This window comes from Nocardiopsis listeri NBRC 13360, from assembly GCF_001570765.1.
Lineage (GTDB): Bacteria > Actinomycetota > Actinomycetes > Streptosporangiales > Streptosporangiaceae > Nocardiopsis > Nocardiopsis listeri.
Genome location: NZ_BCSH01000049.1, coordinates 1 through 57,671 on the forward strand (window position 1 = coordinate 1; position 57,671 = coordinate 57,671).

The 57,671-nt window shown below is 69.6% G+C and carries 34 protein-coding genes; 3 read left to right on the forward strand and 31 right to left on the reverse strand.

Translation table 11 applies throughout. The features are described 5' to 3' along the window. Positions 1 to 191: 191 nt before the first annotated feature. Genes NLI01S_RS16020 through NLI01S_RS16035 form a run of 4 tightly spaced genes read right to left on the reverse strand, consistent with a single transcriptional unit; the run spans position 192 to position 3,701 of the window. On the reverse strand, positions 192 to 1,208 hold the full coding sequence (locus NLI01S_RS16020; RefSeq protein WP_067605206.1) for a pyridoxal-phosphate dependent enzyme: 1,017 nt from the start codon (positions 1,206 to 1,208) through the stop codon (positions 192 to 194). Continuing rightward, positions 1,166 to 2,140: a GHMP family kinase ATP-binding protein gene (locus tag NLI01S_RS16025; protein ID WP_067605208.1), complete on the reverse strand. Its 975-nt coding sequence runs from the start codon at positions 2,138 to 2,140 to the stop codon at positions 1,166 to 1,168. Before NLI01S_RS16025 ends, NLI01S_RS16020 begins: the two co-directional genes overlap by 43 nt. Then, positions 2,137 to 2,928 carry a Rossmann-like domain-containing protein gene (locus NLI01S_RS16030; protein ID WP_067605210.1) on the reverse strand — a complete coding sequence of 264 codons (792 nt, stop codon included), beginning with the start codon at positions 2,926 to 2,928 and terminating at the stop codon, positions 2,137 to 2,139. The genes NLI01S_RS16025 and NLI01S_RS16030 overlap by 4 nt, the downstream gene beginning before the upstream one ends. Continuing rightward, positions 2,925 to 3,701 (reverse strand): methyltransferase, encoded by a 777-nt coding sequence (locus tag NLI01S_RS16035; protein ID WP_067605212.1) that lies wholly within the window; start codon positions 3,699 to 3,701, stop codon positions 2,925 to 2,927. The genes NLI01S_RS16030 and NLI01S_RS16035 overlap by 4 nt, the downstream gene beginning before the upstream one ends. Before the next feature lie 443 nt (positions 3,702 to 4,144). On the opposite strand from NLI01S_RS16035, the gene NLI01S_RS16040 reads away from it, so the two are divergent. After that, complete coding sequence (locus NLI01S_RS16040) at positions 4,145 to 5,386, forward strand: MFS transporter (RefSeq protein WP_084392649.1); 1,242 nt, start codon at positions 4,145 to 4,147, stop codon at positions 5,384 to 5,386. Between the two features lie 36 nt (positions 5,387 to 5,422). Here NLI01S_RS16040 and NLI01S_RS16045 read toward each other — a convergent pair whose 3' ends face one another. From NLI01S_RS16045 to NLI01S_RS16060, 3 genes are all read right to left on the reverse strand, one after another. Next, a complete protein-coding gene (locus NLI01S_RS16045; RefSeq protein WP_067605214.1) occupies positions 5,423 to 6,571 on the reverse strand; it encodes an L-talarate/galactarate dehydratase in 1,149 nt (382 codons plus the stop codon). Between the two features lie 92 nt (positions 6,572 to 6,663). Then, positions 6,664 to 7,974: an ABC transporter substrate-binding protein gene (locus NLI01S_RS16050; RefSeq protein ID WP_067605216.1), complete on the reverse strand. Its 1,311-nt coding sequence runs from the start codon at positions 7,972 to 7,974 to the stop codon at positions 6,664 to 6,666. A 753-nt stretch (positions 7,975 to 8,727) separates the two neighbouring features. Next, the gene (locus NLI01S_RS16060; RefSeq protein ID WP_223809267.1) at positions 8,728 to 9,567 is read right to left on the reverse strand and encodes an SMP-30/gluconolactonase/LRE family protein; all 840 of its coding nucleotides are present in this window, start codon (positions 9,565 to 9,567) and stop codon (positions 8,728 to 8,730) included. Between the two features lie 108 nt (positions 9,568 to 9,675). On the opposite strand from NLI01S_RS16060, the gene NLI01S_RS16065 reads away from it, so the two are divergent. Then, the gene (locus NLI01S_RS16065; protein ID WP_190318484.1) at positions 9,676 to 10,749 is read left to right on the forward strand and encodes an FUSC family protein; all 1,074 of its coding nucleotides are present in this window, start codon (positions 9,676 to 9,678) and stop codon (positions 10,747 to 10,749) included. Between the two features lie 262 nt (positions 10,750 to 11,011). Here the strand turns inward: NLI01S_RS16065 and NLI01S_RS16070 are convergent, their stop codons facing one another. Further along, positions 11,012 to 11,251, reverse strand: a complete 240-nt coding sequence (locus NLI01S_RS16070; protein WP_067605222.1) for a hypothetical protein — start codon at positions 11,249 to 11,251, stop codon at positions 11,012 to 11,014. A gap of 816 nt (positions 11,252 to 12,067) precedes the next feature. Here NLI01S_RS16070 and NLI01S_RS16075 point away from each other — a divergent pair. Continuing rightward, positions 12,068 to 13,879, forward strand: a complete 1,812-nt coding sequence (locus NLI01S_RS16075; RefSeq protein WP_067605228.1) for a BCCT family transporter — start codon at positions 12,068 to 12,070, stop codon at positions 13,877 to 13,879. A 169-nt stretch (positions 13,880 to 14,048) separates the two neighbouring features. Here NLI01S_RS16075 and NLI01S_RS16080 read toward each other — a convergent pair whose 3' ends face one another. The 23 genes from NLI01S_RS16080 to eccD form a co-directional block, all read right to left on the reverse strand. Beyond that, entirely contained in the window at positions 14,049 to 16,526 is a 2,478-nt protein-coding gene (locus NLI01S_RS16080; RefSeq protein ID WP_157091050.1) for an OmpA family protein, read from the reverse strand. 21 nt (positions 16,527 to 16,547) lie between these two features. Beyond that, complete coding sequence (locus tag NLI01S_RS16085; protein WP_067605230.1) at positions 16,548 to 16,958, reverse strand: TadE/TadG family type IV pilus assembly protein; 411 nt, start codon at positions 16,956 to 16,958, stop codon at positions 16,548 to 16,550. Next, positions 16,955 to 17,365, reverse strand: coding sequence for a TadE family protein (locus NLI01S_RS16090; RefSeq protein WP_067605231.1), 411 nt, complete (start codon positions 17,363 to 17,365; stop codon positions 16,955 to 16,957). The genes NLI01S_RS16085 and NLI01S_RS16090 overlap by 4 nt, the downstream gene beginning before the upstream one ends. Then, complete coding sequence (locus tag NLI01S_RS16095; RefSeq protein ID WP_190318485.1) at positions 17,362 to 17,721, reverse strand: TadE/TadG family type IV pilus assembly protein; 360 nt, start codon at positions 17,719 to 17,721, stop codon at positions 17,362 to 17,364. The genes NLI01S_RS16090 and NLI01S_RS16095 overlap by 4 nt, the downstream gene beginning before the upstream one ends. Before the next feature lie 9 nt (positions 17,722 to 17,730). Continuing rightward, complete coding sequence (locus tag NLI01S_RS26070; protein WP_190318486.1) at positions 17,731 to 17,907, reverse strand: hypothetical protein; 177 nt, start codon at positions 17,905 to 17,907, stop codon at positions 17,731 to 17,733. 22 nt (positions 17,908 to 17,929) lie between these two features. After that, positions 17,930 to 18,823, reverse strand: a complete 894-nt coding sequence (locus NLI01S_RS16100) for a type II secretion system F family protein (RefSeq protein WP_190318487.1) — start codon at positions 18,821 to 18,823, stop codon at positions 17,930 to 17,932. Beyond that, positions 18,820 to 19,677 (reverse strand): type II secretion system F family protein, encoded by an 858-nt coding sequence (locus NLI01S_RS16105; RefSeq protein ID WP_067605233.1) that lies wholly within the window; start codon positions 19,675 to 19,677, stop codon positions 18,820 to 18,822. The genes NLI01S_RS16100 and NLI01S_RS16105 overlap by 4 nt, the downstream gene beginning before the upstream one ends. Continuing rightward, positions 19,665 to 21,023 carry a CpaF family protein gene (locus NLI01S_RS16110; RefSeq protein WP_067605235.1) on the reverse strand — a complete coding sequence of 453 codons (1,359 nt, stop codon included), beginning with the start codon at positions 21,021 to 21,023 and terminating at the stop codon, positions 19,665 to 19,667. Before NLI01S_RS16110 ends, NLI01S_RS16105 begins: the two co-directional genes overlap by 13 nt. After that, positions 21,020 to 21,766: a hypothetical protein gene (locus NLI01S_RS16115; RefSeq protein ID WP_067605236.1), complete on the reverse strand. Its 747-nt coding sequence runs from the start codon at positions 21,764 to 21,766 to the stop codon at positions 21,020 to 21,022. The genes NLI01S_RS16110 and NLI01S_RS16115 overlap by 4 nt, the downstream gene beginning before the upstream one ends. Beyond that, entirely contained in the window at positions 21,766 to 22,440 is a 675-nt protein-coding gene (locus NLI01S_RS16120) for an SAF domain-containing protein (protein ID WP_067605238.1), read from the reverse strand. Before NLI01S_RS16120 ends, NLI01S_RS16115 begins: the two co-directional genes overlap by 1 nt. 40 nt (positions 22,441 to 22,480) lie before the next feature. After that, the gene (locus tag NLI01S_RS16125; protein ID WP_067605240.1) at positions 22,481 to 23,353 is read right to left on the reverse strand and encodes a hypothetical protein; all 873 of its coding nucleotides are present in this window, start codon (positions 23,351 to 23,353) and stop codon (positions 22,481 to 22,483) included. After that, the gene (locus NLI01S_RS16130; protein ID WP_223809266.1) at positions 23,347 to 23,808 is read right to left on the reverse strand and encodes a hypothetical protein; all 462 of its coding nucleotides are present in this window, start codon (positions 23,806 to 23,808) and stop codon (positions 23,347 to 23,349) included. The genes NLI01S_RS16125 and NLI01S_RS16130 overlap by 7 nt, the downstream gene beginning before the upstream one ends. A gap of 625 nt (positions 23,809 to 24,433) precedes the next feature. Next, entirely contained in the window at positions 24,434 to 27,760 is a 3,327-nt protein-coding gene (locus NLI01S_RS16135) for a right-handed parallel beta-helix repeat-containing protein (protein ID WP_067605243.1), read from the reverse strand. A gap of 99 nt (positions 27,761 to 27,859) precedes the next feature. Continuing rightward, a complete protein-coding gene (locus NLI01S_RS16140; RefSeq protein ID WP_067605245.1) occupies positions 27,860 to 29,695 on the reverse strand; it encodes a hypothetical protein in 1,836 nt (611 codons plus the stop codon). A 103-nt stretch (positions 29,696 to 29,798) separates the two neighbouring features. Beyond that, positions 29,799 to 49,442 carry an ADP-ribosyltransferase gene (locus NLI01S_RS16145; RefSeq protein WP_157091051.1) on the reverse strand — a complete coding sequence of 6,548 codons (19,644 nt, stop codon included), beginning with the start codon at positions 49,440 to 49,442 and terminating at the stop codon, positions 29,799 to 29,801. Between the two features lie 21 nt (positions 49,443 to 49,463). Further along, the gene (locus NLI01S_RS16150; protein WP_067605249.1) at positions 49,464 to 49,859 is read right to left on the reverse strand and encodes a hypothetical protein; all 396 of its coding nucleotides are present in this window, start codon (positions 49,857 to 49,859) and stop codon (positions 49,464 to 49,466) included. A gap of 62 nt (positions 49,860 to 49,921) precedes the next feature. After that, the gene (locus NLI01S_RS16155; protein WP_263363330.1) at positions 49,922 to 50,269 is read right to left on the reverse strand and encodes a YbaB/EbfC family nucleoid-associated protein; all 348 of its coding nucleotides are present in this window, start codon (positions 50,267 to 50,269) and stop codon (positions 49,922 to 49,924) included. Then, positions 50,184 to 52,826 (reverse strand): hypothetical protein, encoded by a 2,643-nt coding sequence (locus NLI01S_RS26610; RefSeq protein ID WP_067605251.1) that lies wholly within the window; start codon positions 52,824 to 52,826, stop codon positions 50,184 to 50,186. Before NLI01S_RS26610 ends, NLI01S_RS16155 begins: the two co-directional genes overlap by 86 nt. Positions 52,827 to 53,280: 454 nt before the next feature. Continuing rightward, positions 53,281 to 53,709, reverse strand: a complete 429-nt coding sequence (locus tag NLI01S_RS16165) for a hypothetical protein (protein WP_157091052.1) — start codon at positions 53,707 to 53,709, stop codon at positions 53,281 to 53,283. 102 nt (positions 53,710 to 53,811) lie between these two features. After that, positions 53,812 to 54,111, reverse strand: a complete 300-nt coding sequence (locus NLI01S_RS16170) for a WXG100 family type VII secretion target (RefSeq protein ID WP_067605255.1) — start codon at positions 54,109 to 54,111, stop codon at positions 53,812 to 53,814. Positions 54,112 to 54,206: 95 nt separating this feature from the next. Next, entirely contained in the window at positions 54,207 to 54,530 is a 324-nt protein-coding gene (locus tag NLI01S_RS16175; RefSeq protein ID WP_067605257.1) for a hypothetical protein, read from the reverse strand. Between the two features lie 61 nt (positions 54,531 to 54,591). After that, positions 54,592 to 56,055: a type VII secretion protein EccB gene (eccB, locus tag NLI01S_RS16180; protein WP_067605259.1), complete on the reverse strand. Its 1,464-nt coding sequence runs from the start codon at positions 56,053 to 56,055 to the stop codon at positions 54,592 to 54,594. A gap of 3 nt (positions 56,056 to 56,058) precedes the next feature. Beyond that, on the reverse strand, positions 56,059 to 57,459 hold the full coding sequence (gene eccD / locus NLI01S_RS16185; RefSeq protein WP_067605261.1) for a type VII secretion integral membrane protein EccD: 1,401 nt from the start codon (positions 57,457 to 57,459) through the stop codon (positions 56,059 to 56,061). Between the last annotated feature and the right edge of the window lie 212 nt (positions 57,460 to 57,671).

Here is a 57,671-nt window from a genome sequence, read left to right on the forward strand (position 1 = left end):
CACTCATCTAGAAGGTGACTCGAAACACCCCTCCGCCGGGCTCCTCCCATTCTCCTCTACCGAATGGCAAACCTTCCTTGGGACGGCCCAGCACGGTTAGCGCTGACTCATCCCTGACAGCGCCAGGCCCCGGCCGCTACGAATCAGCCGGGGCCTCGCTTGCCAAGCTCCCGTCGTGGGCCCCGACCGGCTCAGCCCTCCCTGTACACCGCCTGTTCGGGGGCCGGCCTGCGATCCCAGTCCATCCGGCACCAGGGTGGTTCCAGCCCGCTCGGATCGTCGATCTGGCGGGGGGAGAGATCGTCGACCGGGCGGGCCTCCTCATACCGGGCGAACACCGAGGCCACGTACCGGTGCCCGGTGTCGGCGGACACGAACACCACCCGTCTTCGTCCCGACCGCGCCTCCCACCGGGCCACCAGGTAGGCGGCCCCGGTCGAGAGCCCCGCGAAGATCGCGTGCCGGCGCAGCAGGTCCACGCTGCCCGCCAGGGCCGCGTCGAATCCGGTCCAGTGCAGGGTGTCGTAGAGGGTGTGGTCGACGTTGCCGAACGGGATGGAACTGCCGATGCCGGCGATGATGATCTGCGGGTCGGTGACGTGGTCGCCGGCGAAGGTGACGCTGCCGAACGGTTGCACCCCCACCAACGGGGTGGTGGGGTCACCCTCGCGCAGGTAGCGGGCGAGCGCCCCCGTGGAGGCCCCCGACCCCACCCCGCCGACCAGGGTCAGGGGCTCCTCCCCCACGTCCTTGCGGATCTGTTCGGCCACCGCCCGGTACCCCAACCCGTGGATGACGTCGTGGTACTGGCGCATCCAGTGGTACTCGGGGTGCTCGCGCAGTACCTCCCGCACCCGCTGGACCCGCCGGTTCTGGTCCAGTCCCAGGTCATCGGAGGGCGGCATCTGTTCCAGGGTCGCGCCGAGCACGGCCAGTTGCACGCGTAGGGGCCGGTCGATGGTGGTGGATCCGATGATGTGACAACGCAGCCCGTAGCGGTGGGCGGCCAGCGCCAACCCGTAGGCGTAGATGCCGCTGGAGCTGTCCATGAGGGTGTCGCCGGGGCGGACGACCCCGCTCTCCAACAGGTGGCGCACCGCCGCGAGGGCGGACGCCACCTTCATCGACTCGAAGCGCAGGCAGGCCAGGCCGCCGCCCAGGTCGATCAGATCAGGTCGGGCGATGGCTTCGGAAACGTGGTGGTCCAAGATCGCTCCCCGGTGCTGAGGGTTCTCGTGGAGGTGGAGAAGACACGGGTGGGGGTGAGCCCCTCCCAGCCGAGCCGGTCGACGGCCGCGTCGATGCGGGCACGCAGTTCGGGTCCGGGTTCGGCGGCGTCGAAGAGGAGTCCGGCGACGTTGCCGCTGTGCGCCACCTGGATGCCGAGCGCGCCGCAGGCGCGGGCGGTCTCCCGCAGGACACCGAGCTCGGTCTTGGGCAGCACCCGCTGGTTGAGGATGGCGCTCTCGGTGCACACCCGCCCCACTCCGGCGGGGTCGTGTTCGTTGATCGCGGTGCGCAGCGCGGCACGCAGCCTCTCGTAGACGGCGATGTCCCCCGACCGTGCGGTACCCCGCAGGGCGAGGGTGTCGACGGGTTGACCGGAACCGGTCAGGCAGCCCACCACGGCGAGTTCGGGCAGCGCCGCGCCCAACTCCTCCAGGACCCGGCCGCGACGCTGCGCGAACAGCAGCGGCCGGTCCCCGAACATGACCGGGTCGCTGGCGCCCTCGGCGGCCACCGCCACCCGCGCCACGATCGACGGTGCGAGTTCCACCCCGAGCCCGTCCGCGACCGCGCGCACGGCGGCGGTCACGTCACTGGTGGACGAACCCATGCCGAGTCCGGGCTCGGCACCGCCCCGCACGCTCAGGTAACCGCCGACCGGGGCGACGTCGCCCCGGCGGACGCACTCGGCGACGGCCAGTTCGGCGGCGCGCGCCGCCTTGGCGCGGTCTGGCGGATCCACCACCACGCGCCGAGGGGCGCGGGTGGAGAAGGGGGTGAACACCGCACGGGCGGCGGGTTCGGCCATGGGCAGGGTGACCAGGCCACGGGTGGGTTCGCCCCGCCCGTCCAGGAAGATCCCCTGGAGTATCTCGCCGTGGTGGCAGCTGGCCTGTCCGGTTCCGAGGGTCACTCCTCGGCCTCCTCGCGATATCGGTAGAGAGTGGTCGGTTCTGCGCTGAACTGGGAGAACGGGAAGGGTTCGGCGGACACCGCGGTGACGCCGGAGCCGAGGAAGGCACGGGCGACGGCGCTGCCGCTCTGGGCGTAGACCACGAAGGGGATCTCGCGTTCGCGACAGCGTCGCAGGATGTGGTCGAAGCTTCCGTTGCCCAGGGTCATGCCGGTGGCCACGACGGCGTCGGCCTTGGCCAGCACGTCCTCCATGTCGGTGTGGACCTCGTCGCCCCACTGGGTGCGGCGCAGGTTGAGGTCGCAGGGAAGACACTCGCCGCCGCGTTCGCGGATGGCGGCGACGAGGGGGTTGACGACGCCGATGAGGGCGACGCGTCTGTTCTCGGGGTCGGGCAGCAGACCGGCGATGGCGCGGTCGCGGGCCACGGCGCGTTCCTCGGGGGTTCCCTGCGGGAGGGTGACGGCTTCGGCGCGCGGGTCCTCGCGGTGGGGTCGGGCCTGGCCCAGATAGGCGTCCAGGGCGGCGAGGCGGATGGGGGCCGGCCCATGCAGGAGGTCGGGAAGGGGGCGGCCGGACAGGTCGGCGCAGATCGCCGGGTCGAGTTCGCCGGCCTCGAACGCACAGGCGCCGAAGGCCCGGCCGATACGGACCAGGACGTACTGGTTGAGGTAGGTCACGTCGCCGCCGGCCAAGCGGGTGCCGTGGTGGACCCAGAAGACGCTGGTGGCGACGGGCGGGTCGGGGGTGGCCAGGACGGACTGTCGGAGTTCTTCGAGGTCTCTCATCGGGTGTCCTCCCCGCTCGTGACGGCTTCGATGGCCGGGTCGGTTCCGGTGGTCGTGCCGGGCTCCCGGGTCAGGCGGAACAGGTAGGTGAGGACCCCGTCCTCCCAGTCGTGCAGGTGGTGGACGTTCGCGGTGAAGCCGACGGTGGTGGCGTGGCCGATGATGTGGCGCAGGTCTGCGGTGTTGGAGGCGACGAAGTACACCTCGCCGCCGGGTGCGAGGAGGTCGCGTTCGGCGAGTTGGGTGAAGAAGGCGTCGGTGACGGAGGTGCCCGCGCACACGTTGCGGACGATGTCGGGATCGTCGCTGACCGGTCGGCTGACGGCGGGCGGGTTGAAGGTGACCGTGTCCAGGCGTGTGCCGTCGGGTAGGGCCTCGAAGAGGTCGCCGACCCGGGGTAGGAACTCCGTGGGACCGTCGGTGCCGACGATGCGGTGGTAGCCGGCCTCGGTGACGGCGACGCTGGTGGGGTGGACGTCCAGCGCGTGCACACGGGCGGCGCCGCGCAGACCCGCCACTATCGCCTCCACGCCGAGTCCGACGCCCATGGCCGCGTAGACGCGTCCGCGCACGTCGATGTCGTCGTCCAGGACGCGTTGGTGGATCATCCTGCTGGTGGCGCCGGGGATGAAGACGCCCGGGGGGACGTCGAACTCCCAGCCGTTCCAGCTGTAGGCGCGGTGGGTGTGCAGGTCGGCCTTGGGTTTGTTGAGGGCGATGATCTGCTCGGCGGGCAGGGGTGGGGGCAGCTGGTCGAGGAGGGAGGGGTTCACCCGGATCCTTTCGGCGGGGGTGGATCGGACATGGGCGGGGGTCCCGGCTTCTGGGGAGCGACTATAACGACAATGAAAATCGTTGTCACGCTAATGGATGGAATCGTCGGGTGGATCGGTCGGACCGAGTCCGCTCACCGGGTCGGTTCGCCAACGCCGGGCGCCCGCGCGCCCCCACGAGTCGTTCCCCCCACCACGGAGCACCGAACCCCGACCACCATGGACCTTCCGTCACCCGAGGTCAGCCGCACGCCCCACCCGAAGGCCGCCGCGTTTGGAAACCGGAGCACCTCGAAGCGAACCGGCGGGCCGGAGCATCGCCCCGAACCACGCCCTGGCGACCCACGCGAGGTGATACACACGAAGATGCGCGCTACTGATTATCGTTTTCACTAGAGTAGTGCGCGACCACACCCCGAACCGACCAGAGATGAGAACCACCCGTGTCCTCGACGACGTCGCCGCCGAACACGACCGGGCCCCGGCGCCCCTCCCCCCTGCTGCGCCCGGACTTCGTCCGCCTGTGGTGCGCCACCACCGCGTCCGGCATGGCCACCTGGGCCATGCCGTTCATCCTCGGACTCGCCGTCCTGCACGGCTCGCTGAGCGCCGTCGGCCTGGGTCTGGTACTGGCCGCCCGCACCGCCGGGTTCCTCGTCGCGGTGCCCCTGGGCGGATTGCTCGCCGACCGTCACTCACGCCGCGCCGTGGTGCTGTGGTCCGGGCTCTCCGCCGCCGTGGCCACCCCGGCCCTCGCCGCCGGGCTGGGCACCTCCACCACGCTCATGGCCGTGGCCGCCGTGGTCGTGGGCGTGGGCCAGGGCGCCTGCCGGCCGGCCTTCCAGGCCCTGACCGCCGAGGTCGTCGCCGTGGAGGACCGTCAACAGGCCAACGCCGCCCTGACCTTCTCGGTGCGCGTGGTCACCCTGCTCGCCCCCGGCCTGACCGCGCTGGCCGCCACCGTCACCGGGCCCGCGACTCTGCTCCTGGTCACCGCCGGGCTGTGGCTGGCCGCCGCCCTGCTTCCGCGCGGCGCCGATGCCGTCCCCGGGGCCCCGCGCGAGCGCGCCCCCTTCCACGTGGAGTTCGTCGAGGGGCTCACCGAGGCCCGCCGCCACCCCTGGTTCCTGGCCGGGCTGGCCGCTCTGACCACCGTCATCGCCCTCGGTTACTCCGCCACCAACGTGCTGCTTCCGCTGGCCAGCCGCGACCACTACGGCACCGAGGCCGTGCTCGCCGGCGCCCTGACCGCCTACACCGCGGGCGCCCTGGTCGGCGCGGTCCTGGTCTCCCGCTGGAAGCCCCGCGCGCAGGGCTGGTGGGCGCTGTTCGGGCTGGGGATCTACGCCCTGGCCCCACTGAGTCTGGCGTTCCCGGTCGGCGCGGTGGTGGTCTTCGCCGCCTACGCGGTGGTGGGGCTGGGCGTGGAACTGTTCAACGTCCCGTGGTTCACCGCCGCCCAGCGCGAGGTCGCCCCCGACAAGCTCGCGCGGGTTTCGTCCCTGGACTTCCTGTTCGCCTACGGGTTCGCGCCCGTGGGACTGGCGTTGATCGCCCCTGCGGCACAGGCGTTCGGCGCCGAGGCGGTACTGCTGGGCTGTGCCGCGTTGTGCGTGGTGGTCCCGGCGCTGGCGGCGCTGGCGCCCGGGGCGAGGGACTTTCGGACCCGGCACGGGCACGCCTGAACCCGTACCCGTGCCGCGCGGTCCACTACTCGTGGCTCAGAGCGCTTCCTCATGGGTGTCCACGGTCCACTCGCGCATTCGCTCGCTCGGGGTGATCCCCAACCCCGGGCGACCGGACAGGTGCATACGACCGTCCGCGATCTCCAGGTGTTCCTCGAAGAGCGGGTCCAGCCACTCGAAGTGCTCCACCCACGGCTCGTGCCGGTAGGCGGCGGCCAGGTGGACGTGGATCTCCATCGCGAAGTGCGGCGCCAGGTGGAGGTGGTTCCGGTCGGCCATCGCCAGCACCTTGAGGAACCGGGTGATGCCGCCGACGCGGGGCGCGTCCGGTTGGACGATGTCGGCTCCCCCGTGCCGGATCAGCTCGGCGTGCTCGGCCACGCTGGTCAACATCTCGCCGGTGGCGATGGGGGTGTCGAAGACCTCGGCGAGGCGCCCGTGCCCGGCGAAGTCGTGGGCGTCGAGGGGTTCCTCGATCCAGACCAGGTCGAAGGGTTCCAGGTCCCGGCACATCCGTCGTGCCTGGGCCCGTGACCACTGCTGATTGGCGTCGACCATGAGCGGGAAGTCATCCCCCAGGTGTTCGCGTACCGCCTCCACCCGGGCCAGGTCACGAGCACGGTCGGGGTGTCCGACCTTGATCTTGATCCCGCCGATACCGCTCTCCAGTGCCGCGGTGGCGTTGGCCAGGACCTCCTCGGTGGAGGCGTGCAGGAACCCGCCCGAGGTGTTGTAACAGCGCACCGAGTCGCGGTGGGCGCCCAGGAGTTTGGCCAGCGGGAGCCCGGCCCGCTTGGCCTTGAGGTCCCACAGGGCGATGTCGAAGGGCGCGATGGCCTGGGTGGACAGTCCCCCGCGGCCCACCGAGGCGCCCGCCCAGACGAGCTTGTCCCAGATCCGTTCGATGTCGTTGGGGTCCTCCCCCAACAGAGCGGGCGCCACCTCTCGGGCGTGCGCGAACTGACCCGGGCCTCCGGCCCGCTTGGAGTACCCGAACCCGATGCCCTCGTGTCCGGCCTCGGTTCCGATCTCGGCGAAGAGCATCGCCACCTCGGTCATGGGGCGCTGACGCCCGGTGAGTACCTTGGCGTCGCTGATGGGGGTTGCCAGGGGCAGGGTCACCGAGGAGATCCGGACGCGGGTGACGCGGTCCTGGGTGGCTTTTCCGGGCGTGGTGGTCGACATCCACTGTCCGTTCTGTGGTCCGGGGGCGCGGGAGGGCGAAGGGGACCGCCCTCCCGCGCGGGGGTTTCGAAGGTGGGTTCTCGGTGATCCGATCAGCCGCCGCCGGTGGCCGCCTCGACCTCGGTGATGAACTGCTCGGCGGCCTCCTCCGCCGTGAGATCCCCGAAGAGGACGTTGTCGGTGGCCCGGCTGATGATCTCCACGACCTCGCCGGCGCCGATCGGCGGGGGCGGGTTGCCGTCCACGATGGTGCCCTCGACCTGTGCCATGAACTGGGCGGTCTGGCTGTCGGCATCGGACAGCTCGCCCAGGATCGCCTCGCGCACCTCCAGGTTGGAGGGCAGTCCGAGGTCGGCGAGGAGCAGTTCGGAGGCGGCCGGGTCGTTGATCATGTGGTCGAGGAAGAGCGCGACCTCCTCGGGGTGGTCGGTCCCGGCGGAGGCCGTGTAGTACATGGCGGGCTTGAGGAACAGGCCGGTGCGATCGAACTCGGTCTCTCCCGGGTACCGCAGCAGTTGGATGTCCCTCCCCGAGGTCTCACTCACGCCGACCAGCTGATTGGTCCAAAAGTGCGCCATGGCGCCGCGGTTGGTGGAGACCACCGACTGGTCGATGCCGCCCGCCTGGATCTCCACACTCTCCGAGGCGCCCGTCTGGCCACCGTTGTCGGCCAGGTCCTGGGTGATCTGGAACCAGGCGGCGAGGGTGTCCTTCGAAAAGCCGAGCGAGCCGTCCTCGGCGTAGAGGTTCTCCCCGTGCTGGCGGGCGAAGACCTGGAAGCCCGCCTCGTTGTAGGCCATGCTCTGGGTGCCGACGTACTCGCCGTCGGTGGCCTCGGTGATCTCGGCGGAGATCTCGACGTAGTCCTCCCACGTCCAGGTCTGGTCGTCGGGCATCTCCACGCCCGCCGCCTCGAAGGCCTCGGGGTCGGCGAGGATGGCGTAGGCGTTGACCCCACTGGCGACCCCGAAGGTGCTGCCGTCCAGGTCTCCGCTCTCGGCGATGAGCGGATCCAGACCGGACAGGTCCAGAGCCTCCAGTTCGTCGAGGTCCAGGAGGGCGCCTCGCTCGGCGTACTCGCGCAGGTAACGCTCCTCCTGCATGGCGATGTCGGGGGCGTCGTTGGCCGCGGTGTTGGTGGCCAGCCGGTCCCAGTAGGAACCCCAGTCGGTGCTCTCACCGGTGATGGTGATGTCGGGGTTGTCCGCCTCGAAGTTCGCGATGACCTCGTTCATGGTGGACTGGCGTTCGTCCGATCCCCACCAGGAGAAACGCAGCTGGACGGTGCCGTCGTCACCCGATCCCCCGCAGGCGGAGACCGCCAGGACCAGTGCGGTGATCGCGGCGGCCGTGCCGGCCGTCGGTCCGGGGCGGGTTCGGAATCGGCCGGGGGGTTGGCGCATGCCGGGACTTCCCTTCGGGGGCGAGGGCGGACTCGGCCCACCTCGCGTGTGAAGTTGCGTGAAGAAAGCGCTTCCCATCTTCCCGGTAAGCGCTATCCAAGCGATGGATTTCGACATTTTTAACATCGGGTTCCACGGGTGTCAATGGTGCCCCCTAGCGGGACCATCACCGAAGGAACCGATGGAAACCACCCCTCGAATGGGGCGAAATACCAGGTGAAAGCGGCTTTCAACAAGACGTGTGACGGGTGCTCACCCCCGAGTGTCGACATGTGCCCCACGCGGCCGGACCCCGACCCCGAACCACGGTCCGGCCGAAATTCGGAAAGCGCTTACTCCCCCTCATTCGCCCCCGACCAGGCGAAAGTGTGGGCACCGGAGGTGTGGGGGAACAGCAGATCATCGCCCTTGAGGCGCGGCTCCCCAAGACCCGCGCCGACACCGGTCACGGAACGTTCGCCGTCCCAGCGGAGCACCCCGTCCACCGAGACCCGGCGCGACCGGCCCAGCAGCGGAACCACCACCTCGCCCAGGACCGGCGCGGCGGTGGTCCACGGGTTACCGGCGAAGGCGCCGCGCGGGCCCCGGCAAACGCTCTGAGCACCAACAGACGCCGGCCGTCCGGCAGGACGGTACGGGGCCAGGGACGGAAAACGGCTCTGGCCCGGCTCGTCCACCCGACCTCAGGGTGGTGAGCGCCGTGGAGACGGCGACCGGGGGTCGAGGCGCCGAATCGAACTCCTGGACCGGTCGCTACCCGGCGAACGCCCGGACCGGACGGCCGTGTACCCCGGGGCGGACCCGAAAGAGCGAGCCGGACAACGGTTCCTCGCCCGGTTCCAGGCCTTCCCGGGACGTGGTGATGTAGAGGGTGCCCAGGTCCTGGTCACCGAAGGTGCACGCCGTGACCTTCTGGACCGGCAACGAGATCACCTCGTCCAGGTCACCGTCGGGGGTGTAGCGGTGCACCTGGCCGGCGTTGGTGATCGCGGTCCATATACCGCCCTGCGCGTCGACGACCAGGCCGTCGGGCAGACCACCGTCCCGGATTCGGGCCAGGACACGGCGGTCGGTCAGGCCATGGTCCGGGTGCCAGTCGAAAACGGCGACGTGGCCGGTGTCGGTGTCGTTGTAGTAGGCGAATCGACCATCGGGCGACCAGTCGATGCCGTTGGAGATGGTGACGTGGGGAAGCACGGTGGTCACCTCCGACTCCGGCGTGAGGCGGTAGAGGGCGGCCGCTCCCGGTGTCTTGTCGTAGGCCATCGATCCGCAGTAGAAGGTTCCGTCGGGGGCGCAGCCGCCTTCGTTCATTCGGATGCCAGGGTCGGACCAGATCTCGATCCGGCGCTGTTCCTCGCCCTGAGCGTCGAACAGCGCCACTCCGCGTTCCACGCCCACGATCGCTCCACCGCCGACGCGGGGGCGTATGACCGCGGCGACGTCGTCCACGTGTCTTCGGGAGACATCCCCGGTGGGCGTCAGGCCCAATACGTCACCACGGGTCATGTCGACCCAGCGCAACCCGCCCCAGGACGGTGACCAGCAAGGCCCCTCACCATGTTCGGTGATCGGGTCGGTGACCCGTTCCACCTTCAAGATCGCGTCCTCCTCACCCGCTCCCACCCCGCCCAGGCGGCGCGGCCGACATCCCACGACCGAGCACACACTGTGACGAGGCCAACTACAATAAGTGAGGCTATGAGTTCCGCACCCGATCGGTCAGGTCCGACACCCAGGTCCTTTTGGCGCCCCGCCTGGGACCGGGTGCGCACCAACGTCTGGTCGGCGCTACAGCAGGCTGCCGCCGCGGGGCTGGCCTGGGTCCTGGCCGAGTGGCTGGTGGCGGGGGACCATCATCCGTTCTTCGCCCCGATCGCCGCCGTGGTCGCGCTCAACACCGGCTTCGGGGTCCGCGGGGTGCAGGCGGTGAACCTGCTGACCGGCACCCTGATCGGCATCATCGTCGGTGCGTCGACGGTGTGGCCGGTCGGTGTTCCCAGCCTCGCGCTGGTCGTGGCGACCCTGGTCGCGGTTCTGATCGCCGTCGCGATGGGCGCCGCCCGGGTGACCATCGCCCAGGCCGCGGCCGCCGCCATCCTCACCGTGACCATCCCCTATGGAGGGGACGGCGGAGCGCAAAGACTCTTCGACGCCGCGTTGGGCGTGGGTGTGGCGCTGGTCTTCAGCCAGTTGCTGTTCCCCACCCATCCGCTGCGCCTGCTCTCCCGGGCCGAGCACACGCTGGTCTTCCATCTACACCGGCTGCTGGTCAGGACCGCTCACGTCGCGACTCGGCGAGACGAGGCGCGGGTCGAGGTCCAAGACGCGCTCGTCTCGACGCACACCGCCATCGCGGACCTGGAATCGGCCCGGTCGGCCGCCCTCGACATCGTTCGCCACACCCTCCGAGGGGTGTACCTGCGTCGACGGACCCGGACGCGGGTGGCGGCCGCCGGCCCCTTGGAGGGCGTGGCCGTGATGTGCACGCTCGTGGCGACGACGGTGCTGTCCGCGCCCGAGGAATCACAGGAGGCTCTGGCCTCGGTCGTGAGTGACATCGCGGAGATGTTCGCGCGTGTGGCCCAGGCCCGATCCATCGACGGCACGTGGGGGGCGGCGGCCTTCTGGGACGCGGCGGCGCTCCGAGCCGAGGAGCTGCACGAGGCTCTTCCCGGGCTCCGGAGGCGACTGGCGGATTCGGGTCCGGAGACCGACGCGGCGATCAGCGCCATCGACATCCTCTGCGACACGCTCGGCCGAACGACGAGGTAGGGCGCGTCATCGGTTCGCGGCGCCTACCGCCCCTTTTGTCTCCGATGGGGCACGTGGAAGTGCGACCCCATGGTCGGCCACCCGCGGCGTTGGGCGGTTCGGGGGTGCTCGTGCGGGTCGTCGTTCCCCGGGTGGTCGACACTCACGCCCCGACGCGAAAGACCCCACCGGAGGCTCTCCGGTGGGGCGAAACTCCATGTCAACGACGGATGGCCGGAATCACCCGGCACCACCGTGTGGGGGAGTCAGGGGTGGGCCGGGGTCAGCGAACCCAGACGTCCCAGGTCGAACCGTTGTACACGCACTTGTACTCGGTGAAGTCGTGGTTGTTGTCCTCCTCGACGACGTAGCTGTAAGCATCGATGAGGCAGACGGCCTGCATATCGAAGCCACCACCGACGACCTCCCAGTCGGCCGCGTGCGCGGGGCTCGCGGCGAGCGGGAGGGCCAAGGCCGCCGCTCCGATCGCGAGTCCACCGGCGATGCGCTGCGACATAGACATGTACTTCCTCCGAAACATGGGGTTTTGCGGACTCTCCCCGCGTATCACGAGGAGAGGTCGTGGCGACCACTCGAACGATGATCGGTTCCTCCCGGACTCACTGACCGGAGTCCGGCAGGTCCTCTCACCGGGCACGGGCCGGACGGGCCGTCGGGCCGATCAGGCCCGAAGAGCCTGATCGTGGCCCTCGCCGGACCCCCGGCCCATGTGTGATCGAGTGGCTACTCGCCGACACCGACCAACATAGAAAACGAAAGCCGTCGAATCGTCCGACTTGAGGACGAAGTGACCACCGACGAACGTTCACATCCGCGCACTACGGGAACAACGAAAGTGCCGGGGCGAACGGCGTTCGGCGACCATCCGACCGGGCCGCCCCCTTCGGAGCACCCCACACGCGGGAAGGCCGCACGCGGCACGTGTTCAAGTCGTTTCCGCACCGGTTCCGGCCCGGGCCCCTCCACTCGACGCGGCGCGCAGGGCGGACGCCACCGCGCCGAGGACACGACCATCGCGAGAGCGGGAACCGTTCGGATACGGGACTTTACGTGGCTCCTCCCGGGAGTGGGGATTCGCGTCACCCTCACCCTTTCGAGCCGAGCACCGCAGGACGCCCCACGGGAGTCCTCACCCTCCACCGCAACCCGAGCGCATGAACGGCGCCACCATTGGGACGCAATTCGCATAACGCAAAAAACGGACACAGGACGCCATGGTTTGGCCGATAGGAGCAATACGTCGGCGGGAACAGTACTCTGGCCGGGTCACCTGACCCCGGCCCCGGTCATTCCACTTCCACCGTGAGGAGTCGATTACTTGCTGACCCGTCTACACGGCTTCCTGAGACTGCGCACCTCTCCACCGGTTTTCTTCGGCTCGGCCGCGGTGATCATCGCGTTCGTACTCGTCACCATCATCTTCACCGAACCACTGGACGCGGCCGTCACCGTCGCGTCCGAATGGCTGTACGCCAACCTGGGATGGTTCTACATCCTCGGCCTCACCATGTTCCTGGGCTTTTTGATCTTCGTCGCCCTCGGACGATTCGGGCGGGTGAAACTGGGCCCCGACGACGAGGCTCCCGAACATTCGGGACCGGCCTGGTTCGCCATGCTCTTCGCCGCCGGCATCGGCAGCATCCTGATGTTCTGGGGTGTGGCCGAACCCATCAGCCACTTCGGCGAACCCCCGCGCGGCCCCTCTTTGGGTATCGACGCGGAGACCGCGGGTGCCGCCGCGGACGCGATGAATTTCACCTTCTACCATTTCACACTGCACACCTGGGCGATCTTCACACTGCCCGCGCTGTGCTTCGCCTACTTCATCCATAAACGGAACCTTCCACCGCGTGTCAGTTCGATCTTCCAGCCGCTCATCGGCGAGGGGATCCACGGGCCGATCGGCAGGTTCATCGACATCGTCGCCATCGTCGGCACGGTCTTCGGTGTCGCGGTTTCCCTCGGTTTGGGCGCCCTACAGATCAACAGCGGTATCAACCGCGTTCTGGGGATCCCGGAAAGCGCCATGTGGCAGTTGATCATCATCGGTGTCGTCGGTGGAGCCGCGATGGTCTCCGTCGCGTTGGGTCTGGACCGTGGCATCAAGGTCCTGTCCAACATCAACATCTGGATGGCCATCGGCATGCTGGTGTTCATCCTGTTGACGGGTTCCACCCTCTTCGTCCTCAAGGGAACCATCGAGGCACTGGGCAGTTACCTGATGAACCTGCCGGAGTTGGCCCTGTGGAACGACACCTTCGCGGCCACCGGATGGCAGGCCGACTGGACGGTGTTCTACTGGGCTTGGACCATCAGTTGGTCCCCGTTCGTGGGCATCTTCATCTCCCGGATCTCCAAGGGACGGACCATCCGACAGTTCGTCTCGGGAGTGCTACTCGTTCCGGCCGGCTTCTCGGTGCTGTGGTTCGGCGTCTTCGGCTTCTCCGCCTTCGACATCGAACTCCACGGTGATGGCGGACTGGTCGAGAGTGTCGTGGAGCAGGAGGACGTCCCCGGAGCGCTGTTCGCGTTCCTGGAACACTTCCCCGCCGCAGGTGTCACCTCGGTGATCGCCATCATCCTGGTGGTCGTCTTCTTCATCACATCGGTGGACTCGGCGGCACTGGTGACCGACACCATGGCCAATGGCCACGAGGACTTCAACCCGTTGGGGCAACGGATCTTCTGGGCCATCGCGATCGGAGTGGTGACCGCCACCCTGTTGGTGTTCTCCGGATCCGGCGGTTTGGAAGCGCTGGAGAAGATCATCGTTCTCGTCGGCCTGCCGTTCTTCATCATGGGCTATTTCCAGATGTACGCGATGTACCGAGCTCTGCGGGAGGACGCCGGGGAGTTGCCGACGATGCGGATGCGCAGGTGGAAGAAGGTTCTGCCACCAGAGGAGTTCGAGCGTCGCCAGGACGAGGACGAACACGACACCTCGGAGATCGTGGTCGAGCCCGAAGCCCTGGACGAACCACCCGTACTGCGCGACCCCTATGTGAAGCAGCATCGGCAGACCGGCACACACGGCACTCTGTCGGCACGAACCGGTTCGGCCAAGCGCACGGACCACCAGCAGAAGCGACCGCCGCGGTCCGAAGACCAGGGGCGAAAAGACTCCGAGTAGGCGAACAGCCCCGGGTCCACCTGACGCGGGACGTACCGGAGGTCTTCGACATAGGTGGCGGCTTGGGCATGCCCACGAGCCCCGGCGGTGGCCGGAGCCGAACCGAACGGACACATGCCCCGGACGGGCGGCTCGCACGAAAGCGCGAAGCCGCCCGTCCGGGTCTTGTTCAGCCCTCTGTTCGAGGCATCCGGGGCATCCGCGGGCCTGCCTTACGCGGCCTGCGCGGCTTGACCGGCTGCGGACTGTCGGAGGTCGATGATTTATGGCCGGCCATGCCCGGGCCGACAAGGGCCTGCGCGGTGACGGCCACGCGGGACTGCTGTGGCTCCTGTGGGATCGGCCCGGATTCCTTGAGTGGCCGCTGTGTCGTGCGGAGCCGCTCGGGAATCGAGGCCGAGTGCTCCCCCGGTGTGTCCGAGCTCGAGGGTCCGTCCATCCGGACCACACGGACCCTTCCGGCCTTGCGGCCGGGCACGCGCTGGTGGCGGACCTTCTCGTCCTTCCGGGTCTCCTTGATCTCCCGGGTCTCCGGGGCGGGGGCCATCTCCTGGGGGGCAACCTTACGTGGGGCGACGTCCGTGACCTCGTCCATGTCGGTACCCGGGGCAGGGATGGCCGATGGGGTCTCCTCCCACCCGGAGTCGTCGTAGTCGTCGGCAGCGGCCGGGCCGGCACCTCCAACCGTGTCATGGAAGACAGCGAAGGCGGCGGCAATAACGGCTCCGTCGTCCGGAACGCTCCAATCCCTGTTCCCGGCTTCGCGGCCCGTGCCCTCGGTTGTGATCACGCCCTCCGCCGCGCCGGTGGTCACGGCCTCGTCGAAGCCTTCGTCGTCCAAAAACTCGGCTTCCTCGTTCCAGGCCCGGGTGAGCCGATCCCAAACAGCGCTATCACCCACCGGCGTGAACGCGTCGTCATCGGCCCAGTCCTCGGCCACGAGTACCGGACGGCCGCGTTCCGCTTCCCACACCTCGGTGTCACGGCGTGAGGACGGTCGTTCCGTCCGCTCCGACAGCGCGTGGTCCGCCTCGTGGTAGGTGAGGACGGCCTCGCGGACCTCCTCCGCGGTCGATCCCGCCCAGGAACAGTGGAACAGGGTGGAGAGCGGCTGGCTGGTCTGCGAGATCAGCCCGTCGGCGTCGACCACGCAGTTGCCGCCCAGTGGCCAGCTGCCCAGGATGACCGCGGTGACGCCACGGTGCTGTCCGTGCAGCAACAATCCGGACAGAGCGTGCTCGTGGCGGGGGTCGGGGGAGGCGATCAGGGCGAGAGGCGCCCGCTCCCGCGCGTCCATGGCGTGCAGCTCCGAGGCCAGGAACGCCAGTGCGTCCTCCATCGTGGGAACCATGGTCACCGGTTCGCACGGCCGATCGCGTAGCAGGTCTCGACCGGTCGCGCCGAACAGCCGGACGACCTCGCGTTCGATGATCAGGACACGCACCGCGAGAGGCTCGGCCGGGTCGAGGGCATTGGCGATGAGACGTCGGACCGCGGCGTCGGCGCCCTTGCCGATGAGGCCCAGGCCGGGGACGTGGTCCAACTCCAGGGTCACTCGCTCGTGGATCTCGTCGGTGGGTTCGGGACGCTCTGGCGGTGCCGGGAGCGCCAGGCGGCGCGGGTGTCCGGCACGCAGGCGCGGCCGGGGCAGGCTGAGCGCCATCCTCGGCACGAAGGAGCCTCTTTTGCCCAGCAGGTAGCCCCCGGCCAGGCCGGCGAAGGCCACGGTCGCGGCGATACCGCCGTCGGGGACCTCCAGGACGACGACGCGGGGGCCGTCCTCCTCGGTGGCGGCGGAGGCGTTGTCCAAGGTGACGACGGGCTGTTCGGCCTCGGCTTCGGTCTCTGCCTGATTCTCCCCCTGTGGGGAGGGCACCGGAGCGGGTGCCAGGGTGTAGGCGATCTCGACTCGGCGTTGGGTCTGCGCCGGTCCCTCGATCTCCTGGTCGGAGCCCTTACCGGTGATCTCGGTGTCGGGGGCGTCCTCGCCCAGTGACTCCGTCAGGTGCTCGGCGAGCGCTCGAGCCCGTTCTTCGGACAGTTCCTGGTTGCGTTCGGCGTCGCCGCTGGGGTCGGTGTGACCGATGATCCGAACGGGGACGTCCGGGTCCCAGTGGTCTCCGAGCATCTCGACGGTGGGCGCCAGGTCCTGGCGCATTTGTTCGGTCAGCTCCGCGGACCCCAGTTCGAATCCGCTGACGGTGCGGGTCCGTTCGACGGGTGCCTGTTCCACGTCGTCCTGGGCGGCCTCGGGCGCCTCGTCCTCGTCCTCGTTCTCGCTCTGCTCCGCCGGGGCGACGGTGTCGGCGAACGCGACGGCGGGGGTGAGGGCGGTGGCCGCCACGGCCGTGGCGGCGATCGCCTGGAGCGGCCCGAGCGGACGCAGACGCAGGGCGACACCGCGCAGGCGCGCCACGGACTCGGCCACGATCGCCAGCGCGAACAGTCCCCACAGCGCCCACAGGGCCGTGATCAGCGCGGCGGTGAGCACACCCGGCGGGGTCCGCCATCCGCGTAGGTGGGCCAGGGCCACGTCCCACGACGTGGGCAGGTCGGGCCAGTCCACGTGCCAGAGCAGGACGTAGGGCAGACCGATAAGGAAGGCGAGCGCGAATGCGACCGCGCAGAGCCGGCTCAAAGGGTGCATCTCCGCCTCACTGTGCTGGGATCAAGGGGTGGGTTGTGTGTGGGGGCGTGCGGTGGCCGTCGTCTCGACGGTGGTCGAGCCGGCGGGGATGAGGGTGAACGAGTAGGTCAGGGCGCAGGTCACGGTCACGCTGTCCCCGCTGACGTTGACGGTTCCGGTGGCCCCGGCGGAGCCGAGGAAGGCCTGGGCCGCCGAGGCCGCCGCGCCGGCGTCCAGCGGTACCTCGTCACCACCATCTCGATAGGTCGCCCAGTCGAGTTGTTGGGCGCCCACGCGGGCGGCCTCCTGGGCCAGCGTCGCGGTCTGGCGTCGGGCCTGGAGCAGCTCACCGCCTTCGTAGACGAGTCCGAGGCACAGGAGGAAGGCGAGCGCCATGATCACGACGAAGGCGCTCACCTGGCCGCGGTCGTCCCGCGTCGCGTCGATGTTCATGGGGTCCCCCGGAAGGTGTCGATAGCGACGGTGGCGTCGCCCTCGATGCTGCGGCTGCCGGGGAAGGCGACCCCGAGCAGGTCGGAGAAGCTCACCGTGCAGGTCACGGTCACCGAGACAGCCCCACCGGCGGCGAGACCACCGTGGTCGACGTTGGTCGCGTGGTCGGTGCAGGCCAGTCCCTGTTCCCGAAGCGTCGCGGAGGCGATGGTGGTCGCCGCCGCCGAGGCCTCCCCGGGGGTGCGTTCCAGGGAGGCCGCTCGGGCGGCGGCGTGGGCGACCTCGTCGACGGTGGTGCCCGCGTCGACGGTGCGCCCGGCGAAGATCATCAGCATCGCGAAGAGCAGCAGGGCGGGTGTGACGATGGCGAGTTCCACCGACGCGGAGCCCCGGTCACGGTTCCTCACGGTGTGGCACCTCCGGGGACGAAGCGTTCGACAGGGGCGACCGACACGTGTTCCACAGACCAGGTCGCCCCCGGTACGAGGCTGGGGACGGTACCGGTCACGGTGACTCTGACCTCCTCTGTGCCGCGATCGACGGAGACGTCGACGTCCCGTAGGACCGTTCCGGCGGCCGGGGCCGCCGTCGCGGCCCCTTCCACGGTGCGCGCCTGTTCGGCGGTGCGCCGCGCGAGGTCGGCCGCGACGTGTTCGCCGTGCGTCCACAGGGCGGCCTGGACGACCAGCATCACCAGGAGCAGGAGCGCGGGGGCGGCGATCGCCAGCTCGGCGCTGCCTCGGTCGTCTTCGTACTGACGCAACGGTGGCTCCTACTCGCCGCCGCCGATGAGGGCGATCTGCTCGGTGGCGACCTTGCCGATGGCGGCGACCGCGGCGAGGGCGATACCGACGAGCACCGCGGTGATGATGACGGTCTCGGTCGAGTAGCCACCGTCGTCCTTGGGCGGGGTCAGCGCGGCGAGGATGCGGACGTACAGGCCTTGCATGGTGTTTCTCCAGGTGAGCGGGTCAGGTTTGGAAGAGGATGAGGCTCATGGCCGGGTAGCCCAGCAGGACTAGGAACCCGGTGAACAGCAGGACGACGGGCAGACTCATCCGTTCGGTCGCGGACTGGGCGGTGGCCTCCATCTCGGCGAGGAACTGCACGCGCAGGGTCCTGGCCTTGGCCGCCAGGGAGCCGCGTACCCGTGCGCCGTCGGCGCCGGCCAGGTGCAGGCTCGCGGACAGTTCGGCGAACTCGGGGATGTCGTAGCGTTCTCCGAGGTCGCGCAGGATCCGCCAGGCCGGGGTCCGGGTGAGGGACGCTTCCCGTAGTGCGTCGCGGATGGCGGTCATCGCCCATCCCCCGCCGTGCGCGGAGGCGTCGGTGAGGGCTCCGCTGACCCCGGCGCCCCCGGCGAGGGAGACCACCACGAGGTCGGCGAAGCCCGACAGGGTGCGACGCATCTCCTCTCGACGCTTGGTCGCCTCGTCGTTGAGGGACAGGTCCGGGGCGAACCACATGAGTACGAGGAAGCCGGCCCACGACAGCAGGGATACGAGGGGCGGGAGCAGCACTCCGAAGGAGGCCAGGAGCATACCGGCCAGCGGGGGGAAGACCAGGCCCACCACGACCCCGGACACCTTCTCCGCGAGGTAGCCGCCCGTCTCCCGGTCGCACACGCGCAGGTTCCGAACGGCGCGGGGACCGGGAAGTCCCGCCGCTCGCAGCAGGGGAACGCCCACCCGACCGACCCGGGAGAGGAACCCGTCCTCTTGTCGACGTGGTCTTTCCACGGGGGTCGGTTCGGGGTCGCTCAGACGTTCGGCCAGGCTCGGCCGAGCCCAGCGGGCCGCCGCCAGCGCCCACAGCGCCAGGCCCAGTGCGGCGCCCGCCAGGGCCGCCGCGGTCACGGGGTTCACAGGGCGGCCTCCTTGGCCGGGTCGGGGGCGAGGACGCGCGGGCCGAGGGAGAAGCGGGACATGCGCGTCATCCACACCACGGCGGTGGCCCACAGGGCGCCGATGCCCGCAAGCATGGTCTGGCCGAGGAAGCCGTCGAACGGCTCGAGGTAGTCGGGGTTGAACAAGAGCAGGAAGGCCCCCATCCCGAGCGTGGCGCCCATGATGATGCGCGAGGAGGTGCGCAGCCGCGCCCGGCTCGCGGACACCTTGACCAGCATCGCCGCCTGGTCGCGGGCGGACTCGGCCAGCGCTCCGAGCAGGACGCCCAGGTCGGTGGCGTGGCGGGTGGCCGACATGGACAGGGCCGAGGCGACCAGGTCACCGGTGGGGTTGTCGACGGTCTCGGCGAAGACGTGCAGCGCCTCGTGGGGTTCACGACCGCCGCGCATGTCGTCGGCGAGCCGGTGGACGGCCTCGCGCAGCGGTTCGGGGGCGATGGGCGCGGTGGCCGCGATCGCCTGGTGCAGGCCCGAGGAGCCGGCCATGAGGTCACGGAGCATCTCGGTCCAGGCGGCGACCGCCTCGACCCCCTCGACCTGTTCCTTGTGTTCGGCGTCGCCGCCGAAGAGTTGCGGGGCCCACCAGAGTCCGGCGGCGGCCAGCGCCCCGGCCACGGGCCATCCGGTGAGGAACCAGGCACCCACACCGGCGGCGACCGCGAAGACGACCTTGCCCGGGCGCGGGAGCCGCAGGGGTCTACGGTCACGGGCACGCTCGGCCAGTAGTGGAGCCACCCAGAAGCACAGTAGGAACACGCCGAGGCCGACGACGCCCCCGGCGGTGGCGAGCAGGAGCGTGTTCACCGGCCCCACCCCGCCGTCCGTGCGTACAAGGCCTGCGGGTCGAAGCCGTGGTCCACGAGCACGTCGAGGGTGTCGGGGCTGGGCGGGGCGGCGTCCAGGCGGCCCTGGCGCGAGGAGTAGCGGTAGATCTCGTTGGAGACCACGTTCTGTCCCTCCGCGCCCACGACCTCGCGGACGCTGGTGACCCTGCGCTCGCCGGTGGGCAGGGCCGACACGTGCACGACCAGGTGCACCGCCGACGCCACCAGGGAGGCGGTGGCCTCCAGCGGCAGACGTTCGGCGGACTGGGCGGCGTAGGCACCCAGCTTGGTGAAGGCGCCCGCGGAGCCGGCCGCGTGCAGGGTGGTGAGGCTGCCGTCGTTGCCCTGGCTCATGGCGTTGAGCAGGGGTACGGTCTCGCTGCCCCGTGTCTCACCGACGATGACGCGGTCGGGTGACATGCGCAGCGCGGTGCGGACCAGGTCGGCGATGGTGATCTCGCCGACGCCCTCGATGTTGGCGGGGCGCGACTGCAGCGCCACGCAGTCCGGGTGGGCCTCACGATCCTTGTCCAGGCCCAGTTCGAAGACGTCCTCGATGGTGACCAGGCGTTCGGTCGGCTCGATCTCCGAGGCGAGGGCGCGCAGCAGTGTCGTCTTGCCCGCGCCGGTGCCTCCGGTGACGACCATGTTGCGGCGCGCGGCGACGGCGGCCCGGAACAGGGACACCAGTGCGGGGTCGAGGGTGCCGAGTTTCTCCAGTCGGCGCAGCGAGGAATGCGTGTGCCGGTGCCGGCGGATCGACACCGACGGCTGGCGGGAGACCGCCATGACCGCGTTGAGGCGCTCACCGCCCGGAAGTTGCAGGTCGAGGATGGGCGCGCCCGGGTCGAAGCGGCGTTCTCCGCTCGCGGACTCGGATGCCAGGCGGCGGACCAGGACCACGACGTCGTCGACGTCGTCGAACAAGTCCTCGTGCAGGCGGCGGGTGCCGTCGGCGAGGCGCACCCAGGCGTCCACACCGTTGATGTTGATGTTCTCGATCTCCGGGTCGTCGAGCAGGGGTTGGAGGGGCCCCACCCCGGTGACCTGGGCGAGCGAGGCGGCGGCGATGGCGGCCTCGGTCTCGGGGGCCAGCAGGGCGCGGCCCCTGGCCAGGGCGGCGCGCGCCTCCTCGTCGAGGATGTTGGCGATGATCCGGTCGGCGCGGGCGCGATGCTCGGCCGGGGTGTCGGGGTCCTCCCCGCGTGTCTCGTCGGTGATGCGTTTGGCGGTCTCGGCGGACACGTAGTCGACCCATCGGGCCTCGTTCCGGCCGGCCTCCGGGTCGAGGAAACGGTCGAGGTCGGACACTCCGATGTCGTCGGGGTGGCTCATACCGTCACCTCCGGCGCACGTGGCACGGAAGGCGACGGCCGCTCCGGTTCGGTGGCGTCGAGTTCCGTCGCCAGGGCGCCCACCGCCTTGAACAGGGGGCGGCGCCGGGGGCGGGCGAGGTCGCCCTCACCCCGTAGGAACCGGGCCGAGCGGTCATCGGCGGGAACGCGTCCCCACACGGCCGGGCCGAGGGCGTCCGCGATCTCGCCCACGCCGCCCCTGCCACCCGAGACGACCACGCGCAGGTCGTTGCCGGGGAAGGTCGGGGCGAGCAGGTGTTCGCGGGCCCGACGCAGTTCGGTGAGCCCTTCGGAGACCACGAGCACCGTGTGGTCGGCCCGTGCGGCGAGGGCGTGGGCCGGGGAGGAGGTGGTCAGGCGCCCCAGGTCCAACACGACGACCGGCGCGTCCATGGTGGAGAACGACAGCGGTTGACGGCCCAGCAGGCGTACCGCGCCCTCGGCCGGTTCGCCGGTCACCGGCGCCGGGCAGACCCTCAGCCCGCCGGGCAGGGTCTGGGTGTGCTCCTCCAGGTCGGCGCTGCCCCGGCGTAGGGCGGCGGCGAGACTGGTGAGTCCGGGTTCGGTGGGGACGCGCCGCCATACGGAGAGCGCTCCACCGGCGGGGTCGGCTTCCATCAGGACCCCGGGCTCCTCCCCCGGCCAGACCCCGGCCAGGGCCATGCCCACGCTGGTCACGCCCGGGGATCCGCCCAGGGAGAAGAGGGCGACCGTGCGGGTCATCATTGCCCTCCGCGCGGGTGGACCTGAACGAGGCTGATCCGCCCGGCCGCCGCCGCGTCGGCGATGCGCGCGGCGTCGGCGGAGGAGACCAGCAGCTCGGCGTTGACGGCGCCCTCGACCCCGGGGTCGGGGGTGAGGGTGCGTACCAGGGCGAGGTAGGCCTGGGGGGCACCTTCCTCGGTCTCCTCGCCGCCACCGACGATCACCGAGACGTTGGCGCCCGCGCCCAGGGATGCGGGGAAACGCCCGGGCTGGAGGGTGGCGCCGACCAGGGCCCGGTCGGTCTCGGGGAACTCCGCGTCACTTCCGAGCCCGGCCTCGGGGACGACACCTCCTTCGACCACGGGCAGGGTGAGGGTCTGCCCGACGATCTCCTCCATGCGTCCGGCGTCCACGAAGGAGATGTCGGAGGAGATGGCCATCTCGGATACGCGCAGGTCGGAGAGGGTGAGGACATGGCCGGCGGACAGGTCCTCGTCGGCGACCACGACCCCGGTCCGGTCGTCGATGCGTTCCAGGGCGAGGACCCCGCCGAGCGCGCCCGCCGTCGTCAGGGTCAGTGCCAGGACCAGCCAGCGCCAGCGCTTGGGGCCTCCGCCGGAGAGCCGTACGGCGGGGGCTTGTTGTGCGGGACGCCCCGCCCGGAGGGGCGGGGCCGTCGTTGTCTCGACCACGTCTGTCTCAGTTCTTCTCGGTGTTACCGGGTGTCCGTGGTCACTGGGTGTCCGTGACCAGCCCGTGGGATTCACGGACGGTGAGGTCGACCTCGGAGGTGCTGACGAGTCCGTCCAGGGCGCCGCCGGCACCGTCGGAGAGGCTCCACTCGGTGTCCCAGAGCACGTGGACGGTGACCGTTCGGGTGGCCTCACCCGTCGCGTCGGAGGTGTCGGATGCGGAGGTGTAGACGTGCCCGCAGTCCGGGGACTCGGAGTCGGCGTCGTGCGTCGTCGCGTTGAACGGTGTGCCGGGGCCCTCGCACTCCACGGTGGTGCCGTCGCCCATGGTCCAGACGGTGCGCACGGGGGCCGCCGTCACGGTCAGGGACTCGGAGCCGAGTTCGGCGGAGACGGATTCGGCGTCCCATCCCTCGGGCTCGACCCACAGCCACAGCGGAGCGTTGACCAGGATCAGGGAGTCGGTGCCCGGGGAGGTGGCGATCGTCGGTTCGGGGAGTTCGAAGGAGGCCATGGCCTCCTCCAGTGTCGCGAAGGGGTCGGTGCCCTCCTCGCCCTCTTCCGCCTCGGCGAAGATGGCCTCCCAGTCCATGGCGTCCCAGTCGATGTCGTTCTCCCAGTCGACACCGATGTCGTCCCAGTCGATGGCGTCCCAATCGACGTGGTCATATTCGCTCGACCCGGTGCCGGCGTCGGCGCCGCCGGACCCGTCGGTGCCGGGTGTGCCCGGGGTCCCTCCGTGCTCCAGCAGCCACCGGAACCGGATCTGGCAGCCGTTGCCGCCGGAGCTCCCGCACTCGACACTACCGAGGAAGGAACCGTCGTCGGCGTGGGCGGGTGATGCGGCGCTCACGGTGGCGAGCACCAACAAGGCGGCGGCCATGGCCGCCGTGGGGGGTAGTGGTCTCAACATGATCCTGCTTCCCAGATGCGCAGTTCGGACACGCGCCAGGCGAGTCCGTCGTGGATGAGCGTGGCGTCCACTCGTCGTGCTCCCGCCGTTCCCCCGGTCCCACCGGTTCCCCAGGCGGAGTCGTCGACGCAGTCGTCGACCACCGCGCGTTCGGGGCCCTCGACGTCGATGCCGGGGTCCAAGACGGGTTCCCCCTCGGTCTCGCCGCCGGCGGCCGCTTCGGCCAGTGCCGTGCGCATGAGTTCGCGCGCGCTTCCGACGGCGTGGTCGTCGAGGGCGCGTGAAGCCTCCTCGTCCCCGTGGGAGGCCGCCACCACGGCGTCCCACATCCCGGTGTAGGCGGCCAGTGCGGCCTCCTCCTCACCGGAGGGGGAAGCGGTGGAGGGTGCGGCGTCGGGGGCTTCATCGGCCTCCGGGGCGGCTATGGAGCAACCGGTGACACAGAGTAAGAGCAAAACGGCTACGTAAGCCGTCATATGGGCCGAGCCGGAACTCATCGCGGCCTGATCCCTTCGATGTACTCCGCAGGCGATGCGGAACCGAGGCGGGGTGGGGGCGGGATCGGAGAGCTCCATCCCGTGGGACAGGAGCAGGGGAGCGGGAACGAGTCAGATGTGGTTTTCCGTGTGTTTTGTTATGTCTTTGCCAGCCGAAAGCCTACCCAGCACACACGAAGCCCAACAACCCTCCAACAGATGAAAAGCACGCAACAAAACGGATCCCGTTGAGAACCGAAACCCGCCACCGCGCAAGAGGACGATCTTCACCGCCAGGGTCGACCGGCACCGAAACCGACCTCCCGGTGAGGAAAGCCCACATCACCAAGGTGCGGCACGAACAAGCACAGCCGCACCGATGCCCGCATCACCCTCGATGGCGACCTTTCGAGGGGGTGATCACCCCCTCGAAAGGTGATGCCTGTCACGCTTACTTCTCCATGAGAGGAACACGGGCACGACCATAAGGACCATCGGCGCGCTTACCGAACACACTCACCCCGCCACCGCCATGTTCATGCGATGGCACACGAACGGCGAGCCTTCCCGGCCCCGGTCCGCATCCCCTTCCCCCAGGCGTTGCTCAGGGCGCGGGCACGTCCTCGGGTACCAGAGTGGTGAGGTCTTCGCGGGTGGGGTCGGGCAGGTGCACCAGCCGACCTGCCTGGCGGGTCATCATCCGCTCCAGGGCCTGCCGAGCGTAGCGCGCGTTGCCGAACGACGCCGTCCGCGGCACTGCGGCGAAGTGCTCGTGCAGCCGTTCCACGGTCTCCGGCGCGCAAGCGTAGCCGTTGGAATCGGCCATACGCAGGATGATGGTGACCAGTTCGTCGTCGGAGTAGTCGGCGAACTCCACTTGGTGGCTGAACCGGGAGGCCAGGCCGGGGTTGGACGCCAGGAACCGGTTCATCTCGGCGGTGTAGCCGGCGACGATCACCACCACCTCGTCTCGGTGGTCCTCCATCAGCTTCACCAGGGTGTCCACCGCTTCCTGGCCGAAGTCCCCGCCGGTGCCCCCTTGGGGGGTCAAGGCGTAGGCCTCGTCGATGAACAGCACCCCACCGCGCGCGCGTTCGAACACCTCCGTGGTGAGCTGGGCGGTGTGACCGATGTAGCGTCCGACGAGGTCGGCGCGGGCCGCCTCCACGATCTGGGGGGTGGGCAGCACGCCCAAGGCGTTGAGCAGTTCCCCGTAGAGCCGGGCCACGGTGGTCTTGCCCGTTCCGGGCGATCCGGCGAAGACCAGGTGGTGGCTCATGACCGGTACGGGCAGTCCCATCCGGCGGCGCTGGTGACCGGTCGCGATCAGGTTGACCAGATCGGTCACCGTGGACTTGACTTGCGCCAGCCCCACCATTTCGGTCAGCTCGGCGCGCAGGCGCGTGAGCCTGTCCTCCCCGTCGGCGTCGCCGTCCGGTCCGGCCGGCCGCACTCCGAGGTCCTCGGGCAGTAGACGGGACAGCTCCCCCGGGTCACCGGGGACCGTCGCGCCGAGCCGGAACGCCTGTCGGTCGACCATCTCCTCGAAGGTTTGGCGGGCCGTACGCCCGTTGCCGAACGTGGCGCCCTTGGGCATGCGGTCGAAGTACCCGCGCAGAGCCACCTCGGTGTCGGGCGAAAGCTCGTAGTGGGATACCGCGCACATCCTTTGGACGATGCTGACCAGGTTGTCCGTCGTGTAGTTGGGAAACTCGATGGTGCGGCTGAACCGCGACGCCATACCCGGGTTCGCGGCCAGGAATCGCGCCATCTCATCGGTGTAGCCCGCAGCGATGACGACCACGTCGTCACGGTGGTCCTCCATCAGCTTCACCAGGGTGTCGATCGCCTCGCGGCCGAAGTCCGCGCCGCTGCCGCCACCGTCCTGTTGGGTGGCGAGCGTGTACGCCTCGTCGATGAACAGCACGCCGCCACGCGCCTTGTCGAACACCTCGGTGGTCTTGATCGCGGTGCCGCCCACGTACTGCGACACCAGGTCGGCTCGGGCCACCTCCACGACGTGACCATAGCGCAGCACGTCGAGGTCGGCGAGGATGCGACCGTAGAGGCGCGCGACGGTGGTCTTGCCGGTGCCCGGCGGGCCACCGAAGACCAAGTGGCGGCCCATGTTCAGCGAGGGAAGGCCCATCTCCGCCCGTCGCTGCGCCAGCTGGTTGCGGTTGACGAGGGTGGTGACCTCGTGCTTGACGTTCTCCAGGCCCACCAGCTCTTCCAGTTCGGCGAGCGGGCCATCCACCTCCAACAGGCCGTCGTCGCCGGAGCCGGGCGGTTCGGCGGCCTCTGCCGGAAGCGGGGGCGGGGCGAGGGCGCCGGCCGACTCACCATAAGCGTCGGGGCTGCCATTGGCGACGCTGACCAGCCCCTCGGCGCGCACGCGCTCGCTGCGCACCGTCTGGCGCAGGCCCGCACGCTGGTTGTCGTGTACAGAGCAGGCGTCCAGTGTGACGTCCTCGGCACTGTGAACCAGGACACCGTCGCCGACGTTGCCGAAGACCTCGCAATGGCGCAGGTCGGCGCGGGCACCGGCGGCCACCATCGCTCCGTTGCGGCCGCCGCCTTGCATACGCGATCGCAGCGCGGTGACCTCCCCACCGGGCTGAACGGAGATCCCGTCACCGCCGCATTCGGCCACGTCACAGTCCCGCAGGTCGGCCACCGCGTCCGTGGCGACCGTGACGCCATTGTCGCGGGCGGCGCGCACCCGCACGTTGCTCAGCAGCGGGCGCGACCCGGTCCCGGCCTGGATGCCACTGCGGCCGACCCGCTCGATCCCGACGTCCTCGACGCGGCCCTGGCTCTCGGTGGCGAAGTGCACGCCGTGTCCGCGGGCCTCGCTGATGGACACGCCGCGCAGGAACGGCGCGGCGGCCTCGATGGTGAAAGCCGACCCGGTGGTCTCCGCGACCCGGCCGCGATCGAACTCGGCGGTGCTGCCCCCGCTGACCAAGACGCCCCCGCCGCCCTGCACCGTCATCTCCACGAACGCGGTGGAGGACCGGTCCTCGACGCGCACCGCGTCCTCCCCCGCGTCGTGCACCGCGCAGCCGGTCAGCATGCCGCGCGCCTTGCCCCAGGCGTGCACGCCCACGGTGGTCGGACGGGTGATGGTGACCCCGCTGATCTGGGGGTCGGCGCCGCTGTGCACGGCGATGCCGCGTCCGCCGACGTCCTCGAACGCGCAGTCCTCGACACGGGGGCGTCCGCTACTGGACACCAGCAGCGCGTCCTGGGCGACGTCGTGGACTCGCACGCGACTGATCGTGGTGGTGGCATCGTCGTCCAGGACGATGGCGGGCTTGGTGACACCGGTGATCTCGCAGTCGGCGATAGAGCCGGCCGCGCGGTCGTTGGCGAAGACACCATTGCCGCGCGCGTCACGGATGGTACAGGTGCGCACGGTGGGACGGCCCTTGCCACCGATGACCACACCGGTGCTCTCAACGTTCTCGATGGTGCTGTCCTCAAGGACTGTGGGCTGCCCGGTGGTGATGACCACCCCGGCGCCCCCGGTGTTGGTGACCCGGCAGTCCCGCATGGCCAGCGCTCCGTCGTCGCGCACCACCACCGCGGCCCAGGCCGAGCCGTCCACCTCGCAGTCGGCCAGTTCCAGCTGCCCTGCTGGGATGTCGACAGTGGGCCTATCTCCGTCACGCCCGCGCACGACCAGACCGGTGATTTTGACGGCCTCCGCGATGGAGGCGACCACGCAGCCGGAGTCGGCGATGACCTCGACGCTGCCCCGCCCGTTCTGGGCGGCGAGAGTGACCACCTTGGTGATCATCAGGCTCTCCTCATATCGTCCAGGCGCGATGGAGATGAGCGCGCCGCTCCGGGCCGCGGCCAGGGCTGCACGGATGGTCGGGTGCGCGTCCCTGCCATCCTGTGCGACCTTGAGGAGCTGTCGGGACATCGCCGGGTCCTTTCATCGGGCCGCTACCCACGCGAGGAGCGGCACCGTTGTCGTTCGGGGGTGGGTCCGGCCGACAGGCCGGACCCACCCGGTAGGGGATCAGTTGCAGCGGGTACGGACCGCCGACGCCACCACATGGGCGTTGGTGTCCTGGCCGTCGATCTGGTCGGCTCCACTGTTCTGGAGCTTCACGCTGATGGTGTCACCCGGCGGGGTGTAGGCGCCAACGTGCACCCAGCCGCCCTTGTCGGCGACCTGGTCGACCGTGAAGGACGCGAACGGCTCACTGGTCGACGGGTCCGCGGACGGGTGCAACTGGTACTGGGCGGGGGCGCCCCCGACCCAGCGTGGGCTCTCCGCGTCGGGGATGTGAACGTAGATCTCACATTGGGCGTCCGTGAAACCGATGTTGAACGTCCAGAACGCGTACCTGCCGTTCGGCGCGTCCGGGTCCCCGGAGACCGGAATGGCGTGCCACCGGCCGTCGCAGTTCTCCGTGTCGAAACCACCCTCGAACCCGAAGGCCCAACTGTGGGTGCCGTCCCCTTCCCAGAACTCCCCTGCGGTGCCGTAGGCGATGCGCTCGTTCGGGGCACAGCCCACCCCGGCCACCTCGGCGTAGCGGAACTCCGGCGGGGGCTCCTCGTTGGCCGAAGGCTGCTGGTCCACCTTTTCCCTAGACCGCCCTTCCTCCGGGACCTCCTGGGAAAGGACCTCGGCCAGCGGGGTCCCGTCGTCCGTGTTCAGGGGCTCGCCCACGGACACGGGCCGCCGCTCGGCGAGGATCTGCGCCTCCGGAGGCGCCTCCTCCTCGGTCCCGGGCCCTTCGTCCTCAGGGGCGGGTTCGCCGTCTCTCTCGTCGTCGGCGGGTGCGTCGGCGCCATCGGTGTCGTCGGCCTCCTCGGCCTCCTCGGCGGGCGCGTCGGCGTCATCGGCCTGGCCGGAGCCGTCGGGGGCGATCAAGGCCAGGGGCCCGTTGGTGTTGTGATCCGGCAAGTCGCCGAGCGGGGAGTCTCCATCGATCTCGGAATCGCCGGAGTCATCGGACTTCCCATCGGAGCCGGATTCCCGGGTGTCTTCATTCTCCTCCTCACCGCCCGGGCCCGAGGACGGGTCGTCCCCCGACGCGTCGGAGTCTTCACCGTCGGGCGGTTCGCCCGATCCACTATCGGGCGAACCGCCCACTTCCGATCCGGAGTCATCGGAACCCGGACCCTCCGTGTCTTCAACACCGCCTTGTTCGGGGTCTTCTTGTGACAGCACCTCGGGCACGTAGCCGCTGTCAAGGGCGGGCTCCTCCACTCCGGCCATCGACCCCGGCACAGAGGGGCGCTGTGCGGCCATCGCGTTGCTCTCAGCGCTCGCGCTGTTGTCCGTCCGTACGAAGTAGCCGAGCACGCCCTCCTGGTCGACCAGATCGAACTCGGTGCCGGGCAGGCGTTGGGAGGTCTCGTTGACCGCGAAGGGGGTGACCATGAGCACCACCCCCGCGATCGCGGCGAACGCGAGGACCGGGCGTCCCGGACGCCCAAGCCTGCTCCCAGGGTCGGTCTCGGCCGCGGTCGCGCCCACAGCGGCGGCGTTCGCGTCCGGGATGGCCTCGGCCGCGGTCCCCTGCGGATCCAGGGGGTCGGACTGCGCGGCAATCTCGGGGCCCGGTACCGCCGAGCCCGTCTCGGCGTCCGACCGGCCCAGCGTCCCATTCGTGAGAACTGAGGAAACGCCGTCTCCTTCTCCCCCGGGGAGCAGGCCGTCGGCGGCACCGGGGTGCGCGTCGTCGGTGGGAGACGCGGCACCGGATGTGGCCGCGGGGCCGGACTCGCCGGCCGTCCGCGCGGCGTCAGCGCCGGCCGCCGTGTCCTGCGTAGTGGAGGGATCGGAGTCCTCGCACGCGCGTGCCGACGACACATCCCCTCCCGCGGCTTTCTCGGTCATGTGCCACTGGTCCTTTCGGTCTTCTTCGGAAATGGTGAAAAGTCGGGTCGGGCAGGTGGGCGATGGAACGCGGCGGCGCCTGGGGCCGGTCGGGGGGCGTGGATCACTTGTCGCGGTCCTCCCCTTCAGGGGCTCGGCCGCCCTCGGGACGCTGGGACGTACCGGTACCGGGGGCGGCCACCACGGGCGGCGGGCCGTTCAGCGCCTCGTCGAAGGCGTCCCGCAGGGTAGGCGCCGGGGGCGAAGCCAGGTCCAGCGTCACGTCACTCGCCTTCGGAGGCCCGCTCCCCTCGGTCGCCGGCGAAGACCGTCGCTCCGGTACGTGCGGAGGCGGTGATGGGGGTGCCGAAGGTACCGGCGTCGGGGGGGCCTGCCGATCGGGTCGTGCCGTGGACTCGGCCGTCGACGCGGGCTTGGCAGGCCCGGCGTCCTCGTCGGTGTAGACCCGCTCGGTCTCGGCGCGCGGACGGTTCATCGTCGCGCGCTGGGCATCGACGGCCGCCCGCTCGGCCCGGGTTCGTCCCTCCTCCTGGTCCGGGTTGGCCTCGCGTAGCGTCCGCTCCGGCCCAGTCGGTCTCAGGGATTCCCGAGCCGCCGCGCGAGCGGCGTTCCAGACCTCGAAATTTCGCAGGAGATCCCCGTGCAGGCCGTTCACCGTTGTCCGTTGGGCGGTGTACGCCGCCCGCGCGTCGTTCAGACGCCCGGCGTCGCCGCTCCGATGCGCTTCTTGGACTCCCCGCACCAGTTCCGGCAGCTTCTGACGGGCGTCGAAGTAGCTCTTCTCGGCCTCGCCGAACGCCTTCTGGGCCGTGTACAAGCCGTCCCAGAGAGCCTTGTTCGCCTCGACCCCTTCGAGGACCCCCAGTTCGCGCGCCTGGTCGTGGTCGACCCAGGCAAGGGCCTCCGACTCGACCTCGGCCATGCCGACCTGATCGCGGGAGAACCCCATGTGGCGAGTCGTGGCCACCGGAGACTCCGCCGCCACCAGCCACGTCGTCGGAACCGCCACCAGATAGGCCCGTTTGCTCCCCACGGGCGGTCGGCCGGGGTGGTCGGTCCGGGTGTTCCTCGAGGCACCCGCGGCGGACGAGACGGACGTGGATTGGGTGTCGTTCACGAAGCCCATGGACCGGTGCTCGTCGGGGGCGGATCCGATCGCGCCTCCGGTCGCCCCACCGGTGGTGGTGGAGGGACGGTCCACCGTCGTCTCATCCTTGTGGTCGCCCTTACGGGAACCTCCGTGCGCGGAGTCGACCGAGACATCGATCAACCGTGCCCCCTCCGCACGTGGCACCGCGTGCAAGCGCCAACTCAGGTCGGCGAAGGTGGCCAGCCTGTCCCGGAACAGGTTGGGCAGACCCTTACCGCCGTCGGCGGCGGGAGCGAAGTTCGCCACCAGCGCCAGTCCGGTGAGAGCCACATGGATGTTCTCCGCCCGGGGCCCCATCTTGTCGACAAGGTAGTCCCGCGCGGTACGGACGAGGGCGGGTGCGGACACGTCCTGCGGCGGCTGCCAACCCGACGCCCGCGCCGTGGCGATGTACCCGGCGGCGGTGATCGCCGCCCCGTCGCCGGCCACCGACAGTGCCTCCAGCCACGGCATCGGCGCCCGAGCGCCCGAGCGCCGGTCAGCGGCCCATTCCCCGGCCGCCGGTTCGAGCCTCTGGTTGGGCGAGGGCAGCAGCTGCGGGGCACCCGCCCGGAGCGCCTCAGCCGCCGACTCGCCGGTTCCGGTGAGGTAGGGGGCGGGATAGAGCTCACTCATCCGCCCCGCGGACGCCTCGGCGACGATGACATGGCCCTCGGTCTCCAGGTACAGGCGCAGCGAGGCATCGGTACCGATGACGGCGTAGGGACCGAAGACGAGGGTGTCCACCGTCTCGGTCGTCGAGTCCCCCGTGTTCCGTGTGGTCGAGGTCCCGCTCTGACGCGAGGCGTTGCCCATCCCGGGGAGGAGGGTCACTGATCGCTTGTCGGGGGTCTGTGACGACCGAGGCTGCTCGTCGCTGGACGACACCGTGCCGACCAGCCCGAATCCGCCTCCGACGGTGCCGTCCTTCTGCCTGCCCCGTGATTCGTTGATCTCAGTGGTGCGACTGCGCGAATCGACGAAGTCGGCCTTGGCCCCCACCCGGTCGACCTCGCCGCGCCCCCGAATGATGTCAAAGGTGATCTTGCCTTGAGACGAGGCGTGGGCCAGGCTCGTGGAGCGAACCTTCACGTCGATCGGTACGGCCCGTGCGGTGGCGTCGTCCAGTCCTCGGGCGATGTGCGCGCCGACTCGCTGGAACAGCTCCTCGCGGCTGGTCCCCGTCAGTTCCAGTCCCTCAGCGGACAGCCGCCGGAACAGATCGTCGACGACGGGTCCCGCATCGGGGCCCTGGCGGTGGTGGCCCAGCCCGACGAACCCGGGTCGCGGTTCCCAGTTCGGTCGGGGTGCGTGGTGGCCCAGTAGCGCGGTCGCGATGGGTGTGCCGTCGGTGTCGGTCCCCACGGCGTCGTCGACCAGGTCGGCCGCATAGGCCTCGGCTTCGGCGATGTAGCCGAACTCGGCCCCGGGGACCTCGGTGTGCACGCCGTGGTGTGAGGCCGTGGAGGCGCGTCGCGGTACGGTCACTCCGAGTTTCCAGTCCTTCTTGACCTCGGCCGCCTGGTCGAAGGACAGATCGGCGGTGTAGGGGAAGGCACCGCCTTGCGGGGTCACCTTGGTCGCCCGGGAGACGGTGACCGACATGGCCGTGTTCTCCGTGGCCGAGCGCGAATAGGGGGTCCACCTCCCTCCCGGCATGAGGGTGGGGTGACCGCTCCTCGCGGTGTCCGTACCGGAAGCCGGCCCGCCCCCCGGGGGAGCCTCGTCGTTGGGGTTGTGCCGGAACCGGGCGGAGAACCCCAGTGAGCGGGAGTGGCCGCCGCGGGTACCGGCCGCACCGATGTTCACCTCCCCGCTGGAGGAGATCTCCACCGTGGTCGTGGGCATCACCTCGTACAACCGAAAGTCGCCGCGTGCGGCACGGAGGACCAGGGTCGGCAGCCCCCGCCACCGCCACGCGGTGTCCACCTGCAACCGACCGCTGCGCAGCCCGAACCGCGACAGCATCTGGGGGACGTTACCGCCGAGCATGGGCGGCAACAGCAGCTGGCGCAGGTAGTCATGGGCGCCCCGCGAACGCCGCAGGAATTCCTGGAATCCCGGAATGGTGTCGGTCAGTAGCCGGTTGCCCAGCCGGTACAGATCGGGTGCGGTCACGGTACTGGTCGCGGTGGGCACACCGTCCATCGGATGCGGCGCCGGAGGCCGCGCGGTGCCCAACACGATCGCACGGGCCTCGGTGTCCGACAGACGGCGCCGGCCCGCCGTCCGGTCGGTGGTCCCGTCTTCCGTGGTGGACTGATGAATGGCCGTGGTGCGGTCGGCGACGTGCTCCACGTCCCGTCCCGCCGGGGATTCCACCTCCAACCGCGCACGTGGGCCTTGGATGGTGATGGCGTGCCCGTCGTACACGACTCCGTCCCGGGCTCGGGCTGCGGCGCCGCCGTCGTCATCGTCGATCACGGCCAGGTCGTCGGCCTTGCGGAACTTACCGATCTTGGCCATGAGGTCGACGCCGTAGCGCCACACATCGGTGTCGCCGGTGGTCTTGACCGTGCTCTCGGTCGCCCCCTTGACCCCGTGTTCCTGGGTACGTCCGCGCGGCTGCGAGGCCTCGGCCGTCGCGTCGAACATCCCGACGTTCTTTCGCGCGCCGGTCGCGTCGACCGCCGGATCCCGGCCCCGGAGCCCGATGCTGAGCTGCTCGGTCCAGGTGTGGGTGCGCTCGCGCCCGTCGGTCTGCCCGGCCGATCCCGCCACCGTGGACTCGGTCCCCATCGTCGAGGTGCCCCCGAACACGCGCCCGGTGGCGTCGGCGTACAGTCGCACCGGCACGAACGGGGGCCGGAACAGGCCGCCTCGGTTGGCCAGGGTGGGGTCGATGCTCGTGGTCTCGATCAGGAGCAGGTCGATCCCGGCCCCCGTCCACTCCTCCAGCCGCCCTTCCAGGTTGTGCGGGGTCATCGCGTCCAACACCATGATCGTGTTGGCGATGGCCTGATGGTAGTTCCGGCGCAGAACGGGGAGCTCACGCGGCGTGCGGTGGCCGTCCGGCCCCGCGCCCGGACGGCGCGCGTAGGACGTCTTGGACCCGGTGATCAGATCGGGCACCACCATCCCCGGGTGCTCATCGGCGATCCCGTTCAGCACCGCACTCGCATAGTCCTCATAGACGGTGGTGGGCCGGGGCGCGTAGTTGGTGGCACCGTTCGCCGGCGTCGCGGTCCGGTAACGGCTACCGTCCTCGTGGACCACCTCCCTGAGGGTCGTGCCGCCCCAGTGGGCAGGACGGTCCACGGCCAGGTGGTCGAAGCGGGGGACGCGCAGCGCCCCCGCTTCGTCCGTCGGCTCGTCCAGGCCGGCCATGCGTCGGGCATCGGCGACCGCGATCTGCTCGATCGACCGGCCCCACGAACTCATCAGTGTGGCGTCGCCGGAGAGCATGGCGTAGAAGACCCGCTCGACCTCGTAGGTCTCGACCTCTTTGGAATGCGCCTTGGCCGTCTGGGCACCCTCCGTCGAGAGGGCCCTGGTCGACACGGCGTCGATTTTGTAGGAGGCATCGAAGTGGGGCAGGTTGAGACGGAGGGTGCCTTGGAGCAGGGTCACGACCGCACCGAACCCGGCGCCGATCGTCAGGTTGGTCGACCGCTTCGCCGTCAGGCCCGCTTTCTTGTCGCCCTTTCGACTGCGGCTGAAGGACGCCTTCCCCGGCGCGTCCTCGACCCTCGTCAGCTCCCGAGGGACCGACCACATGAAGAGGACTCGCGGCACACCGTGGACGTCGGCGACCAAGGCCATCGGCGTCGGTCCGCGGTCCAGCGACGCAAGGTTCTCCTCAAGGGCATCGGGGGTCGTGGCACGGTCCAGGTCGGCGCTACTGGGGTTGTTTCGGTCGACGCCGAGTTGCTGGCGGATCTGCCCTTTCAGGCCATCGATGGGCTCGACGGCGAGCGGGTGCCCGCTGCCCACCCGGGTCCCCTGCCCGTTCTGTGTACCCGGGATGCGGGGCCCGTTGTCGAAGGGGTCGGGCAAGACGATGCGCTCCGGGGCATCGGTGGCGGCGTCGACGGCCGCGTCACGGTCCTTGAGCCCGCCGGGAATGGACATGCTCAGCCCATCGGGTTCGACCACGCTCAAGACCACCGGACGCTCGGACAGTTCCACGTCGGCGCTGCCCGGGTGGTCCCGGAACCGGTCCGCCATCCCCTGGAGGCCACCGCGTGGGTCGGCGGGCGGGTCGACGGGCGGGTCGACGGTCAGTTCCACCCGGAGATCGCTCAGGAACTCCTCGAGGTCGCCCTTCAGTGACACCTCGCTCCTGCCGGCGGCTCCGTCACTGACCGAGTAATTGGTGGAGCGCTGGTTGTGAGCCCCCTTGATCGAGAAGCTGAACGCGGGACCGACCGCCGAATCAGATGGGGCCAGCCCGTAGGCGGTGATTTTGAACGACCCGCCGACTGCGGCCGTGGAGGTCGCCGCGCCCTTCCTCGACACCTTGGTCTTGTGCTCCGCCGTGCTCTTGGTCTTCACCCTGGGAGCGCTGTCCGGCCCCTCCTCCGTCGCGAGGCCGGATTCGGGTGCGAGACGCCAGGAATCGCCCTCCGGTGACAGTTTCAGGATGACCCTCCGTTCGCCACCACGGCCCGGGATGGTGAAGGTGTGGCCTCCCGGGGCGAAGTAGGGCCGGGAGTCGCGCGCGAAGTCGGCGCGCACCCGCCGCTCGATGGCGTTGATCTCGCCGTGGGAGAGCCGCCCGCTGAGGTCGGCGCGCGCCCTGCTGAGGTCGGCCCGAATCCGGGCGACGATCCGGTCCGCGGCGGGACCGATGAGCGGGGAGTCGATCTGTCCGCTCCTCAGCAGGTAGTTCAGCCTTCGGCCGGGGGTCGGAAGCGGGGTCGAGGACGGGGCTGCGGCCGGGTCCGGACTCGGCGGCGTGGTGGCCTCCCGGTCTTCGGGGTTCCGTGCCCGCCCGGAAACGTCGTCCCGCCGCTTCGGCGGCCGGACCGGGTCGGGACCGTCCTGGCCGGTGCGCCGTGGGCGTGGACGCGGCGGGACCACCGGGGGTTCCGTGCCGCGCGTCGAATCGGCTCCGGTCGGTTGGGCCGACTGGGCCGGTTGGGAAGGCGCGGGCGGTGCGTCGGTGACGTCGGAACGGTCCTTGGGCGCGGCGTCAACGGTCACCGGAGGGTGCTGTGGTGCGCCCGGCTCCTGCCCATGGGACGCCTCGGTCACCTCCGGGACACCCGGGACCGGTTCCGGAGCCGTCTGAGGAACCGGTTCACTGCCGGGGGCCCGTTCCTCAGCGCCGCTCGTGTCTCGGGCATTCCCAGGTGTGCGGGCGGTGTGAGTGTCCGGCTCCGCCCCTCCCGCACGGGCGACCTCGGGCCCGATATCGGTGGGACGCTCGCGGGTCGGTTCGTCCAGCTCGCGGTCCGCGGCCCGCTTCGCGGCCTCGGCGCGCAGCCGCGCCCGGCGGGCCAGCTCGCCCATGTGTTCGGCCAGACGGTCGGTCCGTATCGCCTGGTCCTCGCGGACCGCGGCATCGGTGGTCATGTCCTCGACACGCGACGAGGTGGTGGGCGCGGCGTCCCGTGCGGCCGCCGCTGTCCGGATCGCGCTCTCGTCGGCGAGGTCGCGCTCCGTATCGGCCCGCAGCCGTGCCTGCTCCGCTTCTGCCTCCAGCGTCTCGGCCTCGAGTCGCTCGGCGGCGGCGGGGTCGGGCCGCTTGCCCCGACGAGCACGCGCGAGTTCGCGTTCGTGCTCGGCGTCGGTCCTCTCCCGGACCGGGTCGGGATCGCCGACGACCGTCGGAACGTCCTCGTCGCGGGAGCTTTCGGCCGGCTCCGTGACGTTCCGCGTCCCGAGGGTGTCCGTACCGTTCTCGGAAGGGGCCACCTGGTGATGGGCGTCCCCATGCACCGAGCCGTCACGACCCGTGCGGGACTTCGGGTTGAGCACGCCGCCCCACGAGTCCGCCAAGGACGGCTGTGGCTCAGTGGCGGGCGGCGTCCGCCCCGACGTAACCGGGGGCGTCGGCGCGGTCGCGTTTCCGTCCTGCGGCGCGACCCGGGTCGCCTCACGTACGGACGGATCGGGCGTGGTCTCGGCCGGCTCGGTGGCGGTGGCGGTGTCGGTGTCGGTGTCGAAGTTGTCGGGACTCAGGGGTACGAACCGGCGCGGGTCCGAGTTGCCCACCACGGGCTCGGGGTCGAGATATGCGCGGTCCAACCCGGCCATCGCGTCCGTCGGCTCCGGCACGGGCTCGGGAAGGTCGGCGGGATCGGTGGAAGCGGTCACCGGGTTCCCCCGTTCCTCGTGCCCGCCCTCCGTCTCCTGGGCGGGCACGAACTCCGCTGGACGATTGTGGGGGTCGGCCGTGAAGGGGGCGGGTGCTCCCGCGCCTCCCGGAGGCATCTGCTGTCGGGGCGGCACCGTCGAAGCGGGCACGGTGTTCCTGGGGCCGGGCCTGTTCATGGGCACATACCACCGGGCCAGCTGCTGCGCAGCGGGGACCAGGAGGCTCTCGGTGGCCCATTCTTTCAGCTGGGAGTCCACCTGATCCTTGGTCAGCAGGACGTCCGGATGCCCTGGGACGGCCACCTTGATACCCCGCAGCGGCCGGCCATTGTAGTAATGGTCGTATCTCTCACCGAGGACGTCCAGAGCGACCTGTTCCAGCACGGGCCGTGGCAGAGGTCCCAGACCGTCCAGCACCGAATTCTGCCGCGGGCCGTCCACAGGTAGCAGAGTGGCCACGACCGCTGCGCGGCCGGCCTCGGGCAGGGCACCGATCCATTTGCGACCCCACACCCGCGCACCGTGATCGTGGAAGACGCGGAGCCCCTTCACCAGGGTGTTCCCGACTCTCCAGCGCTCCAGCGCAGCCTCGACATCACGCGCCGAAATAGCACGGTGCCCGTTCCCGGCGGGGATGTCGGTGAACGGTCCCTGTCCGAAGGCACGATCAAAACCCGCCGCGAAGATGCTGAGCGCGAGGTTGCCGTTACCGGGGTCGCTCGAACCGGAAAGGCCCTGAGCGAGTGAGCGCATCGCTCCCGGGGGAAGCGCCCTGATCAAGGCCGTGGAGGGCAGAAGGGCATCGAACAGACCGGCGGACGCCATCACCGTGTCCATCGCCCTCAGCAGCCGACCGTCGGCCCGCCAACCGTTGAACTCCGCTTCGAAAGCGGCACGGACCTGGGTTACGCGGGAATCGGCGCCGGAGTCGGCAGAGTGTTTACGGGCCACGGTCGCACGCGCGTCGGCGGCACGCGCCGCCTCTTCGAACTCGACCGCGCGAGCATCGGCCTCCCGAGCCCTGGTGTCCTCCCCGGAGGCACGGGCCTGCGCGGCACGCACCCCCTCACGACGGGCCGCGACACGCGCGTCAGCGGCGATACTCATCTGTTCACGAACGGCACCACGCGCCGCGGCGTCCGCAGGAGCCACGAACTGTTCGGCAACCCGGTCGGTGCCCCAACCGCGAGCGAACACGTCGATGACCAGGGCGAACCGATCGAACACCTTGAACCGCCGCGGGTCGGACGTGCCCAGGCCGGGTTCGAGGAGATGGACAATGTGGAACTTGTCCTCGTCTTTCATGTGGGCCCAACGTGGTGGCGCGTAGTCCGAGGTGCCGTGGTCCATGACCGAAGCGATGGTGTCGGCGTACCGGGTTCGCAGGGTAGGGTCCTGGACCTTCCGAACCCGCCCCTCGGAGAACCTGGTCCAGCTGTTCGTCATCAGACCACCGTCGACACGTACTGCGCCGGCACCCCGACGCCAGCGAAAGACCGAACGCGGGTCGAAATACTCGTCCATCAACCCGAGCCAGTGCGCGGTCTCATGTACGGCTGCTTCCACCGGGTACCCGTCGTGCCAGCTCCTCATGTGCAAACCCGGGATGTCCTTGGACTGGGCCGCGTCTTCGTAGTGGCGCACGATGGGAGTAGCGTGCAGGTCGTGCGAGGGTGTGGTGTCCTTGGCGAGTTCGAGGCGGACGTGCAGCTGGTCGCCTGTTCCGGGCAACGGGTCGGTGCCGGGCACCGTGATCTCGTTGCCCTTCAGGTCCTTCGGGTCGCGAACGCTGTCCCTGCCGAACAGCGTCTCGAACAGGTCCTCGCCGAGCCGGTGCACCACCGCACCGCTCTGGTCGAGGAGGCTCCCGTCCCCACGCAACCGGAACCGGCCATTGAACATGGCGTCCAGCTTCTTGGCATAGTCCTTGAGATAGGCGTCGAACTGTCCCTTCGTCATGCTCGGGTGGCGGATGGGCCGCACGCGGAAGGTGATCTCCCGGACATGGGTCGGGCCATCCTTCCCGGTCTTCTTGCGGTACCGCTCGGGGATCGGGATCCGCCGGTGCTCGAACCTGCGCGGAGCGACCCACTTGGCTTTCATATCCGCCGAGACGAAGCGCGGCACGCCCAGGGCCGTGCCCTCCGCCACCACCCCCGCCGGATTCTTGAGGGCACCGTGCGCATCGAAGTCGTTCTCGCCCAGCGGCCGGGCCGCGCGGGCGGACCTTTGGATCTCGGCCCCCGCGGGACTCACGTGTGCACCTACCTGGTGGACCCGCGCAGCCGCCCGCGCGATCTCCCACTCGTCCCTACCCGCCCCCCGCCACTTCGCCGGGTTCCCCACCACCTTGTGTTCATGGTCGGAAAGCGGGACCTCACCCTGAGGATCGGTCCACCACCGTGGCGGTCGTGTCCCCGCCATGGTCTCGATCCGGTCCAGCGTCCGCCGCGCCACGTACGGGTGGTCCTCGCCCCGTGCCGGGTCCCCGTCCAGCATCCCCAGCCGACGCAGCACCTCGCCGATCCCTGCAACCTCGAGAGCGCCGGAGGGAGCAGGGTCCTGCGCGCCGTCCTGTGAGGACGGCATCGTAGACCAGGTCAAAGTGGCGTGGACCTGGTCGAGCGGGTGGTCGCTCTTCAGCACCACGACGGACACATGGAGTTGTTCGCCGCTGCGCGGAAGCACGTACTTGCGGTTGAACAGTTCCTCGACGTATCGCTTCACCTGCATGGTGGCCGCGAGCGCGCCCGGCTCGTCCACGCCGTCGCCCGCGGCGGCGCGCACCCTCAGCAGAACGTGTCGGAAGGATGCCGGATCACCCTGGTCACCCTCTCCCTCACCTCGGACGGCCTCGATCGGGGCGGACAGGAAAAATCGAGCGTCGAACGCCACCTTCGCGCGTATGCGGCCACGGCCGGTACCCACCTCGACGCTCAGCGGAGGGGCGTCATCCGGCAGCTTGAGGGCGTCGGCGAAGTCACGGGAGAACCAGCGTCCCTCCATCTTCGGATCAGCGTCCCCCCTCTTCCTCTTCCTGGCCCAATTCTGGTCGAAATCGGACAAGCCGTCCCGGATGGGCGCGGCGTTCTCAATGCGTTCCAGCGTTTGACGCGCCACGAACGGCTCTCCCCGGCCGCGCGTCGGGTCATGGTCGAGCAATCCCAACCGCCGCAGGAGGTCGCGTGTTCCCCGGTCGTCGTCCGCCGGCCCGAGAACACTGGACGGCGCCCCATCGACCTCGGGCGGAACCCGGTACCATATGACATCGGCATGGTAAGGCTGCCCGAGTTCGGCCGGCTCCACGGACACATGCAACTGATCACCGCTGTGCGGCAGCACGTACAGGCCGTTGAACAAGGCCTCGATTCGCTGCTTCAACGTCGCGGCGGCCGCCGTCGCGGCGTCCCGGGAGAAGACTTTGGGGTTGACACGCACGCGCAACCGCACCTGGACCTGGCGAACGTAGCGGCTATCCGCACCGTCCTCACCAGGGACCTCGACCACGGAGGAGTCGAAGAAGGGGCGGTGGACCTCCACTTCCGCACGCACCCGGCCGTGGGAGGTGTCAAGTTCGAAGTTCATTCGGGAAGGCGCCCCATCGGGCTCCTCTACGAAGGGGTAGGAGCGCACCCACTCCGACCGGACCGCCTCCTGTCGCGGATAGAACGTGGGCAGGTCGTCCCAGACGGGCGCCGGCTCCCGGAGAAGGAATCGCGGCACACGCCCACCGCGACCGGTGCCTCCCGCCGTCGAACCGCCCGCCACCGAAGTCCCCGCACCGATCTCGGGACTCGCGGTGAACCGGACCGGCGACGTGGCGGGATCCCGCCGCCCTTCGCCCGGAGCCTGCACGGTCCTGGCGTGCACAGGTCCCCCACCTGAGTCGGAGCCGCTGCCGGAATCCGTGGCGACGTACTTGACGTAGTCGGCACTGTCGGCGGTGACCCACTCGACACCCGAGAGGTAGTCGGTATACCTGGGGTCGACCTTCCAGTTACCCTTCCGGAACTCACCGAAGCGGCGCCTGTCATCGACTTGACGGGGATCTTGAGCCGCGATGTGGGAGGCCAGACGAGAGCGCATCTTGCCCGGTCCGGTGAACTGGGCGGCAACACCCCTGGCTTGTTCCGCCTGGGTGCCCTCGAGCTGCGGCAGCGGTCGTGGGACGGCGTTGCGGATCTCGTCGGTGAGGGCCAGCCCGGAGATCATCTCGTTCAGGAAGCGTGAGCCGGGTGGAGCGACGATGAGGTTGTTGTTGAAGTCTCCCAAACGCCACTGGTATCGGGCGGGTGTGGGAAGCCCGGCCTCGCCGGCTCCGGTGAGCAGCCCCAGCTCCCGCACCTTCCGCTGAACCTGGTTCTCCTGTTCCTGATCGCGCAGCAGCGGAGCGAGCATGGGCACGGAGTCGGTGCCCATCGACGGCAGGGAGCGGCCCAGGTCGATCGTTCCCGGGCCGATGTCGGAGTCGACGTGCATCCCGCCGTGGGTGACCAGGGCGTGATAGCGGACGATATCCGACTGCATCGGCCACACCTCCCGCTCAGCTGCGAAGTCGTGTAGCTCGCGTGCTCCGCCCTTGATACCGAGGGCGTCGGCGGGGGATGTCGAGACCTCCACCACCGGCAGACCATCGTCCCCGATCGTGCCCGCCAAATCGGAGAACAGCGCTCTGTTACGTCGACCCGCCGAATCGTCCGTCCACAGACGGACCGTCCAGCCCGCCTCCGCGGCACGGGCGACCCAGTCCCGCATGTTCTGCGCGCTGGCCTCGGGAATCTTTCCGTGGAACCAGTTCATGTGCAGGATGCGGGGCACCTGTTGGCCGCTGTCTCCGGGGGCGCCGACGACGATCCGCGGCGCGGGTGGTGCGACGGTGCGCAGTTCCGCGGAACGGTCGGTCTCCTTCCCACCCTGCCCCCTCGATGGGGCCAGAACGGTGGGGACCAGGTCATCCGCGATGACGCCGATCTTGTGTACGTCTCGCTTCTGGACGAATTCCTTGTACGCGCTGGAGACCTGCTCCCCGCGAGTCCCCGCCGTGTCGGAGGCACCGGCCCGACTGCCGTGGCCCCGCACCTCCGTGGCGGGCAACTGCCTGTTGTGCAGCAACGCCCAGTAGGCTTCGTTGACCCTGCGATGGGCGAAGTCCTTGATCTCCGATCGGCCGGCCTCGCTCAGCGCGGCTTTGCTCCTGGCGAACGGCACCGTGAGCACGTCGTTGTGGTCCGCGGGAGGCGGTGGTGCGATGCGGACCGTGGCGGGCGCTTTCGCGGACACGACGTCCGGCGGCTCGAGCGGCACCGGCCGCCCCGTCCTCACGGGAACCGTCCGCTGCCCGGCCCGCCTGGTGGAGGCTCGGGCGAGGACATCGTCGGGAACGACGACACCGGAGTTCCGTAGGATGTTCAGCACATCGGCCAGCGTTCCCTGCTTCCGCCATGCCTTGAGCTGCTCGTACACCTGCGTCGCGGTCACTTGGACTCGTGAGCCGTCCGGAACGGTGATGGTGAGTTCTCGTGCCGGTGCACGATACAGCATCTGGTCGAACCCGGCGCTGAACACCTCCAGGGCCACGTGGCTCAGCCCCGCCTGGTCCAAGCCCCGGTCCAGGCCCAAACCCAGGCCGCCAAGGGCCGGAGCCGATCCGGACCACAAACGGCGGGCGACCCCCTCCTTCGCTCCCTCCGGCAGGGCTCCGATCCACTCTCTGCCCGTCACCTCCAGGTCGCTGTCGGCGAGCACGATGAACGCATCGATCAGCTCACCTTCGCCACGCCACTGGTCGATCTGCCTCTTGACATCACCGGCCGTGATGTGGGTGCGTCCCTGAACGCCGGGGATGTCCTCGATCCGTGCGCGACCTGCGATGTGGTCACGCCCAGCGGCGAAGATGGCCAGCGCGTCGGCGTAGGCCAGATCAGTGGAATCGGTCAGTACGTCTTCGAGCACGCCCCGCATGGCCCCGGGCAACACGTCGATCATGGCCGAGGTGGGAACGCGCACCCCGTTCCGGTCCGCGAGGTCCATCGCCCGTGCCAGCCGACCGCTCTCCCGCCAACCGTCGAGCTTCGCTTCGAAGGCGGCACGGGCTTGGGCGAGACGGGCATCGACACCGGAGTCGGTCGCACGCGCACGGGCCTGGGACGCACGCACGTCAGCGGCACGCGCCGCCGCCTCGAGCTCGCCCGCACGAGCGTCAGCCGCCCGGGCTCCGGCTTCGTCACCAAGGGCACGGGCCTGCGCGGCACGCGCCCCCTCACGACGAGCCTCGGCACGCGCGTCGGCGGCGACACCGAGCTGCTCCCGAACGGCACCAAGCGCCGCGGCGTCCCCGGGAGCCACCAACTGTTCGTTGCCCGTACCACGAGCGAACACGTCGACGGCCAGAGAGAACCGCTCGAACACCTCGAATCGCCGCGGATCGTTCTCGGTCAGACCGGGGTCGAGGATCCAGAGGATGTCCGACTTCACTTCGGCGGACAGCTCGGCGACCCGTGGTGGCCGCGTGTGATCCGATGTGCCGTGTTCCACCATCGAGGTGATCGTGTCGAGGTACCCGTTCAGCACGACGGGGTCGCGGTGTTTGTAATGCCTTCCGTCAGCTCCGCGCCCCAGCCATCCGTTGCCCATGAGGCCGTACCCATGGTCATCGTCGCCGGAACGCACCGCATTGGCGTCCCGGCTCCCTCGGAAGACCGTGCTCGAATCGAAGTACTCATCGAGTAGCCCCAGCAAGTGCGCGGTCTCATGGACGCCCGCTTCCACCGGGAACAACGCGTTCCAGGTATCGGTGTCCATGCTGCTCTCCCCCGGCCGGGAAGCCAGGTAGATCTCATGGTGGACCTGGTCATCGGGGGTGGAATCGTCGGCCAGGAGGATGCGGATGTGCAACTGGTCCCCGCTCCCGGGTGGGGGCGACTCGGCGCCCGAGACCGAACCGGCCACCTCCATGTCGTCCAGGTCCGGTCTGCTCCCCTCGCCGAAGAGGGTGTTGAACAGGTCGTCACCGAGTTTGTGCACCCGAGTGCCGTTCGCACCCACGACGGTTCCGTCCCCGCGGATTCGGAAGCGCCGGTTCCACATGGCGTCCAGCGTGGCCGTGTACTCCCGTAGGTAGGTCTCGTACTGCTCTGGCGTCGTGGTGCCTTCGTCGCGGTGGATCCGCGGGCGGAAGGTGAGCTCCAGGACATGGGTCGGGCCTCCCTGCGTTCGTTTCTCCTCAGGGATCGGGATCCGTGCCCATTCGAACCTACGGGCGGCCCACCGGGGGTTCATTTCGGCCTTGACGAACCGTTCCGGATCACCGGACCGGGCGTCGGGGTTGTCCACCACCGTCGCCGGGTCGACCGGGTCACCACCGGGGCCGATGTCCAGCGGTCGGGCCGCGCGGGAGTCGATCCCGGGATCGGCCAATGCGGCGCTCACGTTCGGCCCGCCCACCTGGTGGACGGGCACACCGGCCCGTGTGCCCTCCCACACGGACGGATCCACCAGGCCGGTGTGCACCTGAGCGGGTGCGACGCTCTGGGGGTCGACCCACCGGCGCGCCGGACGCGGTTCCACCATCGTCTCGATCCGGTCCAGTGTCCGCCGCGCCACGTACGGGCGGTCCTCACCGCGTGCCGGGTCCCCGTCCAGCATCCCCAGCCGACGCAGCACCTCGCCGATCCCCCGGCCGTCGGTGTCCGGCCCCAGAGCCGGTGGCGGTGAACCATCGGCCGCGGACGGCGCCGGGGACCAGGACACCCAGGCGTGCACACCATCAAGCGTGCCCGACGTCACCGGAACGACGGTCACGTTCAGTTGCCGCCCACCACGCGGCAACACGAACTTGTCGTTGAACATCGCCTCGACGTGCTGGTTCAGGGCCCGCGACGCGGCGGCCTGGGCCTGCTTGTCCATACCGGCTTGAGCGGGAAGGCTCAGGACCCGCAGCTTCACGTCAAGAACCGAGGACGGCCCTCCGTCATCGTCACCCTCACGGTGGATCTCCCTCGTGGTGGACTCGAAGAAGAGGTTCTGGATCCGCACCCGGGCACGCATCGGGCCCTTCTCGGTGTTCACCTCGACCGTCAACGGCGGCGCGTCCGCAGGTGGCTTCAGGGTGTCCGCGAAAGGTCCCGAGAACCTTCGCACCTGTGGCTTCGACTCCTGGCCCCACTGGTCGGAGCCGGGCAGGTCTGCCACACGCGGCGCGGGGTCGCCGGGTCGGTGGTTGACGGGCGGCCCGAACATCGGGGCGCCTGCGGTCTTCGGGACCGGAGTCCGCGTGACGGCGGTCACCGTACGGTCCGCGACTGGATCCGCGGACCGCGTGGCGGGCGGGTGCGCGGAGGCGACCTCCGGTGGATCGAACCGCACCGTTCGTCCCGTCTCCAGGGGAACCGTCCGCTGCCCGATCCGTCCGCCCGAATCGGTGAACCCGCCATGCTGGTCGCCGCCCGTGCGGTCATGCCTGGAATCGTGGTGGCCGCCGTTGCCGTCGAAGCGGCTGGATGTCGTGGCGCCCTCGCGAGCGGCGGGCAGGGAGTCGGGGGCGACCTCGACCATCATGTGCCATTGCCCGTCGCGATGGACGGCGTCGACGATCGACCACTCCAGATCACGGCCGAGCACGAGCTCCCGCTCCTGAACACCGTAGGTGGACAGCCGTTCCATCCAGATGGCGGGTGTGCCCGCGGGAATCCGCATGTAGAGCACCGCCTCGTTGTTGTCGAAGGACGGGGCGGCGCGTCCCAGGGCGGTGGAGAGGTAGCCCCTTTCGTGGAAGCGGGTTCCTTGGTCCACCATGTCCTGGGGAGACATGGGCAGGTGACTGATTCCCATGCCGCGGGTCACCATGACGTCCTCGGGCACCGGCCTTCCGGCCAGCGCCCGGTCCATCCTCCGGATGTACTGCCGGGTCTCGGAGTCGAGGCGACCGCCGGAGCGAAGCGCGGTGTTCATCTGGCGGTAGGTGCCCGCAGCCGTATAGGCGCGAACCGCGTCCGCCTCGCGTTCGGGTAGGTCTTGTACGTATCCGTCCCAGTGGTCACGGCCGAACCCGATCGCCTCCGCGTTGTCGGCGAACGTGCGAACGCGCGGCGCAGTGGTGCCGACCCCCCAAAGACCGTCGAATTCCAGCAGTCCACCGACGACGGGCGGCAGCCCCGTGCCCGCCGGTCCGGACAAGAAGGGGTTGTGCGTGGGGATTCCCGGAACATGGGGGTGCGGGTTCCTCTGGACCGGCTGGGCGGGAGCGGCGTCTGATTCGTCCGAGTGGTAAAAGGCGTCTTCGGAGCTCTGGTCGTCGAGGTCGTCCAGGGTCCAGTCGCCATCGATGGGCGCGCGGTCGCCCCGTCCTTGGTGGGTTGACGGGTGGCCGGAGGTCGGCCGCGAAGGGTACCCGCCGTAGCCGCCGCCCCCTTGAGGGGTCGGGGACGTGGACGGGGAGAAATCGAAGATCTCACCGTCGTCGACCGAGGTCGGGTACTGACCATTGGAGCCGTCGTCATAGTCCGCGAAGCCGTCGTCGTAGGAGCGACGGTAGTGGAACCGATCGGCGAGGTTCACCGAGAGGGCGGGGGTGTCGCCAGGGGAGGGAAGAACGTCGTCGAGCGCGTACCGGTACTCGGTGAGGTCGGCGATGACCTCACCGATCGTGGGAGGTTGATCCTTGCCCCCCTTGGGGTCCTGCAAGGCTCCCAGGTCCAATCCCCTGGGAGGGTTCCCCCGCCACGGATCATCGGGGTCGACGGGTTCGGACTCGGTCCGCGAAGGTGCGGGCGGGTCGTCGTACAGGCCTCCGAGCTCGTCGAGGTCGGTGAGTGGGGACGGTGTCCGAGGGGCCTCGGTCGTGCCCTCGTGCGGACCGTCGGCGACCTCGGACCCGACCCGCTCGGGGTCGGACTCGGGTACCCGATCCGTCATGGGACGATCCGGGTCGCTCTGGGTGTCGGTCCTGTTCGAGTCCGCGGACGAATCGGTATCGCCGGTGGTGCGGACCGGACCGGCGTCCGGGGAGTGGGACGGTGCGTCCGCTTCCGAGGACGGGGCCTGTGTCCGCGCTGCCTGGGAGGCGGTGCCCTCGCCGCGTGGGGTCGAGCCGGGCCGGGAGGCTCCCGCACCGTCACCACCCTGCGCGGGCGGGGGCGTCCCCGTCATCGCGGACGGAGCGCCCGTGAACCCGTCCCCGGCGACCGGGACGTCGAACGGGTGGTCGCGTACCTCGTCCGTGTCGGTTACGTCCTGCGGCGTCCCGGTGTCGGGAGGGGCGACGACGTCCGAGGGTCCGTCGACGAGCGGCGTGTCCCCGCCGTCGTCCTCGAACCGGGACATGGACGGATCCTCCATGCGCGGGGGCGGAGCGGCGGGGGCGTCCGTACCGCCGGTGTCCTGGCCCTGGGGCGCCCCGGACGATGGCTCCACCGTCGGGTCGCCACCGTCCCGAGCCGTGACCGGAACCTCGGGACGCGACGGCACGTCCGGCGGTGGCACCGGGCGCACGCGCTCGTCGGTGTCGGGTACGTCTCCGCTCCCGGGCGAGTCGGCGGGGTTCCGGAGATCGGCGTTCTCGGCCTCGGGGGTTCCAGGGCCCGCGTCGGCGCCCGACTGCGCCTCGCCGCCCTCGGGCCCGTTGCCGCGCCCAGGGGCACCCGGGCCTCCCCCACTTCCGGAGCCACCGGTTCCTCCGGAGCCGCCCGTGCTCCCACCACCGGTCGACGCCTCGGAGTCGTTGGCGGCGCCCACGGAATCCGATTCCATGACCGGCGGGGGCGGGGCGTCCACCGTCGTGTTGGACCCGAACAGGTTCTCCAGGGCGTCCAGGCCCTTGATGCCGCCCAGGACGCCGCCCGTGGTCAGGGCCACGTTCGCAGCCCCGGCTACGGCCGACATTCCGTTCGCGTCGAACTTGTGGTCCTCTGAGAGGACCATGTTGCTGAACCCCTCGCCCAGGTAGTTCGACCCGGCCGCTTCGGCGACGTTGGTGCCGAAGTGCGCGGCGGTGCGCCGCCAGTTGTCGGCGAATTCCGTCAAGCCTTTGGCGGTCCCCTCGGGCAGGGTCTGGGACAGGAAGGCACGGGTCTCCGGCGACAGTTGTCGACCTCCCAGGCCCGTGGGCGCGTCGTCCAGTACCCGCGCGAGGGAGCCACCGATGTCGCGTGTACCCCAGTTGGCGACGAAGGTGTCGGCGTAGTTCCGGCCGAGGTCGCGCGCGGCGTCGCGGCCGAGCCGGTCACCGAGGTTGCTCTCGAACACCTTCCCGACGTCGTCGCGAAATCGCGCCGTGGTGGCGACGTTGTCCCAGGGTCTGGGGTTGCGCCCGAAGGGCCGTGCCAGGTCGGAGGCGTTGCGGGCGAGCGCGTCGGCCATGTCGTCGGCGAGGCGCGGCGGCACCGTTTCGGGTGTTCTCACGGGGGGCGGCGTGCCGTTGACGTCCGCGGCGTCGGTGCGGGACGGCGGTACCGGCGCGCCATCGCCTCCACCGGAGGTCGGTTGCGGGGTCGGTTCGTCGCGGCCTCCCTTGGGCGTCGGTGTGCCTCCGAGCTGGTCCTCCCCACCGATCTTCGGCGACGGCGCCCCGTTCCCGGGGAGGTCCTCGGGACCCGGTCCCCTGCCTCCAACGTGCGACGGCGCGGTGTCCGGCTCGATTTTGAAGTAGTTCTTGAGGATGCCGCCGAAGTTGTCGGTGATCCAATCGGCGAACCTCCCACCGAGCCAGCTGAACCCGGCCGAGAAGAGACCATCGAAGACGCCGCCGACACCCGCCGCCGTGCTGAGCTCGTCGTCGTTGCCCTTCCTGTTGCCCTTGGCTATCTGGGCCCGCTGAATGAGCTGGTCCATGGTCATCGCGAAGGTGACGCTGACCACCAGGTGCACCAACAACGTGTTGAACAGGAATCTCAGCAGCTGCTGGATGGCCAGGCTGGCGATCCGCTCGAAGACGGGGATCATCGTCAGGCTCGCCCCGAAGGTCCACTTGGCCATGGCGATGGCCCAGGCGATCTCCAGGGCGAGCTGGATCAGCTGCCCGATGATCATCCACTTCACGTACTCGACCTGGTTGGCCGCCTCACGAACGAAGTCGGCGAGCTGGTGGGCCGCGTCTGCGGCGGCCTTGACGTAGTTGGTGTTCCCCGCCGTGAACTTGTCGATCGATTCTTCGAAGTAGTCGGCGGCACGACTGTCGAAGGTGGTGCGTACCCGGCGCTTGACGGAGGTGACGAGCGGCGGGATCTCGGTTTCGATCCGGCCGCCCGTCTGGTCGAGGAGATCGGCGAGTGCACGCAGCGTCGTTTCGTCCGCGGTGAACCACTTCGAGCCCGTCAGCCCGTAGAAAAGGTTCCGCAGACCCGACGGCAACTGCATTCCCATACCGGTACCCCCCGTTGTTCCTTATCGCCGACCGTGCCCGCCGCCGGGCATACCTCCGGGACCGCCGAGACCGTCGGGAGAGTCGGGCAGGTCCTGGAAGAGGTTGCTGGAGATGTCCTCGTTGCCCAGCTCGGCCCTGCGATACTGCTCAGCGGTGTGGATGGTGTTGGCGGCCGTCTCCCGGAACACGTCGACGAGGATGCCGACGTAGTCCTGGAAGTCCCGTTCGCCGGGGACGAACTTGTCCTCGAAGAGGACGGCTATCTCGTCTCCGTGGCCCCAGGGCTTTTCGCCGAGGGCGTCCTTTCCTCCCCGGTACTGCGCGAGGATCTCTTGGGCGAGGTCCGCCGGCTCGTTCAGCATGGCGCCGTACTTGGTCATCAGGTCGGGGCCCACGAACAGGGAATCACCGGACATGGCGTTGCTCCTTTCGGTGTCCAGGGGTCGCGGCGGCCGGTGTGAGCGGGCCGCCGCGGCGGTCAACGGCCGGGACGGCCCAGGTCGGAGAAGTCGAACTTGTCCAGGCCCAGGTCGGCCAGCATCTTGGCCGGGTCGAATCCCCCCTCCCGCGCGGTCTCCAGGTCGATGCCTTCGGGTGCGAAGGGCGCGTACGCCTCCACCACCCGCGCCTGCATGCGCCCATGGGCGCGCTTGATCACGTCCATGACCACCGCCGACAGCTCCGCGGGCGCCATCGACTTGTAGGCGCTGGTACGGAACTTCAGCTCGACCAACTCCCCCTCAGCGTTGATCTTCGCGCTGATCGCCCGGTCCTTGGAGACGGCCTCTTCGGTTTCCGATGCCAGGCTTGCGCTTGCCCGGGCGATCTTCTCCTGGTCTTCCCGTAGACGTGCGAGAGCCTGCTCCGTTTGCTCCGGGTACGTACTCATTCGGATTTCCCTTCGTGTTGTCGCCGGGGCCGGGCCGCCCCAGGACCGAGAGCCTGTCGCCTTCGCTGGTGCCCCAGACTCGTTCGTCTTCGGCGAGCCAGGTGGAGCGGTTACGGGAGTTGTCGTTTTGTCCCCCACCACCGCCCATGCCTCCCATACCACCGCCCATGGGCGGCATCATGGGCGGCATGCCGCCGCCCATGCCTCCCATGCCCGCGCCCAGTCCGCCGAAGTTTCCGCCGCCGTTTCCGCTGACCGCGTCGGTGAACGCGTCGCCACCACCGGAACCGGGGTCGCCGCGAAGGTCGCCGCCGCCGGCCTGGATGCCGTTGGCGTCCGGTTGGACTCCCGAGGCGTTGGGGGCGAGCAGCTGGTCTTCGGCTTCGGGGCTGCCCCACCCATCGCCGATGGAGTAGGAGGTCCCTTCGCCCTCCCCGCCACCGTTGTCGCGGCCCAGGGAGTCACCGAGGCCGCCGCCGAGATCGCCGCCCCCGCTCTCGGGGCCGGCGTTCATCCGCTCTTCGAGGTCAGCGCGCTGCTGGTCGTAGTACTCATCCAGACGGTTCTGGTACTCATCGGCCGCGGAGCCGTCGGCACCACCCTCGGAATCCGATCCGCCACCGCCCAGATCCCCACCGCCGGAGTCCGGACCCGCGACGAGATCGTCCAGCTCCTGGCTGCGCTGGTCGTAGTAGTCCGACAGCTGCTCCCGGTACTCCTCCAGCTCCGGAGCGGGCTTCCCGTTCTCGTCGGTGATCCCGTTGACATCGGAGCGCAGCCGATCGAGGCCGGCCTTCTCGGCGTCGTAGTACTCCTGGAGGCGCTGCTGGCGTTGCTCGGGCGTCGACTCGTCGCCACCGAGATCTCCGCCGCTCCCTTCGGGACCGGACTCCAGCCGTTCCAGGTTGGCGGACTGCTCCTGGTAGTAATCGTCCAACAGGCTCTGGTACTCCTGCTGCGCTGGGGTGAGCGTTTGGCCGTCGTCGGTGCGGCCGTCACCGTCGGGATCGGGCGACTCCTTCATGAGGCGGTCGAGGTCGCCGGTCTGCTCGTTGTAGTACTCCTCGAGGCGTCGCTCGTACTCCTCCGCCGACGGTTGGGAGCCCTCGCCGCCGAGATCGCCGCCCCCGCTCTCGGGGCCGCCGTTCAGCTGCTCGTCGAGATCCCTGGTGGCCTGGTCGTAGTAGTCGTCGATCGCCTGGTTGTAGCGGTCCTCCGACGACCGGTTCCGGTTGCCGGAACCGCCGCCGCCTCCTCCGCCGCCCAGCTGCCCACCGCCGCCCACCGGTGGGGGCGGGGCGTTCATCTCCTGTTCCAGCTCATCGGTCTGCTGGTTGTAGTAGTCGTCCAGCGTCTGATTGAACCGGTCCTCCGAGGTCGGACCGTCCCCACCGTCGCCGTCGAGATCACCTCCGCCACCGAGGTCACCCCCGCCACCGTCGGGTCCGGCGCGCAGCTCATCGGTCGCGTTCCGGTAGTACTCGTCGAGCGCGTCGTTGTACTCGGCCTCCGACGCCGGACCATCGCCACCGGAATTCCCACCACCGCCCCCGAGGTCACCCTCACTGGCCTCGGGGCCGCTCTCCATCTCGTCGATCATCTTCTGGTAGTACTCGTCGAGCGCGTCGTTGTACTCGCCCTCCTTGGACGGGCCGTCGCTGCCCTCCTCGTCACCCCCACCGCCGCCGGGCGGATTGTCCTTCATCCACTGGGTCTGCTCCTCATACCATTCTTCGAGCGTCCCCTCGTACTCCTTCTGGGCGTCGGACTTGCCATCGTCCCCACCGCCACCGCCGAGGCCACCACCGAGGCCACCGCCGGAGCCCACGGGGGACCAGTCGAGCGTCTTGACCTCGGTCGGCTTGACCTCGATGAATTTATCGAAGTTGTCGGTGTAGCCGTTGGCGATGGTCTGCATGCTCTTGGCGGCACCTGCGGTGAGGTCGTTCAGCCGGTTACGCCAGTCCTGCTTGATCCGCTCCTGGATCTCCTTCCAGGTGTTGGGGTTGTTCGCCTTGCCGATGTCCCCGATCTGGCTGGTGTCATCACCCTTGTTGAGCGTGGCGATGTCACTATTCTCATCGAACCATTTCTTGGTGACGCTCTGGGGATCCCACAAATCGGTGGCGAGCCAGTCATCGTGGAGCTTGCGAATATTTTCACCCTCCGTGAGAACAACCAGGTCCCGGGTGTCCCGGAGGGGTTTGGGGTAACTGGCGGCCTGATGACCGAGATCATTGAAGCGCAGCTGGATATTGCGCAGGTAATCCACGAAGACGTCGGCGGTCGCTCCCTTCAAGGTGTCGCGTGCGGTGGTACGCCACTCCTCAACCTTGCTCTCGGCACCCCTCACCATTGTGACCAGGTCATCGAGCGTCGTGGCGAGGTCGTCCATGGCGGTCGGGCTGAATTTCCTGCCGTCCTTCCCGTTCCATGGCCCCTTGAGGGCGAGCTCCAGGTGGTGGAAGAACGTCCGACCGTCGGGCTCGTCCATGAATTTCTTGTTATAGACGATCCCGGAATAATATGGCGTCGTCTTCGAATCGCTATTCGGTTGATAGCTGGAATCCATCGACCCAGTACCCCTGCGGCTTCCACTCGAGGTGAGGCTCGTTTGTATCCAGTAGTCAAGACCATCCGGGCTTTTCTGGTCGGACCTGAAGCTGAGGAACCAGTCGGCCTTCATGACATCGTCGGGCGACATCATCGGTGGATAGGTGTCCCCCATGTCCGGGTCGGTATAGGTGTTGATGACGTAGTGGAGATCCTTGGGAAACGGCGAGCCTTCGAGATTGCGATCGGCCGGCGCCTTTTCTCCCAGCTCCCCGTCCAGCCCAAGAGGGATGTCCTCTTCTTTCCCTTTTGGCACAACGCCTCCTCATTCGTTCTCCACGGCACCACTCAACGCTCACCCCGGACGATTCAGAGCACCACCGGGGTTCCCACGGTCACTTTTCGTCGTCGCCGTCGGATTCGCCATCATCACCGTCGGAGTCGCCATCGTCGCTGCCGGAGTCTCCCGAGCCGGCCCTTACCGACGCCGCGTTCCCGGGGTCGATGAGTTCCGCGAGATCGCGTGCGGTGATCACCGCGTCATCCTCGGCGTCCTCGAACCGGATGTGCGCCTGGTCCAGTCTCCTGTCCAGCTCCTCGAACTGATCGATCAGGACGTTGAGCTGGTCGCGCATCTTCCGCACGTTGGTGTTCACGGCCAAGGCGAACTCGCCCGCGGCGGGGAAAATGTCCGCGTTCCCCGCACGGATACGTTCGACCACCGATGCATTCTCGCCGTCGTCGATGTAGCCGTTCAGGGCAGACCTTTGCTCCTTCAGGTCCTTCAACATCGGGAGGATCTTGTCCTTCCGGAAGTCGTCCATGTAGCCGAAGGTGATCTCGGTGCTTTCGGCCATCGTCTGCTCTCCTCACTCTCCGGCACCCGGGCCGGGACCGGCGTCGGCCCCGGCCCGGGCGGGCGGCGGCTACATGTTCTGCGAGACCCATTCGAGGGACAGCTTGTTGTCGGTGTTCTGGTAGTTGTCACGGATCATGATCAACGCCTGCTCGGCCTTGGTGAGCAGGAACTCCATGTCCTGCACGTTGAGCCGCCACTGGGCCATGCTGGTGTCATAGTTCTCGGCCGTGGCACCATCGAGCTCACCGCGGACCGTGGACATCTTCATGGCCAACTCGTCAAGGGAGTTGCGGATGTCCTGGGTACGAGCGCGCAGATCGAACGCGGAATCGTCCATGCCCGCGTAACGGACGGAAAAGTCACTCATCGGCTGCTGCCTACTTTCGCTTCCGGGGCCACCCACAGGGGCGGTCGTCGCAGGGAGGAGGGGGAAAGCGCTCAGATGGGATCGCCTTGCTCCGCTCAGCCGCCCTGGTTGGGGTTGAGCTGGTTATTCCAGGTGGAGGAGAGCACGAGGTTCTCGTCTTCCAGGTTCAACATGCCTCGCGTGGTACCGCCGAAGGTGCCGATCATGTTGTTCATGCCGTTGACGATCAGCCGCAGCTCCTCCAGCCACTTCACCAGTGCGGTCTCATAGCCCTGCTCGGCGCCGCCGACCCAGGTGCTCTTGAGGGAGTCGCGCAGGAAGTCGACCTTGGTGTAGACGGCGTTGCACTCGTTGTAGGCCGTCTCCATCGCCATCCGGCCCGTGCTCATGCCGTGTTCGGTACTGGTGGTCTGGACCATGTTCACCTCTCCTTTCGGTTAAGGGGTACTGGACCCCGATCGTGGTTGCGTGGTGGTGCGGTCAGGTTCCCTCCCGCTCGCCGCATCCGGCCGCGGCGGGCGGGGCGGCCGTCGCCGGAACCGGCTGGGCAGCGGCCTCGGCCGACATGAGCGGCCCGGTGGGCAGCAGGCGCAGCAGCGAGGTGGGAACGCGCGCGGCGGCCTCGGCCGAGTAGCCGAGTTCCCCAGCGGTGTCGGCGGACGGCAACGGGTACTTGGTGGCGGCGTCGGTCACCAGGTAGTAGGTGGGATCCGAGGCCGATCCCCCGGTGGGCTCGGCGCGGACGATCGCGCCGGTCCCCGCGGGGATGCCGATGAGGTCGGCGGTGGGACAGCCGTGGGCGGTGTGGGGCCGGTCCTGGACCGGCCAGGCGCTCACCGCCTCCAGCGGATGTAGGACGAGCTGAGCGTCACCGTCGGCGGAGACGCGCATGCACGGCGCCTGCCCGTCGGTGGCCGCCGGCTCGGGCGGGGTGACCGGGAGCCCGTCGTCGATGGCGGCCGCGTTCTCGGCCAGGTTGCGCTGGACGTCTGCGGCGTTGAGCGCGACGGGTTCAGGTGCGGCGTCACCGTAGGCGTCGTCGGTGATGCGCGTGTCGGCGAGTGCCAGCCGAGACTGGACGGCGCTGACCGGGACCAGGCCCCCGCCGCCGAGCAGGTAGTACTGGTCGGCGTCTCCGTCGCCGCGCACCACGAAGACCTGGCCGGTGACACGCCGTTCGCCGCCGATCTCAGGGCTCTGTTCGCCGACCCCGCCGGGGACCTCGGGGGCTGCGAGGTCGCCCCCGGATGGAACCGAGTCGAGGAACGCGCGGCTGACGCTCCGGGCCGGGCTGGTGCCGTAGCCCAGAGCTTGGAGAGCACCGTTCTCCTCGTCCAGGCGCAGCCGGGTGCCGTTCCAGAGCAGGTGGTGATCGTTGTCGGGGCCTTCGACCAGTACCGCGAACTCGGTGGGCAGGGCGCCGTCGTCGGGGGTCGCGTCGATGGACAGGGCGGTTCGCGGCTCGCCGTCCTCCTGCGCCGGGGGAACCGCGCACACACGCCAGAGGGCCGAGGACATGGTTTCGGCGTCGGGCAGGGAATCGGGAGCGCCGGGGATGCCGACGGGGCCGCCCTTGGGGACCCCGGCCAACGAATCGGCGCTGACCGAACGGACGGTCATCTGACTACCTTGGACCAGCCGGGCCGAGGCGTAGTTGGCGACGGGGCGCAGGACGCCACCGGAGTAGAGGTAGGTGGCGCCGGTCTCGCGTTCCAGGACGAGGGCGCCCTCGGTGCGCCAGGAGGTATTGCCTCCCGGGAAGATCAGTCCGAAGACCAGGAACCCGACGCACAGCAGGGCTGCTATGGCCAGCCCGATGAAGGCCCCGCGCCGGGTGCGCTGCATGGGTGCGTCGATGGCGTCGGGGTCGGCCTCCAGCATGGCGGTGCCCAGGCGGCCCACCATGAAGTTGTGGGCGACGACCTGGTCGCGGCGCGTCTGCACTGCTCAGCCCCCGATCCCGCGGAGCAGGCCGAACAGGCCGAGGTTGCCGAAGACCAAGCAGACCATGGCGATGGCCGCGAGGAGCTGGATGATCTCGGCGGCGCGACCCCAGTGGGGCAGGCCGCGCCTGCCCGGGATCGTCCACGCCAGGACGGTGAGGCCTGCGGCGACGGCGAAGACGCCCAGGAGGGCCAGCGACCTCCACAGAGTACTGGTGTCGGCCACGGCGGCGATGACGATGAAGGCGAGGCCGACGCAGGCGGGGGCCGTCAGGGAGAGCTTCTGCCAGGCGTCCGCCAGGCCACGGCTCTGCAGCAGCAGGACCAGAGCCACCACCACGCCGAGGGTGACCGGCAGCCAGCCGGGCCCCGAGGCCAGGATGAGTAGGGCCACCACGTGGAGCGCGCCGGTGGCCGCGAGCACGGCCCCCTGATAACTGTCGGCCAGCGCGGTGCGGTCGAGGACGTCGCGCGCGGGGTGGGGGTCGATGGCCTCCTGGAGCTGCTGTGGGTTGGACGGCAGCGGGGGCAGCCGCAGCCCCGAGATACGGAAGCCGATGGCGGGGGCGAAGGTGCCGAGCAGGATCGCGAGGGCGCTGACGGCCCCGGCGATGCCGGTCATGGTCAGACCGGGCGCCAGCATCAGCGTCACCGCGGAGACCGCCCCGAAGACCTCGAAGACGATGAGACCCGCGAAGAACGGAACGGCCCCGGCGACGGCCGCCAAGCCCAGGACGGTGGCGCCCGCGCCGGCCATGCAGGCCGCGAGGGCACGGGCGCCCAGAAGGGGCACGCCGGGATCACCGGTGGGGATGGCGGCCCCGGCCAGGCCCGTGTAGAGCACGGCGGCGGCGGCCAAGCCGGTGGCGGCGGTGAGGTCGCCCATCGCCCGGGACGCGGCCCACGCGCCCAAGAGCAAAATGACGGCGGCGCCGCCCGCGATCAGGGCGGTGAGCCCGTTCATGCCGCCCATCGCCAGCAGGACGAACCCGGTGAACAGGGTGAACAGGCTCAGCGCGTGCAGCAGTCGGCGGGTGTAGGTGGGGCGCCAAGCGTGACTGCGCTCGGCCATACCGGTGGCCACGCCGTCGATGAGGTCGTCGAAGTGCAGGGGCGGGAGCTGGTCGCGGCGCGGGCGCAGGTAGAGGGTCTCACCGTGGTAGAGACCCAGGGTCTGTATGGTGCCGTCCTCCTCCAGGGCGGGCGAACCGAGTTGCTGGAGGACCCAGCCGTCGTGTTCGAGCCCACCCTCGTCGAGGTCCTCACCGCCATCGCCTTCGGCGTAGAGGACGATCGTGGGCAGTAGCTCGGCCAACGGAACGTCGCTGGGAACCGCGATCTCGAAGGTGCGGTCCGGGGCACGGATGACGAGTCGGCAAAGGTCGGGGGCGAAGGAGTCGCTCATCTGGTTCTTACTACTCGGGACGCAGGCGGGATCACCGATGGTGCTGTCTCGTGCTACCCGGGGGAGGAAGCGGACACTACACTCGGTAACTGGCAGGAAACCTCATGATCCAACGACTTTCGCAACGGTAACACCGTCGGACCGAAATTGGCACCATGTGGGAATAAATGTTGTGTCCTGTTGGCTTTATGTTGGTTTGCGGACATAATTCT

Bases quoted from the DNA above. Each gene is read 5' to 3' on its own strand.
- NLI01S_RS16070 (WP_067605222.1), bottom strand. From the start codon at position 11,251: ATGTCTATGTCGCAGCGCATCGCCGGTGGACTCGCGATCGGAGCGGCG.
- eccD (WP_067605261.1), bottom strand. From the start codon at position 57,459: ATGAGCGACTCCTTCGCCCCCGACCTTTGCCGACTCGTCATCCGTGCC.
- NLI01S_RS16110 (WP_067605235.1), bottom strand. From the start codon at position 21,023: ATGAGCCACCCCGACGACATCGGAGTGTCCGACCTCGACCGTTTCCTC.
- NLI01S_RS16085 (WP_067605230.1), bottom strand. From the start codon at position 16,958: ATGAACATCGACGCGACGCGGGACGACCGCGGCCAGGTGAGCGCCTTC.
- NLI01S_RS16115 (WP_067605236.1), bottom strand. From the start codon at position 21,766: ATGACCCGCACGGTCGCCCTCTTCTCCCTGGGCGGATCCCCGGGCGTG.
- NLI01S_RS16030 (WP_067605210.1), bottom strand. From the start codon at position 2,928: ATGAGAGACCTCGAAGAACTCCGACAGTCCGTCCTGGCCACCCCCGAC.
- NLI01S_RS26070 (WP_190318486.1), bottom strand. From the start codon at position 17,907: ATGCAAGGCCTGTACGTCCGCATCCTCGCCGCGCTGACCCCGCCCAAG.
- NLI01S_RS16065 (WP_190318484.1), top strand. From the start codon at position 9,676: ATGAGTTCCGCACCCGATCGGTCAGGTCCGACACCCAGGTCCTTTTGG.
- NLI01S_RS26610 (WP_067605251.1), bottom strand. From the start codon at position 52,826: ATGGACGAGCCCGACGGTCGGACGTTCTTCCACCACCTGGAGCTCGCC.
- NLI01S_RS16170 (WP_067605255.1), bottom strand. From the start codon at position 54,111: ATGAGTGACTTTTCCGTCCGTTACGCGGGCATGGACGATTCCGCGTTC.
- NLI01S_RS16135 (WP_067605243.1), bottom strand. From the start codon at position 27,760: ATGTCCCGACAGCTCCTCAAGGTCGCACAGGATGGCAGGGACGCGCAC.
- NLI01S_RS16140 (WP_067605245.1), bottom strand. From the start codon at position 29,695: ATGACCGAGAAAGCCGCGGGAGGGGATGTGTCGTCGGCACGCGCGTGC.
- NLI01S_RS16150 (WP_067605249.1), bottom strand. From the start codon at position 49,859: ATGTCCGGTGATTCCCTGTTCGTGGGCCCCGACCTGATGACCAAGTAC.
- NLI01S_RS16045 (WP_067605214.1), bottom strand. From the start codon at position 6,571: ATGTCGACCACCACGCCCGGAAAAGCCACCCAGGACCGCGTCACCCGC.
- NLI01S_RS16050 (WP_067605216.1), bottom strand. From the start codon at position 7,974: ATGCGCCAACCCCCCGGCCGATTCCGAACCCGCCCCGGACCGACGGCC.
- NLI01S_RS16145 (WP_157091051.1), bottom strand. From the start codon at position 49,442: ATGGGAATGCAGTTGCCGTCGGGTCTGCGGAACCTTTTCTACGGGCTG.
- NLI01S_RS16080 (WP_157091050.1), bottom strand. From the start codon at position 16,526: ATGCACCCTTTGAGCCGGCTCTGCGCGGTCGCATTCGCGCTCGCCTTC.
- NLI01S_RS16125 (WP_067605240.1), bottom strand. From the start codon at position 23,353: ATGTTGAGACCACTACCCCCCACGGCGGCCATGGCCGCCGCCTTGTTG.
- NLI01S_RS16165 (WP_157091052.1), bottom strand. From the start codon at position 53,709: ATGGACGACTTCCGGAAGGACAAGATCCTCCCGATGTTGAAGGACCTG.
- NLI01S_RS16175 (WP_067605257.1), bottom strand. From the start codon at position 54,530: ATGGTCCAGACCACCAGTACCGAACACGGCATGAGCACGGGCCGGATG.